At 42.2% G+C, this 44,049-nt stretch carries 39 protein-coding genes, 1 tRNA gene and 2 pseudogenes; 25 read left to right on the top strand and 17 right to left on the bottom strand.

Annotated features, from left to right (window positions below; genetic code table 11):
* Window positions 1-15 precede the first annotated feature (15 nt).
* Entirely contained in the window at window positions 16-648 is a 633-nt protein-coding gene (locus tag HWQ23_RS11875) for a TetR/AcrR family transcriptional regulator (protein WP_292828190.1), read from the bottom strand.
* 292 nt (window positions 649-940) lie between these two features.
* On the opposite strand from HWQ23_RS11875, the gene HWQ23_RS11870 reads away from it, so the two are divergent.
* The 7 genes from HWQ23_RS11870 (at window position 941) to trxA (ending at window position 9,624) form a co-directional block, all read left to right on the top strand.
* Window positions 941-2,530 (top strand): DHA2 family efflux MFS transporter permease subunit, encoded by a 1,590-nt coding sequence (locus tag HWQ23_RS11870; RefSeq protein ID WP_292828187.1) that lies wholly within the window; start codon window positions 941-943, stop codon window positions 2,528-2,530.
* Window positions 2,531-3,275: 745 nt separating this feature from the next.
* A complete protein-coding gene (cysH, locus tag HWQ23_RS11865; protein WP_292828183.1) occupies window positions 3,276-4,001 on the top strand; it encodes a phosphoadenosine phosphosulfate reductase in 726 nt (241 codons plus the stop codon).
* Window positions 4,002-4,062: 61 nt separating this feature from the next.
* Complete coding sequence (locus HWQ23_RS11860) at window positions 4,063-5,316, top strand: exonuclease subunit SbcD (RefSeq protein ID WP_292828199.1); 1,254 nt, start codon at window positions 4,063-4,065, stop codon at window positions 5,314-5,316.
* A 198-nt stretch (window positions 5,317-5,514) separates the two neighbouring features.
* On the top strand, window positions 5,515-6,144 hold the full coding sequence (locus HWQ23_RS11855; RefSeq protein WP_292828180.1) for a restriction endonuclease subunit R: 630 nt from the start codon (window positions 5,515-5,517) through the stop codon (window positions 6,142-6,144).
* A 651-nt stretch (window positions 6,145-6,795) separates the two neighbouring features.
* Entirely contained in the window at window positions 6,796-7,326 is a 531-nt protein-coding gene (locus tag HWQ23_RS11850) for a YdcF family protein (RefSeq protein ID WP_292828196.1), read from the top strand.
* Window positions 7,327-7,760: 434 nt separating this feature from the next.
* Window positions 7,761-8,924, top strand: a complete 1,164-nt coding sequence (locus HWQ23_RS11845) for a GuaB3 family IMP dehydrogenase-related protein (RefSeq protein ID WP_292828177.1) — start codon at window positions 7,761-7,763, stop codon at window positions 8,922-8,924.
* A gap of 376 nt (window positions 8,925-9,300) precedes the next feature.
* On the top strand, window positions 9,301-9,624 hold the full coding sequence (gene trxA / locus HWQ23_RS11840; protein ID WP_292828174.1) for a thioredoxin: 324 nt from the start codon (window positions 9,301-9,303) through the stop codon (window positions 9,622-9,624).
* 148 nt (window positions 9,625-9,772) lie between these two features.
* Here trxA and HWQ23_RS11835 read toward each other — a convergent pair whose 3' ends face one another.
* Complete coding sequence (locus tag HWQ23_RS11835) at window positions 9,773-10,366, bottom strand: MarC family protein (RefSeq protein WP_292828171.1); 594 nt, start codon at window positions 10,364-10,366, stop codon at window positions 9,773-9,775.
* Window positions 10,367-10,576: 210 nt separating this feature from the next.
* Here HWQ23_RS11835 and HWQ23_RS11830 point away from each other — a divergent pair, with 210 nt between their 5' ends.
* Window positions 10,577-11,389 (top strand): carbon-nitrogen hydrolase family protein, encoded by an 813-nt coding sequence (locus tag HWQ23_RS11830; protein ID WP_292828168.1) that lies wholly within the window; start codon window positions 10,577-10,579, stop codon window positions 11,387-11,389.
* Between the two features lie 161 nt (window positions 11,390-11,550).
* On the opposite strand, the gene fba is transcribed toward HWQ23_RS11830, so the two are convergent.
* Window positions 11,551-12,630 (bottom strand): class II fructose-bisphosphate aldolase, encoded by a 1,080-nt coding sequence (gene fba, locus HWQ23_RS11825; RefSeq protein ID WP_292828165.1) that lies wholly within the window; start codon window positions 12,628-12,630, stop codon window positions 11,551-11,553.
* Window positions 12,631-12,811: 181 nt separating this feature from the next.
* Here fba and HWQ23_RS11820 point away from each other — a divergent pair, with 181 nt between their 5' ends.
* Both HWQ23_RS11820 and HWQ23_RS11815 read left to right on the top strand, forming a co-directional pair.
* Window positions 12,812-12,946 (top strand): hypothetical protein, encoded by a 135-nt coding sequence (locus tag HWQ23_RS11820; RefSeq protein WP_292828162.1) that lies wholly within the window; start codon window positions 12,812-12,814, stop codon window positions 12,944-12,946.
* A 34-nt stretch (window positions 12,947-12,980) separates the two neighbouring features.
* A complete protein-coding gene (locus HWQ23_RS11815) occupies window positions 12,981-13,205 on the top strand; it encodes a hypothetical protein (protein WP_292828159.1) in 225 nt (74 codons plus the stop codon).
* Between the two features lie 222 nt (window positions 13,206-13,427).
* On the opposite strand, the gene HWQ23_RS11810 is transcribed toward HWQ23_RS11815, so the two are convergent.
* The 3 genes from HWQ23_RS11810 to pdhA form a co-directional block, all read right to left on the bottom strand.
* Window positions 13,428-13,499: transfer RNA gene (locus HWQ23_RS11810), tRNA-Lys, on the bottom strand.
* A gap of 61 nt (window positions 13,500-13,560) precedes the next feature.
* Window positions 13,561-14,430 carry an aldose epimerase family protein gene (locus tag HWQ23_RS11805; RefSeq protein ID WP_292828156.1) on the bottom strand — a complete coding sequence of 290 codons (870 nt, stop codon included), beginning with the start codon at window positions 14,428-14,430 and terminating at the stop codon, window positions 13,561-13,563.
* Between the two features lie 122 nt (window positions 14,431-14,552).
* The gene (gene pdhA / locus HWQ23_RS11800) at window positions 14,553-15,587 is read right to left on the bottom strand and encodes a pyruvate dehydrogenase (acetyl-transferring) E1 component subunit alpha (RefSeq protein WP_292828153.1); all 1,035 of its coding nucleotides are present in this window, start codon (window positions 15,585-15,587) and stop codon (window positions 14,553-14,555) included.
* A 1,067-nt stretch (window positions 15,588-16,654) separates the two neighbouring features.
* Between pdhA and HWQ23_RS11795 the strand changes: the two genes are divergently transcribed.
* The gene (locus HWQ23_RS11795) at window positions 16,655-18,949 is read left to right on the top strand and encodes an IMS domain-containing protein (protein WP_292828150.1); all 2,295 of its coding nucleotides are present in this window, start codon (window positions 16,655-16,657) and stop codon (window positions 18,947-18,949) included.
* A gap of 444 nt (window positions 18,950-19,393) precedes the next feature.
* A complete protein-coding gene (locus HWQ23_RS11790; protein ID WP_292828147.1) occupies window positions 19,394-19,999 on the top strand; it encodes a hypothetical protein in 606 nt (201 codons plus the stop codon).
* Window positions 20,000-20,196: 197 nt separating this feature from the next.
* On the opposite strand, the gene HWQ23_RS11785 is transcribed toward HWQ23_RS11790, so the two are convergent.
* Window positions 20,197-21,072, bottom strand: coding sequence for an MBL fold metallo-hydrolase (locus HWQ23_RS11785; RefSeq protein WP_292828144.1), 876 nt, complete (start codon window positions 21,070-21,072; stop codon window positions 20,197-20,199).
* A gap of 184 nt (window positions 21,073-21,256) precedes the next feature.
* Here HWQ23_RS11785 and HWQ23_RS11780 point away from each other — a divergent pair, with 184 nt between their 5' ends.
* Window positions 21,257-22,960, top strand: a complete 1,704-nt coding sequence (locus tag HWQ23_RS11780) for a serine/threonine-protein kinase (RefSeq protein ID WP_292828141.1) — start codon at window positions 21,257-21,259, stop codon at window positions 22,958-22,960.
* A 27-nt stretch (window positions 22,961-22,987) separates the two neighbouring features.
* A complete protein-coding gene (locus HWQ23_RS11775; RefSeq protein WP_292828138.1) occupies window positions 22,988-23,173 on the top strand; it encodes a type II toxin-antitoxin system HicB family antitoxin in 186 nt (61 codons plus the stop codon).
* Window positions 23,174-23,193: 20 nt separating this feature from the next.
* Here the strand turns inward: HWQ23_RS11775 and HWQ23_RS11770 are convergent, their stop codons facing one another.
* The 3 genes from HWQ23_RS11770 to HWQ23_RS11760 form a co-directional block, all read right to left on the bottom strand.
* Window positions 23,194-23,457 carry a type II toxin-antitoxin system HicB family antitoxin gene (locus HWQ23_RS11770; protein ID WP_292828135.1) on the bottom strand — a complete coding sequence of 88 codons (264 nt, stop codon included), beginning with the start codon at window positions 23,455-23,457 and terminating at the stop codon, window positions 23,194-23,196.
* 186 nt (window positions 23,458-23,643) lie between these two features.
* Window positions 23,644-24,597, bottom strand: a complete 954-nt coding sequence (locus HWQ23_RS11765; RefSeq protein ID WP_292828132.1) for a heme o synthase — start codon at window positions 24,595-24,597, stop codon at window positions 23,644-23,646.
* Window positions 24,598-24,875: 278 nt separating this feature from the next.
* On the bottom strand, window positions 24,876-25,796 hold the full coding sequence (locus HWQ23_RS11760; protein WP_292828129.1) for a COX15/CtaA family protein: 921 nt from the start codon (window positions 25,794-25,796) through the stop codon (window positions 24,876-24,878).
* A gap of 524 nt (window positions 25,797-26,320) precedes the next feature.
* Here HWQ23_RS11760 and HWQ23_RS11755 point away from each other — a divergent pair.
* From HWQ23_RS11755 to HWQ23_RS11730, 6 genes are all read left to right on the top strand, one after another.
* The gene (locus tag HWQ23_RS11755; protein WP_292828126.1) at window positions 26,321-27,403 is read left to right on the top strand and encodes a cytochrome c oxidase subunit II; all 1,083 of its coding nucleotides are present in this window, start codon (window positions 26,321-26,323) and stop codon (window positions 27,401-27,403) included.
* 67 nt (window positions 27,404-27,470) lie between these two features.
* Window positions 27,471-29,207 (top strand): cytochrome c oxidase subunit I, encoded by a 1,737-nt coding sequence (ctaD, locus tag HWQ23_RS11750; protein WP_292828123.1) that lies wholly within the window; start codon window positions 27,471-27,473, stop codon window positions 29,205-29,207.
* Window positions 29,208-29,338: 131 nt separating this feature from the next.
* Window positions 29,339-29,965, top strand: a complete 627-nt coding sequence (locus HWQ23_RS11745; protein WP_292828120.1) for a cytochrome c oxidase subunit 3 — start codon at window positions 29,339-29,341, stop codon at window positions 29,963-29,965.
* 539 nt (window positions 29,966-30,504) lie between these two features.
* Window positions 30,505-31,773 (top strand): serine/threonine-protein kinase, encoded by a 1,269-nt coding sequence (locus HWQ23_RS11740; protein WP_292828116.1) that lies wholly within the window; start codon window positions 30,505-30,507, stop codon window positions 31,771-31,773.
* Window positions 31,774-31,874: 101 nt separating this feature from the next.
* Window positions 31,875-32,948: a PstS family phosphate ABC transporter substrate-binding protein gene (locus tag HWQ23_RS11735; protein ID WP_292828113.1), complete on the top strand. Its 1,074-nt coding sequence runs from the start codon at window positions 31,875-31,877 to the stop codon at window positions 32,946-32,948.
* A gap of 398 nt (window positions 32,949-33,346) precedes the next feature.
* Window positions 33,347-33,679 carry a hypothetical protein gene (locus tag HWQ23_RS11730; protein ID WP_292828110.1) on the top strand — a complete coding sequence of 111 codons (333 nt, stop codon included), beginning with the start codon at window positions 33,347-33,349 and terminating at the stop codon, window positions 33,677-33,679.
* A 264-nt stretch (window positions 33,680-33,943) separates the two neighbouring features.
* On the opposite strand, the gene HWQ23_RS11725 is transcribed toward HWQ23_RS11730, so the two are convergent.
* The 3 genes from HWQ23_RS11725 to HWQ23_RS11715 form a co-directional block, all read right to left on the bottom strand.
* Window positions 33,944-35,728, bottom strand: coding sequence for a tetratricopeptide repeat protein (locus HWQ23_RS11725; RefSeq protein WP_292828107.1), 1,785 nt, complete (start codon window positions 35,726-35,728; stop codon window positions 33,944-33,946).
* A complete protein-coding gene (locus HWQ23_RS11720) occupies window positions 35,718-37,010 on the bottom strand; it encodes an AAA family ATPase (protein ID WP_292828104.1) in 1,293 nt (430 codons plus the stop codon). The genes HWQ23_RS11725 and HWQ23_RS11720 overlap by 11 nt, the downstream gene beginning before the upstream one ends.
* A gap of 648 nt (window positions 37,011-37,658) precedes the next feature.
* Window positions 37,659-37,880 carry a hypothetical protein gene (locus tag HWQ23_RS11715; protein WP_292828101.1) on the bottom strand — a complete coding sequence of 74 codons (222 nt, stop codon included), beginning with the start codon at window positions 37,878-37,880 and terminating at the stop codon, window positions 37,659-37,661.
* Window positions 37,881-38,057: 177 nt separating this feature from the next.
* On the opposite strand from HWQ23_RS11715, the gene HWQ23_RS11710 reads away from it, so the two are divergent.
* From HWQ23_RS11710 to HWQ23_RS11700, 3 genes are all read left to right on the top strand, one after another.
* Complete coding sequence (locus tag HWQ23_RS11710) at window positions 38,058-38,426, top strand: hypothetical protein (protein ID WP_292828098.1); 369 nt, start codon at window positions 38,058-38,060, stop codon at window positions 38,424-38,426.
* A gap of 161 nt (window positions 38,427-38,587) precedes the next feature.
* Window positions 38,588-38,761, top strand: coding sequence for a DUF6888 family protein (locus HWQ23_RS11705; protein WP_334886220.1), 174 nt, complete (start codon window positions 38,588-38,590; stop codon window positions 38,759-38,761).
* Entirely contained in the window at window positions 38,758-38,970 is a 213-nt protein-coding gene (locus tag HWQ23_RS11700) for a DUF6887 family protein (protein ID WP_292828095.1), read from the top strand. Before HWQ23_RS11705 ends, HWQ23_RS11700 begins: the two co-directional genes overlap by 4 nt.
* Here the strand turns inward: HWQ23_RS11700 and HWQ23_RS11695 are convergent.
* Entirely contained in the window at window positions 38,936-39,109 is a 174-nt protein-coding gene (locus HWQ23_RS11695) for a hypothetical protein (RefSeq protein WP_292828092.1), read from the bottom strand. The two genes, HWQ23_RS11700 and HWQ23_RS11695, sit on opposite strands and share 35 nt — an antisense overlap.
* Before the next feature lie 46 nt (window positions 39,110-39,155).
* On the bottom strand, window positions 39,156-39,395 hold the full coding sequence (locus HWQ23_RS11690) for a hypothetical protein (RefSeq protein WP_292828089.1): 240 nt from the start codon (window positions 39,393-39,395) through the stop codon (window positions 39,156-39,158).
* 174 nt (window positions 39,396-39,569) lie between these two features.
* On the opposite strand from HWQ23_RS11690, the gene HWQ23_RS11685 reads away from it, so the two are divergent.
* Window positions 39,570-42,365 carry a HEAT repeat domain-containing protein gene (locus HWQ23_RS11685; RefSeq protein WP_292828086.1) on the top strand — a complete coding sequence of 932 codons (2,796 nt, stop codon included), beginning with the start codon at window positions 39,570-39,572 and terminating at the stop codon, window positions 42,363-42,365.
* A gap of 176 nt (window positions 42,366-42,541) precedes the next feature.
* Here HWQ23_RS11685 and ndhJ (HWQ23_RS11680) read toward each other — a convergent pair.
* Window positions 42,542-42,772, bottom strand: a pseudogene (ndhJ, locus tag HWQ23_RS11680) (photosynthetic/respiratory NAD(P)H-quinone oxidoreductase subunit J); the annotation flags it as partial.
* An 86-nt stretch (window positions 42,773-42,858) separates the two neighbouring features.
* Between ndhJ (HWQ23_RS11680) and HWQ23_RS11675 the strand changes: the two are divergent.
* Window positions 42,859-43,767 (top strand): RpnC/YadD family protein, encoded by a 909-nt coding sequence (locus HWQ23_RS11675; RefSeq protein ID WP_292828083.1) that lies wholly within the window; start codon window positions 42,859-42,861, stop codon window positions 43,765-43,767.
* A 108-nt stretch (window positions 43,768-43,875) separates the two neighbouring features.
* On the opposite strand, the pseudogene ndhJ (HWQ23_RS11670) reads toward HWQ23_RS11675, so the two are convergent.
* Window positions 43,876-44,049 (bottom strand): annotated as a pseudogene (ndhJ, locus tag HWQ23_RS11670) (photosynthetic/respiratory NAD(P)H-quinone oxidoreductase subunit J); the annotation flags it as partial.

The raw sequence follows: 44,049 nt of genomic DNA, 5'->3' as shown, positions 1-44,049 counted from the left end.
CCTAACTCCTAACTCCTAACTCCCCACTCCCCACTCCCCACTCCCCACTCCCCACTCCCCACTCCCAATACCTTTGAGAAGCAGATTCATAGTGCGGCGCATGTATGCTTCTACTGGCTCGGTTGTGGGTTTGAATATCAGTGCATAATATAGTGACCCACTCACAAGGTCGATAATTAGGTCTACGTCTGCATCCTTGTGAATTTCCCCTCTAAACTTGGCACGCTCAAGTACTTTAGAAAATGCTTCACGTCGGAGTTTGGTATATTTTGTCCAATAAACCTCTGCAAACTGAGGATTGCTAGACGCTGTACTAATGATCAAGGCGAGCGTCTGACGACCAAGGGGACTATCTATTTTTGTGGCGGCATTATTAATCAGGATATCCATGTCTCCCCAAAATCTGCCAGTATCGGGGATCAGTAAATCATCTCTGAGACTTTCTATCGCGTCTGCAACTAGTTCTTCTTTGGAAGTGTAACGCCGATAGATGGTCGTTTTTCCAACTCCAGCACGGGAAGCGATCGCTTCTATACTCATGCTTTCATATCCTACCTCTGCAAGCAGATCCAAAGTCGCTTGCAGAATAGCCTGATCGGCGTGGATGCTGCGTGGGCGTCCAGAGGGGCTGTTGATTTGCTTACTCATAAAAATATCATCCCCAAGCAATATCTTTTTGACAATTTGCTTCTACCTTTGGGCATAGAACATAACCTATGGGGAATAAATAAGCCCTATAACCCAGTTCTCATGCACGAAAACAGCAGCAGTGACCATCCATCTTTAGCATAGGTATTTCTGTCACTTTTGATTGGAGTCTCTCTTGACCGTTTTTATATGATACGCTACCGTAGCGTATATATACAACACTTAACTTTAGCTTTGGACTAGCCCAAGCCAGATACCGCTTTGACATCCTCCAAATATTATTTGTGTAATAATGGCTACCAACATTAAAGGTTCGACTTTTGACCAATTTGGTTATGTGCAGGGGCCATTGAAGTGGGCGATCGCTTTCACGGCTTCCCTTGGTGCAATATTAGAAGTAATTGATACCAGTATTGTTAACGTTGCCCTGACTGATATCCAAGCCAGCCTGGGTGCAACTGTCAGTGAAGTAGGTTGGGTAGTGACTGGATATGCGATCGCCAATGTCGTCTTAATTCCCTTATCTGCATGGCTGGGAGATTACTTTGGGCGCAAAACCTACTTCATCTTCTCGTTGATTGGCTTTACCCTTGCCTCGGTTTTATGCGGGTTGGCATTTAATCTACCGATGCTAGTTATTTCTCGAATTATTCAAGGTTTATGTGGTGGCGGGTTGCTAGCTAAAGGACAAGCGATTTTGTTCGAGACTTTTCCACCTGCGGAACAAGGATTCGCCCAGGCAGTTTTTGGGGTAGGTGTAATTTCTGGCCCAGCAATTGGCCCAACATTAGGGGGATTCTTGGTAGATGGTTTAGGCTGGCGGTGGATTTTCTTTGTTAATATTCCCTTCGGGATCATTGCAGTGGCGATGTCCTTGGCATTTTTGCCCAAAGATAAAGATAAGAGCCAAACACAAAGCCAAGCTGTCGATTGGTTCGGGATTGGGTTTTTGGTGATTGCTATTGGCTGTATGCAAACTTTGTTAGAGGAAGGAGAGACAGACGACTGGTTTTCCTCCAGTTTCATTACCACGTTGGCGATCGCTAGTATTATCGGCTTGGGGTTGTTTATTTGGCGAGAACTGAAAACAGATCACCCTGCTGTGGATTTGAGAGTTTTACGTCACCGTTCTTTAGCTGCGGGAAGCGTTCTCTCAGCAGTAGTGGGTATGGGGCTTTATGGCACACTCTTTGCTGTGCCGATATTTGCTCAGAGTGTGCTGCACTTTACGGCAACGCAGACAGGACTATTATTAGCACCTGGGGCTTTAGCGTCTGCGATCGTTATGGTTTTATTAGGCAAACTGTCTAGTAAAATTGATGCCCGATTTTTAATTGCAATGGGCGCTGTCGGATCATCTGGAGTCATGTTTCAACTAGCAGCAATTACCCCACAAACCGGCACAGATGATTTATTCTGGCCATTGGTGTGGCGTGGGGGTTTTACTGTGTTGATGTTTCTCCCTTTGAGTTTGGCAGTTTTAGGCCCCCTACCCAAACAAGATGTTTCTGCTGGTTCTGGTTTCTACAACCTCACCCGACAACTGGGTGGTAGCATCGGCATTGCCTTACTCACCACTCTGCTTGACCGACGACACGCTTTCCATCGGGACATTTTGTTAACAAAACTTAGTCCTTATGACCCAGAAACCAATCAGCGACTCGATGCGCTCAACGGGGCACTCCAAAGCCAAGGCATGGATGCGACAACAGCGCAACAACAAGCACTAGCTTTATTAAGTCAAATAGTAGATACCCAAGCTGCTGTTTTATCTTACGCAGATTGCTTTCGAGTCGTAGGCATAGGGTTCCTTTGCTCATTACCTTTGTTACTATTCCTGGGCAAAGGCGGTGCAGGAGTGAAAGCGCCAGTCGGTCACTAGCGGATAGCTAGGGTTTAGCTCGTGCTGGGTGCTGATTAAAAAGTAAAATTAATTGCACTCAGCATCAAATAGCGATCGCATCCCAATTTCTCATTTAAATTTTCTGATTGCAAAACTACGTAAAAACACGGCTTTCAAATTATTCTCTACTGGAAGTCACACAAGAGGCTTAACATACACGCTTAGATGTCGATCAGAAAAACAAAAGCCCCGCTCAGTTTTGAGCCGGACTATGTGAAGTTTTATTGCTAAAATTAGAAATCTTTATCTTAGAAAAAGTTCATTATTGTAATTATGCTAACGCTGGTCAACATCATTAAAGCGCCCATAATTATAGATTCGCCTAATGGATTGGAGAATTTTGAATCCTTCATCTAAGTAAAATCCTTTTTATTAATTGTTTCTTAACCATATCAAAATCAGTATAAATATCTATAAAAGCATTGTAAAACTTAAATGACTGTAAAGTTTCTTAGTAAATACTCTAATCTATACTTATGTATTGGTTTTGACTGAATCTTCAAAATAGGACAACGCCCAATACTTCTCTACCTTCGGCTGCGCCCTAAGCGTAGCTATGCCGCAGGCTTTACGGCAACGCTCAGTACAAATGCCCTGTTTGGGCAATGCCCATAATGTAGTAATTCCCGAACAGAATAATTACCTTATCTCCGAGCGGAATACGAGTCTTTATGGGTTAAAATAAATCTTAATCAAGGTAAAATTATTTGAACAGAGAATTATCATGACAGTTTCCACGGCATCTAGAAACAAAACGATCGCTTTTGACTTAGAAAAATTAAATCAGCAATTTGAAACTGCCACTCCCAAAGAAATACTGGCATGGTCTATAGAGAATATCCCAACGGGACTGGTGCAAACAAGCGCCTTTAACGTGGATGACATGATAATTACCCATATTCTTTACAGTGAACTGAAGCATCCCGTTCCTGTGATCTTTCTCGACACCTTGCACCACTTCCCTGAAAGCCTAGAATTAGTAACCAAAGCCATAAAAATCTACAACCTGGATTTGCAAACTTTCAAAACTCCAGACGTAGAAACCCGCGAAGCCTTTGAAGCCAAATATGGGGACAAACTCTGGGACAAAGATATTGCCCAATTCCACCACATTACAAAAATTGAACCACTGTTACGGGGTCTAGACGAACTCAACAGTATCGCTTGGATAACCGGACGCCGCCGTGACCAAGCAGTAACCCGTGCGAATATGCCCATATTTGAATTAGATGGTAAAGGTCGGCTGAAAGTAAATCCTATAGCTACCTGGACACGTAAAGACAGCTGGCTTTACGTGGCTGAACATGGAGTCATCTACAACCCTCTACACGACAAAGGTTATCCCAGCATAGGTGACCAACCCATCACCACCAAAGTCGGCGAAGGCGAAGACGAACGCGCCGGACGCTGGCGAGGAAGTGATAAAACAGAATGTGGAATTCATATTTAGTTATTAGTCTTGGTCATTTGTCATTAGTATTTAAACAAATGACTAAATACTAATGACACATATGATTAAGATCCTCCACCTCTCCGACATCCACATGGGAAGCGGCTTCTCCCACGGACGAATTAATCCCGCCACTGGATTAAATACACGGTTGGAGGATTTTGTCAATACCTTGTCTAAATGCATTGACCGAGCGCTGACAGATGTTGTAGATATGGTGATATTTGGTGGCGATGCTTTCCCGGATGCTACACCACCGCCCTATGTACAACAAGCTTTTGCCAGCCAGTTTCGCCGTCTCATGGATGCCAATATTCCAACAGTGCTGTTGGTGGGGAACCATGACCAACACTCCCAAGGACAGGGAGGAGCGAGTTTAAATATTTACCGCACTTTGGGAGTACCAGGATTTGTTGTCGGTGATACATTAACTACTCACTGCATCGAAACCCGCAATGGCAAAGTGCAAGTAATCACCCTCCCTTGGCTAACCCGTTCCACTCTGATGACTCGCCAAGAGACTGAAGGTTTGTCTTTGGCGGAAGTCAACCAACTGTTAACGGAACGCCTGCGAGTTGTTCTAGAAGGGGAAATTCGCCGTCTTGACCCCAATGTGCCAACTGTCCTTCTAGCTCACTTGATGTCTGACAATGCTACCTTGGGCGCAGAACGCTTTTTGGCGGTGGGTAAAGGGTTTACTCTGCCCTTATCTTTGCTGACGCGACCTTGTTTTGATTATGTAGCCTTGGGACACGTCCACCGCCACCAGAACCTGAATAAATCCAACAACCCGCCGGTGATTTATCCAGGAAGCATTGAGCGGGTAGATTTCAGTGAAGAAAAAGAAGACAAAGGTTATGTAATGCTGGAACTGGAGCGGGGGAGGGCTGAATGGGAATTTTGTCCCTTAACAGTTCGGACTTTCCGCACCCTTGAAGTGGATATCTCGAAAGCAGATGATCCGCAAGCGGTATTAATGAAAGCGATCGCCAAGTATGATATTGAAGATGCTGTAGTGCGGCTAATTTACAAACTCCGCTCCGAACAGATGGATTTAATTGACAGTTCCTCTCTACATACTGCTTTAAGTGCCGCTCATACCTACACCATTCAAGCAGAATTAATCAGTCAATTAGCTCGACCCCGCATTCCCGAATTGAGTGCAAGTAGCAGCATCGACCCAATGGAAGCCTTGAAAACTTACTTGAACAATCGTGAAGACCTCAAAGATATCGCAGCATCAATGCTGGATGCAGCACAGAAGTTGCTAGCAGATGATGTGCAAGTTTGGCTAGAACCAGCAATTAATGAATAGGATAAAATAATTCGTAATTCGTAATTAACAATTGTTATGGAATAACGTAGACACGTTCGCGTAGCGTCTGTCTGCGACACGCTGCGCGAACGTAGAGAAGTGGCTTGCCGCAGGCTACCGCAGAGGCACGGAGGGCGCGGAGAAATCAGAGTTTTAGAGGTATTTTGTGTAAGCCCTATTTTCCACTCACCAAAATCTATGACGCAAACAATCCAAGCAAAGGACACTGACTTACGGTACTTAATCGATAAGTTTGGTATTCAGTTAGTTTTGGATGACTCATTATTCCCCGAATGGCAAGAGAATTTACCAGGAATTAATGATTTAGACAAACAACTTTTAGACAAGGTAAAAACGGGTTATTTAAATCTCCTTAATTACCCACCTTTACTAAAAGATATAGTCAGAATGGCAGTTGTAGACCCATTACTTTTTATTGGGGATTTTTATCTAGCTCCCTTTTATGTAAAATCAGAAAAATCCATAGATATTGCTGTGCCAGATGAAGATGTCATTATCAAAGGGAGAATAGATACCTTAGTTTTGAAAGAGCAATTCTGGGTGATGATTATTGAGTCTAAAAGAGCTTCATTTTCAATTAAAGAAGGACTCGCACAAATTATTGCTTATATGTTAGGAAATCCTTATACCGATAAACCCAATTTTGGTATGATTGCCACGGGAAGCGAGTTTATTTTCGTCAAATTAGTGAAAGGAAATCCACCGCGTTATGCTTTATCAAAGGGTTTTTTGATGCGAAACCCTGGAAATGAATTGTACGAGGTGCTACGTATACTCAAGCATTTGACTCGGTTGGCGAGTGCTTAAATCTTATCGCCTGATTATAGCGGTTCTCAGTTGAGTCCAATACACACCTAAGAAGAACAGCCCCAACCCTTGTAGCGTTGTGGAGTAAGGCTGTACGAGTATTTATGCAAGTGAGCGATCGCCTAATTATATGTTTTTTCACAAGGGCGATCGCTCTTTCAATAATCAGATAATATAGCATTTTCCCCACTTGTATTCGGACTTAGACAAAAAACACCCCAAAAAAAGCCCCAAATTTATATATAGACGGACTTTGACATTGTTTTGCTTGCTCCGGTGATATATCTGGGTTTGAGATATTGTTAAGCATTTGGTGTATTTCCCTTACCCTGCATCGGTTTAAGGCTTGTTTATCCCTGAAAAATGTTTAAGTCCCGCTAAATCGGGTTCTCCGACAAGCTGCTAGAACCCTTTGATGGATTGTCCGATACAGGTTAGGATAATCCATCAATTAGAGGAAAAACTTCAAGCACGCTTAATCGCGCTGTAACATGAAAATCACCCAAATTTATATTTGGGCAGATATTCTAGGAGTTTGCTACTCTACTATCAATTGTTGTTTTTCTTCTAGCCAGAGGAAATTTTGGATTCAGTAAATTAAGTTATCGAGCCTTGAATAAGCCACTGTTTACAGGTAAATCTTTTCGTTTTATGGCTTTTGTTCTACCGCTAATCCTGTGGTGGGAATACAAAGAAGTACAAAACCAATTTGTACAGCCGCAAGCAGTTGTAGTGTTGGGTGGTTCAACGAGACATTTAGAGCGAGAGAAGTTTACAGCAAAATTCGTTCGTGAGCATCCAAATATACCAATTTGGATTAGCGGGGGTAGTCCACCTGGATTCACCCAACGAGTATTTACCAAGGCTGGAGTTGATCCCAAACGTTTACACTTGGACTATGAAGCAGTAGATACAGTTACTAATTTTACTACGTTGGTGGATGATTTGCAAGCTCGTGGCATCAAGAGCGTTTATTTGATTACTTCAGACTTCCATATGCGTCGGGCTCGTGTCATCGGCGAAATTATTTTGGGTAGTCGAGGTATTTATTTAAAACCAGTGCCAGTTCCTTCAGAAAAACCCCCTGAATCTATCGAAAAATCTATCCGCGATGGAGCTAGAGCGATACTTTGGTTAGCGACTGGTTTCACTGGTGTAGATGCAGCTAAAGATAAACAATAAATCAAACCAATTTTGGATTTTAGATTTTGGAATTGAAAATCTTCAGATTCAAAAGGTTTCTCGATTTGAAACAAGACAAACTATTCCAAGTTGGTATCATATCATTTATGGGAATTTGTCTGTATTGACCTAAGTCAATACAGACAAATTCAGAGAACTAATGCCAATAATATTCAGATTACTAAGTAATAACAAACACATCAAAGTACAATAGTCGAAAAACTAGGGCAACACTAACCTTTAAACAACACAATATATAAACCAATTAACAACTTTTTCTCATTTGGTTCCTTGGTGCGTGCTTTGCGTCCACCAAAATTTTGACTTGAGTTTGGACTACTCAGACTAGTCTGGTGTGATTCGGAAAAAAAACGTCCCAATTACCTCTACAATTTGATACCCTAGCTTAATAGAGATTTGAGAAAAATTAAAGCGTGGAAATTCAACTTGGGCGGGGAAAAACAGCTCGCAGAGCTTACGGAATAGATGAAATTGCTTTAGTCCCCGGTAACAGAACACTAGACCCCAGTTTGGCAGAGACTAAGTGGCGGATTGGCAATATTGAGCGAGAAATCCCGATAATTGCCAGTGCAATGGATGGCGTAGTAGATGTTCGCATGGCTGTACGTTTGTCACAGTTAGGAGCATTAGGTGTCCTCAATTTAGAGGGGATTCAAACTCGCTATGCTGATCCAGAGCCAATATTAGATCGGATTGCCTCTGTGGGGAAAGATGAATTTGTTGCCCTGATGCAAGAAGTCTATGCCGAACCAATAAAGCCAGAATTAATTGAACTACGTATTCAGGAAATTAAACAACAAGGTGGCATTGCGGCGGTGAGTACAACTCCAGCCGGTGCAAGTAAATATGGTGAGGCGGTGGCAAAAGCTGGGGCAGATTTATTTTTTGTGCAGGCTACGGTGGTTTCTACTGCACATCTGTCACCAGAGTCTTTAGTACCACTCGATTTAGCAGAATTTTGCCGTTCCATGCCCATCCCCGTGGTATTGGGAAATTGCGTGACTTACGAAGTCACTTTGAATTTGTTAAAAGCTGGGGCGGCTGGGGTACTTGTGGGAATTGGGCCTGGTGCGGCTTGTACGTCCCGTGGGGTGTTGGGTGTGGGTGTGCCACAGGCGACTGCGATCGCAGATTGTGCAGCAGCACGAGATGATTACTACAAGGAAACTGGCAACTATATTCCGATTATTGCTGATGGCGGTTTAATCACCGGTGGCGACATTTGTAAATGCATCGCCTGCGGTGCCGATGGTGTGATGATTGGCTCGCCCTTTGCTAGAGCCGCAGAAGCTCCAGGACGAGGTTATCATTGGGGTATGGCAACTCCCAGCCCAGTGTTGCCTCGTGGCACCCGGATTCGCGTCGCCACCACTGGTAGCCTAGAGCAAATACTCATTGGCCCAGCAGGACTAGATGATGGCACCCACAATCTTTTAGGGGCCTTAAAGACCAGCATGGGGACTTTAGGAGCCAAAAATATTAAAGAAATGCAACAAGTGGAAGTTGTGATTGCGCCTTCTTTATTAACCGAAGGTAAAGTTTACCAAAAAGCTCAACAATTAGGTATGGGCAAATAAAGGGAGTAGGGAGTAGGGAGTAGGGAATAGGGGGATGAGGAAGATGAGGAAGATGAGGAAGATAGGTAAGAAATAATTAATGCTCCACTCCCCACTCCCCACTCCCCACTCCCCACTCCTTCAATAATTTTTTCCAGCCCCCTAAACAATTGCTGGAAAAATCCGATATGTCGCCTACAATAGAGATAGCGGAGACGAATGTTTCCGTTCACTCCTCACACCACACTCCGCCCGGACTACTGTTCGGGCGGTTCCTTATGTTTGTAAATTAATTCTAGAGCTTCTTTGCAAATGTACATCCTCTACTCCTAAGCTGAGGTTTTTGCTATGGTAGAATTTTCACCAAGCTCAGATATTATTGGCGAAGGTTTTAGGCATGTCAACAGCCGCACAAGTTACCGATTCTAGTTTCAAGCAAGAAGTACTCGAATGCAATGTACCCGTTTTAGTTGACTTTTGGGCACCCTGGTGCGGACCATGCCGTATGGTAGCTCCTGTTGTCGATGAAATCTCCGAACAGTACAAGGATCAAATTAAGGTCGTCAAAGTCAACACGGATGAAAATCCTCAAGTTGCTAGTCAGTACGGCATCCGCAGCATTCCCACATTAATGATTTTTAAGGGTGGACTAAAAGTGGATATGGTGGTCGGCGCTGTGCCTAAAAGTACATTAGCTTCCACTCTCGAAAAGTATCTTTGAAACTCAATCGGCAATAAAGTCCTCTTGAGTTATCCATTTTGTTCTAACTTTAGGTTAATTTTTATAAACAAGTTTGAGAGACGAGAAATTCGCGCCTCTCAAACTTATTTACATTTGTATACAGTTTCAGAATATTTTCAGGAGTTTTCTAGCTCAAAAACAACTCTTTAATTCCCGTACTACCAATTTCCACCGCTAGCGCCGCCAACAGAAAGCCCAAAAGCTGAGTCACAATCACTCCACCTTCTGCACCAATCCACTGCTCAATCAGATTTGCTAAACGCAAAATCAACCAAGTGATAAACATCGCTGCTAAGATGCCCACCGCCACAGCAATATGCGGACTCTGTGATTTCGACATCAGCAACATCACTGTTGTCAAAGTCCCTGGCCCCGCTAGCAGTGGTAAAGCTAGTGGAGTAATTGCGACATCGCGTCCTTCCTCAATAATCGGCTGATCTAATTCTCCCCGCAGCATTTGCAAAGCAATTAACAGCAACAATAGTCCTCCTGCTACTCGTAAAGAGCCGATACTGATTTCCAAATAATTTAAAATTACTTGTCCTGAAAAGGCAAATAGCAAAAGAACTGCGATCGCAATGATAATTGCTTTATCTATAACTTTGTTTCTTTGGTCTGGCATCATGCCCTTAGTCAAAACTAAAACAATCGGTATATTGCCTACAGCATCCGCCAAGACAAACACAGCGATAAATGTTTGAATGAGAATAGGAATATCCACAGTAGACAGCTTTTATCAAGGTTTGATCACAACCTAATCCTTATCTAGCTCAGTTTGCTAGAACCCAGAGGAAGATTAAAATCAGTAATCAAACAAGTATGTTAAAGAAAAGCAACGCTGACGCATTTCTAATTAAGTTCCACAGATGTTGAAGTAACGATATATTTTGATAATCTATCTTCCATAAATCAACTATTCGTTGTTGAATCTATGAAGTCTTATTTAGCCGCCGCAATTCAATTGACCAGTGTGCCCGATCTACAGAAAAATTTGGCACAGGCAGAAGAATTAATCGAGCTTGCCGTGCGTCAAGGTGCTGAATTGGTAGGTTTGCCAGAAAACTTTTCCTATATGGGAGAAGAAAAAGACAAACTCGCCCAAGGCGATGCGATCGCTGTTGAAAGTGAAAAATTTCTTAAAAAAATGGCTCAACGCTTTCAAATTACCATTTTGGGCGGCAGCTTTCCACTTCCGGTAGACAATACAGGCAAAGTTTATAACACCACTCTACTCATCGACCCAAACGGTGAAGAACTTGCCCGCTACTACAAAGTACACCTATTTGATGTTGATGTCCCCGACGGCAATACTTATCGGGAATCCAGCACTGTGGTTGCTGGTACACAATTACCGCCCGTGTATTCCTCAGAAAAACTTGGTAATTTAGGACTATCTATTTGTTATGATGTCCGGTTCCCTGAACTGTACCGTCATCTGGCAGATAAGGGAGCTGATGTTATGTTTATTCCCGCCGCCTTTACCGCCTTTACTGGCAAAGACCACTGGCAAGTACTACTACAAGCCAGAGCCATCGAAAATACCGCCTACGTCATTGCTCCTGCCCAAACAGGCAATAACTACGCCCGCCGTCTAACCCACGGCCACGCCGTTATTATCGACCCTTGGGGCGTAATTTTAGCCGATGCTGGAGAAAAACCCGGAATTGCGATCGCAGAAATCAAGCCTACTCGACTCGAACAAGTCCGCCGTCAAATGCCTTCTTTACAACATCGGGTATTCTAGGCGCTAGAAACAAAGCAAAGAAGGGCAGAGGAGAATAAGTTAATGCCCATTATCTGCCAATAAAACAAAAAACCGGGTAACCACCCGGTTTATGCCAATATGAGAATCCTCAGTCTTTTAGGAGCATAGCAGTAGTGTGCCCCTATTTATTTGTGTAAAAATTAAACTTTAGCAGCTGCCTTGGTAACAACGCTGAGTTCACCTTTAGCATACTTAGCAGCAAAATCTTCCAAAGAAACTTGCTTAATCTTGCTTGCATTGCCAGCCGTGCCAAATTGCTGATAGCGTTCAGCACAAACCTTCTGCATATATGTAATCGAAGGCTTGAGGAAGTGACGGGGGTCAAACTCCTCTGGTTTTTTAGCCAAAGCTTCACGTACAGCAGCCGTAATAGCCAAACGGTTATCGGTGTCAATATTTACCTTACGTACACCGCTCTTGATGCCTTTTTGAATTTCTTCTACAGGTACGCCGTAGGTTTCAGGAATTGCACCACCATACTGGTTAATCAGTGCAAGCAAATCTTCAGGTACAGAAGAAGAACCGTGCATTACCAAGTGGGTGTTAGGCAGACGGCGGTGAATTTCTTCAATGCGGCTGATGGCCAAAATTTCCCCAGTCGGCTTGCGGGTAAACTTGTAAGCACCGTGGCTTGTGCCAATGGCAACAGCCAAAGCATCTACTTGGGTTGCTTCTACAAAGTCAACAGCTTCATCGGGGTCAGTTAGCAGTTGAGAGTGGTCGAGTGTGCCCTCAAACCCGTGACCATCTTCAGCTTCGCCAGCACCAGTTTCTAGAGAACCCAAACAACCGAGTTCACCTTCAACGCTGACACCCAAAGCATGAGCTACGTTTACAACTTCGCGGGTAACATTGACGTTGTACTCGAAGCTAGCGGGGGTCTTAGCATCAGCTTCTAAAGAACCATCCATCATCACGCTCGTGAAGTTGTTCTTCATTGCTGAGTAGCAAGTAGAAGGAGCATTACCATGATCTTGATGCATGACAATGGGAATCTGAGGATAGGTTTCTACGGCTGCCAAAATCAGGTGGCGGAGAAAGTTTTCTCCTGCATAATTACGAGCGCCGCGTGAAGCTTGCAAAATTACGGGGCTATCTGTCTCGACAGCAGCCTTCATGATCGCCTGAATCTGCTCCAAATTATTAACGTTGAAAGCTGGGATGCCGTAACCGTTTTCAGCTGCGTGATCCAACAGCAGCCGCAGTGGTACAAGCGCCATAGATAGTCCTCCTAATGTGGTTGTCAGCTAGTCGGTGTCAGAGAAGCGTAATTATTACGCTAAATCTTAAGAGTTTTTTCAACTTATAGGAAATTATAACTAGTGTCGTGTGTCTATGTTGAAAAAGTTTACGCCATAGTTACTATAAATAATATGTCCTATACTTCATCTATTCTACTGTATGGTAACCTACCCTAGGTTTAAAGGCTTTGGTAGCTCTGTATCCCAGATGGCTAATTTAGAGCGATCGCCTACGATAGGGGGTTACGCCACCGCACTTTCTGCAAAAAAAAGTCAAGTAGTGGATAAAATTTAGTTGAGGTATTTGCTTAAGTGCGTTGGCTCAATTAATGGCTAAGATAGCGATTCCTACAGAACGCTTTTCTGCCAGACGCGATCGCGATCGCACTCAAACCATCTGCAAAATTTTAATTCTAATAAAAAGCTCCGGCGTAGCCCGTCGTAGACATCGCACTGACTTCAATCAAAAAGAGCGGGTCGGGGAGAACATCAAATATTCAAAGCTGTCTCAATTCAAATGCTCAACAAAGACGCTCCGGCGTAGCCCGTCGTAGGCATCGCACAGACACTTAAGAAGGTACGTTAGCTTTCATTATTCGTAACGCACCCTATCAGATCAAGCAATTATACTGATATTAATCAGTCCTCTAGGAACGGATAAGACGATAGCGAAGTGTGTATTCCTAGTTAGCATAACCTAGAAAGCTCCCCCTACGATGGGATGTTTTTTTAGCTGGAAGTCCTTAAAGACTAAGCAATCATGTTTTCCTTCAATATGGGTCGCCCGGGATTCGAACCCGGAACTAATCGGTTAAAAGCCGAGTACTCTACCGTTGAGTTAGCGACCCTTTCTTTGCATTTCGCAACTTTGCCATCATAGCATAGACATCTGTAGATTTGTAAAGGGCTTTAGAAAAAATCTGCCGTTAACCGCACAGATGCCGTGTAGCTGCTTCCTGGTTCTAACACAGTTAGATGTTCACCAGTGTTCAAGGAATTGCGGGCAGCGCTCCACGGTTCTAGACAGTAGAAATCTTTGCCTTTGAGCGTCCAAAACACTAAAATCGGATATTTATTCCCATAATCGAGAGTCAGTTTTAACTTGCGGCTGTTATCTGTCACAGAGGCGGATTGACTGGTTAGCTGCTTAAAGGCAACGTCAATTTCGTCGCGGTTAAAGTCAAAATTACCATCAAAGGGGTGAATTTCCTTGGTTATTTGATCTTGATACTGTTGGGAAGGAATTTCAAACTTTAGCCCAGTTTTATCATCCGTCAGAAAATAAGGATGGAAACCCGTAGAAAAGGGCAGTGATGTGGATGAAAGATTTTTATACTGCTGGCGAATTTCTAAAATATTACCTTGCAGTTCGTAAGTGAACAGCACTTGAAAGTCAAAAGGATAAACAGCCCGTGTTTGCTCGTTGCTGTTGAGGACGAGGGTGAGGCTAGCTTTATCTTCAGTTACTTGGTCAGTTACTTCCCACGGTAAATCACGCGCAAAACCGTGTTGTTTGAGAGTATACTGCTGTCCATTATGAGTATAAGTATTATCCGGTATATTGCCGCAGATGGGAAATAAAATAGGATTCCCACCTCTGACGCTCAAATCAGGATTAGCAAAGCGCTCAGTGTCCAAATAGAAAATTTCTTTCCCCTGTATACGCCAGCGAGTGATGATACCACCACGTTCTGGGACAACTTCCAGTTGAGAACCAACGGTTTCATCTGAAAGGATGTAGGTTTTGTATTGTTGCTGTTGAACTGCAATAGTAAACACAAGTTTAGTCCTAATTGGGCATTGGGCAAACAGGGCATGGGCCAAACAGGGCATTGGGCACTTGGGCATATTCTAAATCGCCACTCCCTATTCCCTACTCCCCATTCCCCGTTCCCCAAAATTTATTCGTCTTCTGCAAACACAAAACGATATAACTCGCTGGGGTCTGGTTCTGGGCTGCTTTCGGCGAACTGAACGGCCTCGTCGATTACATCCTGAATTTTACGATCAATTGCTTTGATTTCTCCCTCATCCGCCAGGTTTTGCTCTAGCAAATAAGCTGCCAACTTCTTAATTGGGTCACGGGCGAACCAAAATTCTTTCTCCGCTTTGCTTCGCATTTCATCAGGGTCTGCCAAGGAGTGACCCCGGAAGCGGTAGGTAAGCGCCTCAATTAATGTTGGGCCTTCACCTGCACGGGCACGGGCTACAGCTTCTTGGGCTACGGCTCGGACTGCTAGTACATCCATACCATCTACTTCCACGCCCACCATGTTAAATACACTGGCTTTTTTATAAATCTCTGGCTGGGAAGTGGCTCGTTCGTGAGACATCCCAATGGCCCACTTATTATTTTCGACTACAAACAGAATTGGTAGTTTCCATAGGGCTGCCATATTTAGTGTCTCGAAAAACTGACCGTTATTAGCTGCACCGTCGCCAAAAAAGCAAGCTGTCACTTGGTCAGCATTTTGATCTCCCAGCACTTCGCGGCGGTATTTGCTTTGAAAAGCCGCTCCAGCTGCTACAGGAATTCCCTCAGCCACAAAAGCGTAGCCACCCAGCAAGCGATGTTCGGCAGAAAACATATGCATGGAACCACCGCGCCCTTTGCTGCAACCTGTGGCTTTGCCAAATAATTCTGCCATTACCTCTTTTGCTGGTACTCCCGCACTCAGAGCATGAACGTGGTCGCGGTAGGTACTACAAACGAAATCTTCACCCGGTCGCATTGACTGCACAACACCACTGCAAACGGCTTCTTGACCGTTGTACAAATGGACAAAACCAAACATTTTGCCCCTGTAGTACATTTCAGCGCATTTGTCTTCAAACAAGCGCCCTAATACCATGTCCTCATACAACCGTAACCCTTCTTCCTTAGTAATATGCGTAGTAGCAGGATTAAATGTGGGTAAAGTACGCTCTTGAACCATTATTTTTGAGTATTCCTGTTGTATAACTTAAAGTTACGCTTGTGAAGTAGCTACACTATATACGAAGTATTAGTGTAGGCTTCTGTTTCAGAGACGCTACGCGTAGCTTGCTTCTCCGTAGAAGTACGCCTCTCATTCGCCGTTGCTTTGCCCTTGTGTATTCATTGCTGAATACCCGGAACCAAATCAGGTCTGAGTTTTAAAGAGCGTTTCTGGCCTTGCGACCTTTATTCTGCTCAAGGAAGAACCCGCGCAGCCACCCACCTTTTGTAGGCAGTTTAATTTTCTTGGTACAACACCGCTTGGGTTTATTGCTTTTGTCTACCAGCGATCGCGTGTTCCTTAAATAAGTTGGTCTGATAATAACTCAGCTTTTAACAGGCTAGCGTTTGTAAGACTCAACAATCAAACTTTATTTATGCACCAAAAAAGGGTCTTAGGGTATAGCTGAATTTTTAATTTTTGATTTTTAACTTTTCAGCCCATGCCCCGTGAGGATTTGACTCTAACGGCATTTGCCGTTTTGAGTTTTTATCTCTCACTATTCCCCTTCATAGACTAGCAATCAACATAGACTGCTTTCTGCATATCCATTAACAATTTAAGAAAAGGATGCAAAAGTATCTATACCCAAATAAGTAATTGTAATTAAAGGTTAATTATGATATGATCTTTTTCTCCTGTTATCAGAGTCAACCCCCAATAGTGGTATTTTAGTGACCGCCGACTGGGAAAGTGCGGAAAAAATCAATCATCAATAAATTCTTGTAACCACAAAATATTATGATGCCGTTACTAAAAGCGGTAGTTGTGGTTTGTGGTATCGAAGGCTGATAATAGTCGTGTTAAACAAAAATACTAAGAATTAAGACAAAAAATTGAGGCTTTCTAGGCGAAAGCAAAAAATTAGTACTAGAATGTGACTCAAAATTTCGGGAAGGTACAAAACAAGTTGTTGCAATATACACTTGTAGAGTAAATTCTACACGGCATTATTATGGCACGGTTTTACAGGACTGGAAAGCTCTAGGTGAATTATGTTGATCACGGTGCAGGGGAAGTAGGCTGTGCGAATTCCGCTAGATTACTACCGAATTTTAGGACTACCGTTAGCGGCAAGTGATGAACAATTGCGGCAGGCATATAGCGATCGCATTGTACAATTGCCACGACGTGAGTATTCTCAGGCTGCAATTTCTTCTCGTAAACAACTCATAGAAGAAGCTTACGTGGTTTTATCAGATCCAAAACAACGCAGTACCTACGATCACCTTTATCTTGCCCACGCCTATGACCCTGATAACCTTGCTGCTACCCCAGTAGCACTGGAAAATCGCACAGAAAGCACCAAAAGGGGTAGTGATACCCAGAGTCTGGGCATCGAAATTACCCAAGACGAATTAGTTGGCGCTTTGTTAATTTTGCAAGAGTTGGGGGAATACGAACTTGTACTGAAACTAGGTCGTCCGTACCTGGTAAATAAAAATGGTGCTAAAAGTACAAGAAAAGGCAATAATTTAGCAGGCGAAGAAATACACGAAAGTGCTGAACATCCAGATATTGTTCTCACTGTTGCCCTTGCTTGTCTAGAATTAGGTCGCGAACAGTGGCAGCAAGGTCACTATGAAAATGCCGCCATATCCCTAGAAACTGGTCAAGAACTGCTAGCACGCGAAGGATTGTTCTCCGGTGTACAGGCAGAAATTCAGGCGGATCTTTACAAATTACGACCATATCGAATTTTGGAGTTGCTGGCACTACCTCAAGAAAAGACTGCCGAACGACGCCAAGGCTTGGAATTATTGCAAAACCTCTTAGAAGATCGTGGTGGCATTGATGGCACGAGCAATGATGACTCTGGTTTAAATATAGATGACTTTCTGCGATTTATCCAGCAGTTACGCAACCACTTAACAGTCGCAGAGCAGCACAAGTTATTTGAAGCTCAAAGCAAACGTCCTTCTGCTGTTGCCACTTATTTAGCTGTTTATGCCTTGATAGCACGGGGATTTGCTCAACGGCAACCTGCTTTAATTCGTCAAGCAAGGCAAATGCTCATGCGTCTGGGCAAGCGCCAAGATGTACATTTAGAACAGTCGTTATGTGCATTACTCTTGGGACAAACCCAAGAAGCAACTCGTGTTTTAGAACTTAGTCAGGAGTACGAAGCTTTAGCTTTTATTCGGGAAAAATCTCAAGACTCTCCAGATTTGTTACCAGGGCTGTGTCTATATGCAGAACAGTGGTTGCAACACGAAGTATTTCCACATTTTCGGGATTTAGCAAACCAGCAAGCTTCCCTAAAAGATTACTTTGCTAACCAACAGGTGCAAGCTTATTTAGAAGCACTGCCAACGGATGCAGAAGCAACTAATGAATGGGCTGTAATGAACCCCCAGTATTTTCCCCAGCCCCAGACAAATAATCCCCCTTTCCCCAACAATTCAACTAGGACTTCAAGGCAATTTAATCACAGCAGAACACCTGACCTAGATTTGCCAGAAACACCAACAAAAGAAACACCCGAATATTCAAACTTCTCACCACTGAAATGGAATTCATCTGAGAGTGGAAAATCAGAGGTTCCTACTGCCGAACGGATGAGTAGAGGCACTAATCAGCATTGGAACGGTTCAGGTAAGACTACTGCACCCGGTCATAACCAAAAGCGTAGGCAAAGAAAACCTAGTCCATCTGCTAGCCGAGAGCGTGTACCAAATAATCGTCCTCATCCTCGTCGTCCCCGGCGGCGGCGAACCTTTGCTAACAGCATAGAAGGGAAAACACGGGTGGTATGGAGAGTGTTTATTTCTTTGGTGAGTATATTAGTTTTCTGGGTGTTAGCCACAACAACTTTTGGATGGTTAAAAAATCTATTTTTTCCTACACCATCTTTGCGCGGTTCACAGTTGTCTGTACAGATAAATCAACCACCAATATCTATTCCTGATCCAAAGAATAAACTACAATCACTAGAAGCGCCTTTAACAGATGCAACGGCAGAAGAAGTTATTCGGACTTGGCTATCTATCAAAGCTGAAGCTTTAGGGCCCAATCATGAGATTAATAATTTAGAGCAGATTTTAACTGGTTCAGCTTTGTCTCAATCGCGGCAGACTGCTGAAGTGTATAAGTCAGAAAACCGCTACTATAAGTACCGCCATAGCCTGAAGGTGGAATCTGTAGAGAAAATTGATTTATTTGCAGATCGTGCCGCAGTGGAAGCTACGGTTAAGGAAGCGACGCAGTTATATGAAAATGGTCAGTTTGAAAACTCTTCTGAGGAGAATTTGCGAGTTCGGTATGATTTGATTCGACAACGAGGTAAATGGCGTATTCAGAGTATATCTGTTGTTAATTAGATAAGTTTGAATTTTTAGGCGATGTCTAGGACTTACCGCCGCGCTGAACCGTTCCCTTGGAAGGCTTTAACAATTCAGTAGACATAGGAGTGAAAAAGAATGTAGAGACGTAGCAGTGCTACGTCTCTACAAGGGTTATGGGTAACGCATATTTAATTTCTGGAGATGTCTAGTAATTTGACAAGTCAACAATAGACTTCTTGCATAAATCAAAAAAAGAACCCCACCCCGCCTTTGACTTACGTCAAATTCTCCCCTCCCCGCCTGCGGGGAGGGGCTGGGGTTGGGGTGTTAGGGACTTTTGCAAGAGGTCTAATATAACAAGACAAATTTGTATAGGTTTGGAAAGCCTACTTCAAAAAACCGTCGTCCGAACATGATGATTCCAGTGAATTATACGGGAATACTTATAAATGGAAACCTAAATATTTCTCGCAGAGCATTATGTTTGGAAAAATTACAGCAACCTTTCAGAAGTCTAGAGAATTTCTAATAAGAAGTCTAGAAGAATACATTATGTTTAGCTCAGGCGCTAAACAGTTGACTTTGACAAGAAAAATGGTTTTACTTCTCTGTCAACAAGCCGAATCTAGAGTTGAGCAATTAAAAAGCTTAGAACCACACTCTGAGGAGGGGCTTATTGCGACAATAGAGTACAAGAAAATTCAAGTTCAATTACATTTTACTCCTGAGAAAATAACTCTTCATAAAGATTGCCTTGAAGGGGAACTTCGCTTATTGAAACCCCCTCAATTTGAGACTGAATCGATAGTTTATCGTTACCTCATTGCAGGTTGGGCAACATTTTTGGGAGGTAAACTTCCCAATGGAGCTTTACCAAAAGAGGTTAAAATTGAAAATAATAAGGTTTACTACACTCTTCCTGGAAATCAATTGCAGCTTTTAGATGATCTTTTCTCTAGTCTTGAAAATGGTTCTGCTTTGATTACTAACCTTAAACAAGGAAATTTAACTATTGAAACTTCAGTAGCTTTGAATTGGAATAATTTCAAGCTTCAAAATCTGCTTCAACTTCTGAATCTCAAATAGGCTTACTATTTCTTCAACTTGAAAATAACGGGATGTGCAAAGACAGTTTCGGAAGTGGAGAAGCGTCTAGTACAAGACCTAGAGACTGTTTTCAAACTGGAAGATCCCCCCTAACCCCCCTTAAAAAGGGGGGAAAAGAAACTCTAAAAGTCCCTCAATTTATCGGGGGTTGGGGGGATTTTCAAAGACTAAGGTTGTCAATCCAAAGATTCCATGAACTCAATACACTTGTGCATCTGCTGACGCATGGTTTCCCTATCAGCATGAAACCTTCGCCCATGACCTGGTAGCACCCACTCAAAAGAGTAATTAGCCAAGTTACGCATTGATTTAGTCTGTTCTGACCAAGAATACCAGCAGACACCGTGGAATGCAGTCAGTTGGTGCAAGCTTTCTGACCAAGCGAGATGATCGCCAGTGAACAGAAACTTATTTTTATAAAGTAGAACAGTTTGTCCTTTGGTGTGACCGGGAACTGGGATAATTAATAAATCTGGAGTCAAGGTAAATGGTTCAGAACCAGTTAGCTGTATTTCCACATTGCGAGTATCCGCAGTAATATCATCAGTATGGAGGATGCGATCGCACTGAAAATGGTCGGCAAACTTTTGATGATCTGCCACATCATCCTTATGAGTTAGGTACATATAACGAATTGGCCCCAGTTCTTCTAAACGCTTGACTAAAGGCGGCGTAAACCGGGGAGAATCCACCAAAATGTTACCTTCTGGATGTTGAATTAAATAGCTAGCAGCACCGTAAGATTTTTCAGAATGATAGCCGCAATGGTAAACATTTTCCGCTACTAATATTGGAAACTGTTGTTGAGCAACTTTGATATCTTTTGGTTTCTCAACTGTGCCAATAGAACTAGTAGGACAAGCTAAAAGTGCTTCAAGCGCTGCTAATCTTTCCGCTTCATTCGTTGGTTGATGATAAACAGCCGATTGGTCATCAACATCATAAAATACTTCAGGAGCCATCCAGCGACAGGTATCACAATCAATACAGGTAGTATCTACATAAAAATCGCCGTTGACATTTTGGGGACGACGCTGATTTAAATGAGCCATATTAATCCTTTTGCTTCCAGCCGCATACTGGGGAGCGATAAACCTTATATCACTACGCTAGCAAAAGTAACTTGAGACTGTAGCCGCCACTAGAAGTAATTTGCTCAAAAATATCAAGACTCGTGAAACACAGTAAGCAGAAATTGGGAAAACTGAACATAGACACCTCTGCTTATTCCCAAATATGCTTTACTGTTCTAATTCCAGTTGTTCAAATCCCTTTAACCCTGATGACAATAAGTTTTGCATTAAGTGTGGACAAACACTCACACCATTATTCAGAAACCGTTTTCGGGTAATACGACTTTTGGGTGAGGGTGGATTTAGCAGAACTTATGAAGCTAGGGATGTAGATAGGATAGACGAAGCTTGCGTAATTAAGCAATTTGTCCCTCAATTTGAAGGAACGGCTGCACTTGAAAAAGCTACAGAGTTATTTAAGCAAGAAGCGAAGCGTCTGTATGACTTAGGAGAACACCCGCAAATTCCCAGCCTGATTGCTTATTTTGAACAGGATAAGCGGCTTTATTTGGTACAAGAGTTGATTCAGGGGCAGAATTTATTACAAGAATTGCAGCAGCAGGGAGCTTTTAGCGAAGAAAAGATAAAACAGCTTTTAACTGATTTATTGCCTATCCTGAAGTTTATCCATGAACGCGGTGTAATTCACCGAGATATCAAGCCAGAAAATATCATGCGCCGTTTGGATGGCAAGTTAATATTAATTGATTTTGGTGTTTCTAAACAAATTACAAAAACTTTTGTAGGTGTTGGCACAACAGTAGGAACGCCTGGATATACACCTCTAGAGCAAATGCGTGGTCAAGTTTTCCCTGCAAGTGACCTTTATAGTTTGGGTGTAACTTGTATTCGGCTATTAACGCAATGTTTACCAAAGGCAGATGGTTCTGATGAACTTTATGATGCACTCAAGGGTTGCTGGATATGGAGAAAATACTTACCACAAGGTATAAGTATCACTCCTGACTTGGGGAAAGTTTTAGATAAGTTAATTCAGGATTATGTTAAAGACCGCTATCAATCTGTCAATGACGTATTTACAGATTATTGCAATGAATCGCAACTTATATCATCTCTAGAACTAGAAACTTCGTCTCTTTCAATGATTGGTACTTGGTGCGGTAAGTCTAAAACTAGAACACATATATTTATTACTCTCTGTATCACTAGCAAAAATGGTAACTCATTTGATGGAAATTTGAATGTTAGAGATGTAAATGTGGGCTGGACTTATCGCATTAAAATCAATGGAGAAATTGATTCTAAAACGAGTGAGGTAATCATTCAAGAAAATGAAGTTTATTCAGAGCATTTCTTGTGGAAATGGCAAAAGGGATTAAGTAAGGGAAAAATTTCCCCCAATGGTAACGCAATTTTTGGCAAACGAAGTACTTCAGTACAGTACGATAATTTTTACCTCATACGAATAGATTGCACACAAATGTTAATTACTTTGTTGGAAGCAGGTAAGTGGAAAGATGCTGATCGAGTAACTGGCACACTGATATTGGAAATCTCTTGTCGAGAAAAAGATGGCTGGCTTGACTCAGAAAGTATTAACAGATTTCCCTGCCAAGATATCAGGAAAATTAATGAAATTTGGCTAAAGTATAGCAAGGGGCGTTTTGGCTTTACTGTTCAAAGAAAAATTTGGTTAATATTAGACCGTGATTGGATTAAAGTAGGCGATCGTTTAGGTTGGCGTGTCAATAATAACTGGAAAGAATATTCTGAACTTACTTTTAGCATTCATGCACCAGAAGGAGCATTTCCTACTTTTTGGGGTGGAGAGGGAAGAAAGTTAATATTTGGTTATTCGGGCGCTTGGGAGGATTTTTTCTCTCTTATTAGGGCTTGTAAATTGTAAAATTTAGTAGTTAAGGAAAAATTGGCTATGACTGAAATTGTATTTATCGTTGAAGATGATCCAGATGGTGGTTATACAGCAGTAGCTCTAACTGAGTCAATTTTTACTCAGGCTGACGATATAGAAACACTACGCGAAATGATCCGTGATGCGGTTCACTGCCATTTTCCTAATGAACAACGCTGTTCCAAAATAATCTGGATACTGCTTTAAAACTCTGCGTCCCTTTGCGCTCAACTTTGCGTTCCTTTGCGTTTTACTCCTCTTCCCAATATATAGACAACCTCGCCATCAAGTATAGGTAGAGTATGACCCAAACGCAATCCTAAAATAATCCATCCTTCAAGAGCATCTTGCAAATCCTCCCGGCAAGCGTCTAGTGTTGCAGCGTTTGCCCACACTCCTTGACATTCTGGAATTTCGCCATAGAAAGTTCTATCCTCAAGCAACTCGTAGGTTGCTTTGTGCATTGCTGTACGAATGTAATTTGTCAACATTTAGATTTTTTACAAGGTCATTCAGCTTTTTAATTAATTTGGTTATGAGTGAAATTGTACTTGCGTAGGCGTAGCCCATCCTAGACATCGCAAATCCGCCAAACTCTAATTATTATGTATATTTTTTAACTTCCAAAAATGCGATCGCGCCCCTTTACCAAACGCGATCGCTAAATTTTCCATCCCCTAACCAATAAAATGCAGATGATTAATCACCGCACTAATTAAATTATGGGTAACGGGAAGACTATCAACTACCATCCCCAGACACAACAGCATCATGTAGGAGATGGAAAAGAGAAACAACTCTTTAGCTACAGCGCGATCCTCTGGATTTTGCAACAAACGCCAAGATTTCTGGATAAATAATCCTCCCAGAATTACAGCGATCGCAGCATAAAGAATTCCACTTGCACCCAAGGGATAAACCAATAACACGGTTGCAACTACGGTAAGCAGCGTATAGTACCAAATCTGCTTCACTGTTGCCGTATCACCTTCAATCACAGGTAGCATTGGTATCCCTACCTTTGCGTAATCATCCCGAATCATCAGAGCTAAAGCCCAGAAATGGGGTGGTGTCCACAAAAAGACGATGGCAAAAATTAACCATGCTGACCAGCTTAATGTGCCTGTGACAGCAGCCCAACCCACTAAAGCCGGAATTGCCCCAGCAGCCCCACCAATGACGATATTCTGGGTGCTGTGGCGTTTTAGCCAGTGAGTGTAGACCAAAATATAAAAGACGATGCCAGAGAAGGCTAATAAAGCAGCTAACAGGTTGGCAAATACTGCTAGGAGTGTAAAAGAAATTGTTGCCAGTGCGATCGCAAAAATTAGAGCATCGCGCGGCTGCACCTTACCGGAAGGTATCGGACGATGGCGCGTCCGTTCCATGTCATAATCAATATCCCGGTCATAGACACAGTTAATCGTCTGGGCGCTTGCAGCCGCCAAGGTGCCACCAGTGAGAGTTACTAGCAACAGCAATGGGTCTACTTCTCCCTTCGCAGCAATCCACATACTCCCAGCCGTGGTAATCAAAAGCAACGGAATAATCCGAGGCTTCGTTAGCTGGTAGTAACTTTGAATTACCTGTAAAAATGTTTGGTGGTGGCGAGAGACATTAGTCTCAATCATTTTGGCTCTGCTTCCTTATTTTTCAACAACTTATATGCAGCCCCCGCTCAAGGTGGCTCTTTCAGGCAAACGAAAACACAGATTTTCTGCACCTGCGTGGGTCGCAATACTCGCCGTTGCGCCTTTTATCAGTGCTGTTAGCGGATAGCTAGGGTTTAGCTCGTGCTGAGTTAGAAATTAGGAGTTAGGAATTCTTCCCCTGTGCCTGCTTCCTGATCTCCCTCATTTCCCCCATTCCCTACTCAGCACTCAGCACGGGCTAAACGCCCCGAAGAAAGCTAACGTGACTGAGCACTAACTGAGTCACGCAGTGCAAGAACTGTGAAAGCCACCAAAGTACCCAACAAAGTAGCTCCTATAGCTTGGTGAGAGACGGTGAGAGGCTCGACTTGGAGATGTAATTTGAAAGTGGCGAATCCCAACAAGATTTGTAAGCTCAACAACCCACCAGCGATATTTGCCAGTCGCCGCAAAGCTGGATGTAGTGCTGGTGTCCGCCAACACATAAATACCATTGCCAAGGTTGCTATTGTTGGCGGCACTAAACCAGCAATATGACTGTACATCACAGTACAAAGTTGAGAACCGCCGAGGCATTGGTGTAGCGCCCAGCGAGAGCCTACCAAAGCACCTAGCAGACTTTGCAGGTAAACCAGAACAGCAGCAGTTAAACCTACCCAAGCTAACTTACCAACGGTTCCAGTCCCCTGATAGGGTGTGAGCGCCGTGCCAATAATCAGGAGGGTGCTAAAAAATAACAGCGCCGTTCCTAAATGGGCGGTAACGATATCAAACCGCAACAGTTCGGTGACGCTCAGTCCCCCCAAGATGCCTTGGAAGACAATTAAAAACAGGGCGAATGTCGATGCCCAAGGCAGCCAAGAGGGTAAGAAACGACGATGCCACCAGGACAAACCGAAGAGTGCGATCGCGCTTAAACCAATTAAAGCTGCATCCAATCTGTGAAACCACTCCAGGAACACCTGGAGATTCATTTGCTTGGCTGGCACCAGTTCGCCATAGCACAAAGGCCAGTCTGGGCAAGCAAGTCCAGCATTCATCACGCGGGTGGCGCTGCCTATTGCCATCAAAATTAAGGTGGCTATGCATATTTTCCACACCAAGCGACGAATCATTTCCTTGGGCTTTTGCTGCTGAAGCGCCGCTTCATTTTGTTGTTGTAGGACAAATTCGCTCATCAACGATACCTTCTGCCCGCTCTTGGTGGATCTTTTAAAATTTTCAATTTTCTTTTAGCGTCCCATCTCCACCCTAGCGTATAGGCTAGCGGTTTATAGATTAGCACTCACTTATACTTTGAATCACTCCAGCAATGTTTTGCCTGAAGCTTTAGGTATTTTTCAAGATGTAAGAAATTAATTAATGACAATTAATTTAAGCATTCTAAATTTTTCCTTAAATTTCTCCCCTGATTTGTATCTATTTTTGGCAGCATATGATATCAGAAGGCAGGAGCAGGAGGAAAGAATTATGAATGAAAACTTTAATTTTGGGTATAAAAGCCAGTGCTTCAATCCTATGCTTTGAAATCTGGGTTACTCCTGCCTCCTGGCTCTTGATACTCACCTTTTACTCAAAGTTAGTAAAATAGTCAAAAAAATTAATAAAAATTTCAGGCCATTGGACTCTATGCCTTCCAGCCTAGACTACCTTAGTAAGTGAGCAGCTTTAAGATAACGTAGTAAATTCAATTAAGTAAGCCGTGAAGATTCCAAGTTCAATCTGGACATTACTCATTGGCATCGTGCTAACGCTAGTCAGCTTTTGGTACGGTCAAAATCACGGTCTGTTGCCGTCAGCAGCAACGGATGAAGCCGTATTAGTGGATGGTCTATTCAACGCGATGATGATCATTTCTACAGGTATATTCCTGCTAGTTGAAGGTATTTTAATTTACTCTGCATTTAAATACCGTCGGCGTGCAGGTGACAATGAAGACGGCCCACCAGTTGAGGGCAATGTACCTCTAGAAATTCTCTGGACGGCGATCCCAGCAATTATCGTTATCGGTATTTCTGTTTACAGTTTTGATGTCTACAACGAAATCGGTGGCTTTGATCCCCATGCTATCCATCAAGCGCCGATGAATCAGGAGTCAATGGCAATGCCTGGAAGCGCACTCGCCGCAACTTTAAGCGATACTCCTCCTAGCACCGAACCCAACCTCAATCAAGAAAAATCTGATCAGGCAATGCAAGACCCAGCTACCGCAGAAGTTCGCAATGCTGATCAAATTCCCCAACTGCGGAATGCTCCAGGTGTAGGTATTGTTGCTCCGACAATTGGGGGAACTCCTGATAAAGCAGGTAAACCAGCAGGATTGCGGATCAACGTCACTGGTCTACAATATGCCTGGATTTTCACCTATCCTGAAACTGGTATAACTACAGGTGAAATGCACGTCCCCATCGGGCGTGAAGTAGAAATCAATATGACAGCCAACGATGTCATCCACGCCTTCTGGGTGCCAGAGTTCCGCCTGAAACAAGATGCGATCCCCGGTAGGCAAAGCGAGATTCGCTTCACCCCCAAAAAAGCAGGAGATTATGTCCTGATCTGTGCTGAACTTTGTGGCCCCTACCACGGTGCAATGAGAGCACCAGTAGTCATTGAGCCACAAGAAGCCTTTGATAAATGGGTGCAAGAGCAGCTAGTTGCCAGCAAAGAAACGCTAAATCAAGCCGTTGCTGTTAACCCTGCGAATCTATCCCCAAATGAATTTCTCGCTCCTTATACCAAGGACATGGGAATTAAGCCAGAAATCCTCCATCAAGTTCACCATTAGTCAATATGTTATTTAGTCAAAATCCAATGACTAACGACTAATGACTAATGACTAATGACTAACGACTATGACACAAGCTCAGTTGCAAGAAACTGCCAATATCCCTGCCCTTAGTGAGGAACCAGGGGTCAGAAAATGGCAAGACTTCTTTGGCTTTCAAACCGACCATAAGGTGATTGGGATTCAATACCTAGTCACTTCGTTTATTTTCTACTGCATTGGCGGTGTAATGGCTGACTTGGTTCGCACAGAACTGCGAACTCCAGAGGTAGATTTTGTTACCCCAGAAGTCTACAACAGTCTTTTTACGCTGCACGCCACGATCATGATTTTCTTGTGGATTGTGCCAACTGGGGCAGGGTTTGCTAACTATCTAATTCCCCTGATGATTGGGGCAAAAGATATGGCATTTCCTCGGCTGAATGCTGTTGCCTTTTGGATGATCCCCCCTGCGGGTATATTGCTGATCGCCAGTTTAGCGGTAGGTGATGCACCGGATGCAGGTTGGACTTCCTACCCTCCCCTGAGTTTGGTAACAGGGCAAGTGGGGCAAGGCATTTGGATTATGAGTGTCTTGCTACTCGGTACATCATCTATTTTGGGGGCGATAAATTTCCTGGTAACATTGATCAAGATGCGTATCCCCAGCATGGACATCCACAAAATGCCCTTGTTCTGCTGGGCAATGTTCGCCACTTCGGCGCTAGTTTTGGTATCAACCCCAGTCCTCGCAGCAGGTCTGATTCTGCTGGCTTTTGACTTAATTGCCGGGACAACATTTTTTAACCCAACTGGCGGTGGCGACCCAGTAGTATACCAGCACATGTTCTGGTTTTACTCCCATCCGGCGGTTTACATCATGATTTTGCCCTTCTTTGGCGCAATTTCAGAAATTATCCCGGTGCATTCCCGCAAGCCGGTTTTTGGCTATAAAGCGATCGCTTATTCCTCTCTTGCCATCAGCTTTTTGGGGCTAATCGTTTGGGCGCACCACATGTTTACCAGTGGTATCCCCGGTTGGTTGCGAATGTTCTTCATGATCACCACCATGATCATTGCCGTACCCACGGGAATTAAAATATTTAGTTGGTTAGCCACCATGTGGGGTGGAAAAATCCAGCTTAACAGCGCCATGCTGTTCGCCATCGGCTTTGTTGGCACCTTTGTAATCGGCGGTATCAGTGGCGTGATGTTGGCAGCAGTGCCTTTTGATATTCACGTCCACGACACCTATTTTGTGGTGGCTCACTTGCACTACGTCCTATTTGGCGGTAGTGTACTGGGGATTTTTGCAGGCATTTACCATTGGTTCCCGAAAATGACGGGACGGATGCTGAACGAATTTTGGGGTAAGGTTCACTTTGCCTTGACCATTGTGGGTTTAAACATGACCTTCTTACCCATGCACAAACTGGGTTTAATGGGCATGAATCGTCGTATTGCCCAATATGACCCCAAATTCACAACATTGAACGAAATTTGCACGTATGGTTCTTATATACTCGCAATTTCGACATTCCCCTTCATCATCAATGCCATTTGGAGTTGGTTATACGGCGAGAAAGCTGGTAATAATCCTTGGAGAGCATTGACCTTAGAGTGGATGACGACCTCACCACCTGCGATCGAGAATTTTGATCAAACTCCAGTACTGGCTACGGGCCCCTACGACTACGGTTTGGAAAGGGCTAAAGAAGGTGTACCTTTGTATGATCCCAATCCAGTCTTATCTGGTGGGCCAAACTCAGTATTAAGAGCAGAACCCGACCCAGCCGTTGCTGCCAATCCTGAAGACCGCAAATAGAGTTATGAGTGAAGAGTTATGAGTTATGAATGGTTATGACTTGAATAAAGTTATTAGTTCAAAATTTCTAACTCCTAACTCCTAACTCCTAACTCCTAACTCCTAACTTCCCCTCTAGGCATTAAAAATTCATGCAAAGTCAAACTATTGACCCAGCTAAAACCGAACTAAATCATCACCACGCGGCGGAAGCGTCCGTCGGTCATCACGAAGAACATCCAGACCATCGTCTGTTTGGGCTAGTTGTCTTCCTGATTGCTGAAGGGATGATTTTTATGGGGTTGTTCGGAGCCTACTTGGCTTTCCGTGCTACCTTACCTGCATGGCCACCAGCAGGTACACCAGAGTTAGAACTATTGTTACCCGGAGTCAACACCATCAATCTAATTTCTAGTAGTTTTGTCATGCACAATGCCGACACTGCTATCAAAAAGAACGATGCGCGGGGTGCGCGAATCTGGTTAGCAATTACTGCTGCAATGGGTGCTATTTTCTTGGTGGGTCAAGTATATGAATATACCCATTTAGAATTTGGTTTAACTACCAATTTATTTGCTAGTGCATTTTACGTTTTGACTGGTTTCCACGGATTGCACGTTACCATTGGCGTTTTAGCAATTGTTGCCGTGTTGTGGCGATCGCGCGTTCCTGGTCACTACAGTAACGAAAAGCACTTTGGCATTGAAGCCGCCGAAATATACTGGCACTTTGTTGACGTGATTTGGATTATTTTGTTCGGATTACTGTATCTACTGTGAGTATTAATTATTAGTTGTTCACTCCACGCGAACAACTTAATAAGCCCCCTAATGAAATGGGGGCTTTTTTAATTAAAAAAATGCTGCGGTTGCAGCGAACGCTACCCTGGTGTCAGATTATTTCATCTATCGGCTAGCAGCAAAACCTAAATTAACCTGAGTTCGACAGCTTATATGCTGTCCACCTAATTAGCTGAATCAAAAGACCTCTAATGATTCCTGACTCCTGAATTCTGTTTCGATAAATAAACTTCTTGACTTTTGAATGTTGCCCTCTGCCCGCAGTTATAAATACTCTAGACTAGTGTTAAATCTACTTAAGTGATAAAATTATTTTACCTATCCCAGAAATAAATTTTATATTAAGATACTTATAAAGGTATTAAATGAACCAATCAAGCGGCTAACCAGAAAACTGCTCCAAAGCATAGGTCGCCTGATAAGCTGACTGCCTCAAATACCAACAAATCTAGCGGCAGGTATTCATAACCTCACCCAAGCTGTGAATGGTCAGCAAATTAATAAGTAGTATACGCCACATGAGCCAAAACCCTCTAGTCAGAAAAACACTCCGAAGTCGCTTTGAGACTGTCAAACTGCTGGAAAGCGGGGGATCTGCGAATACTTACTTGTTAGCAGGTGCTATAGGTAAGAGAAATCAATCCTCTGTCACCAGAAAAACACTTCGGAATCGCTTTGAGATTGTCAAACACTTAGGAAGTGGAGGATCTGGTGATACCTACTTAGCCGTAGACCTAGATTTACCAGGACAACCCCATTGTGTCGTTAAACATTTCCATCCAAAAGATTCCAATCCTGCGGTTGTAGCGATCGCTAAAAGGCTATTTGATCGGGAAGCGGAAGTTTTATACCAGCTAGGCAACGACCACGATCAAATTCCTAGACTGTTTGCCCATTTTGATGAAGAAGGGGATTTCTATTTAGTCCAGGAATTTATTGACGGTCATGCCTTGACTCAAGAAATTGTACCAGGTCAGCGTCTTAGCGAGAATGCAGTCTTAAATTTATTAAAAGAGATCCTGGAAGTACTAGCCTTCGTGCATCAACATAATATTATTCACCGGGATATTAAGCCCCAAAATTTAATGCGGCGGCACTCCGATAACAAGATTGCGCTAATTGACTTTGGGAGTATTAAGAAAATTAGTGCTTTGGGAGGAGGCTTAACAATTGCTGTTGGAACTCCTGGCTACATGCCAACCGAACAGGCTAAGGGAAAGCCACAACTTTGCAGCGATATTTATGCAGTAGGTATGATTGGCATTCAAGCTTTGACAGGTTTAATGCCAGAGCAACTACAAGAAGATCCCAGTACTGGAGAAGTTATCTGGCGCGATAAAGCAGAGGTAAGTGACGCTCTTGCAAATGTTTTAAATAAAATGGTTTGCGATCGCTATAACCAGCGTTATCAGTCTGCCACAGAAGCTTTGCAAGCGCTTAATTGTGATCTAGTGTTGTCACAGTCCTCAGAATCTCCTGGCATAAAGCAAAACACTGATCATAGCTATTTGCTAAGTTATAGAAACTTTCTTTTGCTGCTGGGAATAGGGTTTGGTGCTATGACTAGTTTGATAGTAATAGTTTTAATCTATACATTTATTAGTACAGGTACATCGCCTCCAAACCAACCGACTCAATTAAATTTTATAGAAAAATTGCTTGAGCCACAGTCTAGTAATCTTAATCTGAATAGGCTAGCAGCTAACATAGGAGTCTATAAAAGCAATTCCACGATTGCAAAGATTACCAAAGAGCAAATTAAATCTCATTACATTAAAAAGAATTAATCATCTAGCAACAATTATATAACTGGCTTATTTCAGATTTGCTTTCAACCTAAATATTTATAGATTCCTCTAGGATAAATTAATAAACAACATTTAAAGATATGGACAATACAAATCAAAAAAAAGCCTTAATTAACAGTGAAATCGCCCTCTTTCTTAGAGGTTTGATTATTGGTAAAGTGCTGACACTTATAGTTATTGGTGGATTGCTTTGGTGGTTACTGAAGCCAAATTTATTGTCCCGTAGCAGCGTTAACTCTTCTAATCAAAGTCTCAACACCGGCTCTAGTAGTGGATCAACTTTTCAGACAGTTGCTGATGTCCCCACGGCTTCATTTAACTACGGAGGGAGTACAGCTTGGGCATCTATTCGGCAATTGGTAGATTCTCAGATCCAGAGCGATCGCCCGGAATTACAATTACGTTACCTAGACCCTCTTAATGGTAGCCCTGGTTCTAGCTCAGGCATTCGGATGTTGCTTGATGGACAACTGGACTTTGCTCAGTCCTCCCGTCCCCTTACAGATGAAGAACAAGCGATCGCAAAAGAGCGAGGCTTCACCCTTGAGCAACGTCAGGTGGGTATGGATGGAATAGCAGTGGTAGTCAACCCATCACTTAATGTGCCTGGTTTAACTGTTGACCAATTGCAGCAGATTTATTTGGGGAAAATTACTAACTGGAATCAAGTAGGTGGGCCAAACCTAGCCATCACACCTTTATCTCAACCGCCAAAGGACGCAGATACAGTAATATTTCCTAGCAACAGCGACTTGAAAGAGCAAGCACTTAGCTCTAATGTGCAATATGTCTATTCTACTACAGACGCAGTGCGCCAACTCAGCAAAACCCCTGGTGGTGTCTATTACGCTTCTGCCCGTTCAGTAGTACCTCAATGTAGTGTGAAGGCTTTGCCATTGGGGCGCACTTCTGGTCAGCTAATTCCCCCCTATAGCGAACCGATGGTGTCGCCTGAGGAATGTCCACGTCAGCGCAACCAGCTAAATACTCAGGCGATCAAAAATGGCAGCTATCCGATTATTGCTAACTTGTTTGTGATTATTAAGCAGAATAAAGGTCGCGAACAGCGGATTGGCGATGCATATACCAAACTTTTATTAACTGATCAGGGGCAAAGGGCAATTGAGCAAGCTGGTTTCGTTGGGGTTCGTTAGTACAGCGATCGCGTAAATCCAGCTACCATCTCAATTAACCAGACTTGCGTCATTCAGATCCCCGACTTCTTTAAGAAGTCGGGGATCTTTAGTTAGGCACACTTTCGATTACAGATCATTCAAATAGCTACTTCCTCTGATTCTTCGATTTCGGAAATACCTAGTACCACAAGGCGGAATTCAAAATTATTGCATTCAAAATTCAAACAGGTATACAGTGTAAGCATTTCATAAATTTGAAATGGGTAATTTATTTATGCCGTGTTGTATTAGTAGGGTTACAGGTGAACGGTTGGGAAATTCAACAATCTTGATATCCACTCAAATATATATATTTTTTCAAAAGTATATAGCACTCCTAAATCATTTGTGAAAATTTCTGTTGATTCTTGATCTCTGTGTTGCGCCAGTTGCTTCTCCCTACAGCCCTTCTCAAGACAGGAGACGCTGTTGCGCGTTCGGGCATCCTACGGCAGGCGCTAGCCACGCGCGTGAGGAATTGGGATAAAGTTAGTGCCGACGAAGCATCAAAAGCAGCCAGTCAAGGTATTCCTGCTTTAGTCTGCTGGAAAAATGTTACAGGAATTGGAGATATAGCCGTAGTCCGTCCTGAAAAAGGTGAGCCAAACAAGCCACGAATTGCTCAAGCAGGTAGTAAAAATTTCAAGAATGGTTTAGTAACTGATGGATTTGGCGATCGCCCTGTTAGTTATTTCATCTACAAAGGATAGACAAAAATTATCGTGGAGTTTTTTGATGACACGCCGCTAATCGCAAAGACGCGATAAATCGCCGTCTTTACAATAATCAGTCCTTTGTAGAGACGGCGATTTATCGCGTCTCTTGCCTTAACCGAGCATCATTCACATGTATTAATCATCAAGTTGAAAATATTTACATTCACTCAACAGCATAAGAGGTAAATTGGCGTTTAAAAGGAGAATGAAATTTATTGTATTTTAGCGTTTAGCTTAACCCAAAATGATATTTTTGCTCTATGTAATGTGATCGCACTCTCCATTATTCTGCATTGCTGCGGCGAGTTTTTCTAGATTTTGACGAACAGTGACACTACGAAGATGATCTACACCCCAGACTCGTTCACAAATATCTAAAGCTTGCAAATAAAGCGGTTCTGCTTCACCATAACGTCCAGTTTCACGATAAATTTCTGCCAGATTATTGAGACTTTCGGCAACATGGGGATGATTTTCTCCCAATAGGTGCTTATCAAGTTCTAAGGCTTTTATACATAAGGGTTCCGCTTCATTGTAACGCCTCTGTTCCCTGTACATATAACCAAGAGCATAGATAGTATCTGCTAAAAGCGGATGCGCCTTTTGCAATAGATGTTGCTTGAGTTCCAATGATTCCAAAAACAAAGATTCAGCTTGATCGTAGCGTCCTTGAGCGCGGTATATCAATCCCAAATTGTGCAAATCTGTTGCAACATCAGGATTCTCTTCTCCCAAAAATCGCTTATCTAGTTCTATTGCTTGTTGCGACAACGGTTCAGCTTCAGTGTAACGTCCTTGATGATAATAAAGTAGCGCTAAATTATTCAGTATAAGAGCCAAAGAAAGATCATTTTCGCCAACCAAACGTTTTTCGAGTTCTAATGATTGCAGATACAGAGGTTCGGCTTCTTCATAACGTCCTTGTTCATCATATAGTAATGCCAAATTGTTGAGACTGGCGGCGACATCGGCATGGTTTTCTCCCCACAGGCGTTTCCTCAGTTCCAAAGCTTGTTGATATAAGAGTTCCGCTTTACTATATTGTCCAGTAGATTTGTAGAGTCCTGCCAAATTATTCACGCTAGTAGCAAAAGAAGGATGGTTCTCTCCTAGCAGACGTTTCCTAAATTCTAAAGCTTGTTGATATAATGGTTCGGCTTCGCTGTAGTGTCCTGTTGCACGATATATTCCTGCTAAATTGTCCAGGCTAGTAGCTAAATCTATCTGCGAACCTGATTCATTTTGTAGCTCAATCGCCTGACGCAAATACTTAATTGCTAGTTCTTGTTCTTCTTGATAATTCTGAGATTCACCCCGATCTAATCTGCTGCGGTAAATATTACCTAAGCTTGAATATAAGGTAGCCAAGGTAGGATCTTTAGTTCCCCTTTCCTGTTCTACTTTCTCGATTAGCCTTTGTAAATCTTGGATGGGCAAGAAAAAGGGGTTATTTTCATTAGTATCTGTGCTAGCTAATTCTGTATCTCTAAAAACAAAGCGTATATGTTCTAATTCTTTACCAGGAATAGTATTCGTCTTTTTAGATTCAAACCGAAATACACCATTACGCCAACTCCAAAAATCAGGAGCTTTTTTAATCAAGTTGACTAAAATTTGGTTAGTTACCCACAGCACGATCGCAAACGGAAACTCGCGTAATCCTTCCCTTGTCCACTGTAAGTAACCAAAAAATTTCTCCTGTTCCGATTGCTCATTTCCCAATCTGAGAAAATAAAGTTGTTCAGCACCCATGACGGTAATTACCGCCGGGTTCTGCTGACGAAGATATTCTTCTTGTTGTACCAGTTGGTTAAGAGCAGCTTTAAGACTCGGTTCCTGACGTGCTAAAGTCACTCGATATGGACGAAACTTAGGTTGTAGTTCGGCTTCATATTGGGCAATAATTTCATCACGAAAGCTAGCATCATCGCAAACCGCAATTAGTAAATTTAATCCCCGCTTTGGAGCTTCAATAGAAACAATTAAATCATCATACGCATCTTGGTTTTCTGCCTGATCATCCAAGAATTCTTCATTTAACATTAATAGCTCCCTTTATTCTCAAGGTTTCTATAATAATTGGATGAACATCGTACCAAGTTTCATCAGTGCGATATTCTAGAACATACAGCCCATGTAGCAAATCCAAAAACTCTGCTTGTTTGGGGTCATTGGGCATAAACTGTTGATAAACACTCTCCAAAATATCTATATCAACCTTTCCTAAACGTATAGAAAAATCATTGCGGATTTTATTGATTGCTTCCAGGAGAATTTTATCATCAATAATAACTTCTGCTGAGGGATTTCGCCGGATAGTCCGCAAACAAATGCGGCAACATTCCTTAGCAATCCGAATTAACTCTCGCAATACGCCACCACTGTAAATCACCATTTTTTCAGCAGTTTCTGCCGCAATTAATTCACTGGATATCCGCTTTTGTAAAACTTCACCGAGAATCTTTGTTGCTTCCGCGCGAGGTTGGGCGTTAGGAAAGCGATTTTTACCTTTCTCAAAAATTTTTAATACAGGCATTGCCACAACCTGGTCGTTGGTTTCAGTGGCAATTATTGTGCTGATAAATGTTTCCCGAAGAACTGCGATCGGGATAGTGTAGATAATTTGAAAGTTAGGTTGACAAAGAGCTTTAATATTATCTCTATAAATTTCGTTAACTCTTCCTAAGTCAAGTTTATCTAAATCATCAATAATTACTAAAACATTTTGTTTCGTTGCAACTTGAATTAAAGCAGCGATTTCATTAATTCTGGCAACTAAATCTGATAACTTGCGTTCAAATTCTTGTTTAATTTCATCCCGAACGCTCGCATCAACTTTTAATTTAGAGCTAATCAATTTTAAGAGGTCAAAACCTATGCTAGCTTCTGCTTGCAAAGTTGATTCTTCAGTGCGAGTGCGGGTAGCAAACCACTTATAAAGAGCTTCTTTAGTAGATTGAGGAATATCAACTCGGCGTGCTTCTGCCTCTGTCATTAAATTAACTGCGATCGCAAACAGTATATTAATATGATTAACAGCCGACATTTCAATTTTTTCAGCAATAGAAAAGAGAACTACAAAATATTTATTTTGAATTTGTCTGCTAAATTCAGCTAACAAAGTAGACTTACCACATCCCCGATGTCCTGTAAAGACAATTTTGCCATCTCGATTGGGACTGTCTTCGACTAATTGGTTAAGCTCTGCAATCAAATCATCACCATATTCGACTCTAAATTTTTCCATTTCGTTCCGTTCCATCAACGGAAACAGTTCGAGATTGCTGTATGCTTCTTGAAAGGAGTTTAATAATTCTTCAGACATTGGATAGTGCCGTAAACGTGCTAACTATTCATATAATGGCTCATGATTTTTGAAGCACAAGTTTAGGTAATGTCTAGGATAGAGTTTGCCTACATAACTTCTCAAATTCTGTCAATAAATAACTACTAAGTGAGTGGTATGTTATGTCTTAAAAAGAGATGCTCTAATCTCCATATTTCAACCTATAAATAAGTAACAGAGGTCAATAATCAATAAGACTCAATGATAGATTATACATTCCATAATTTAGACTGAATGATAGATTATACAGATAACATCCTGAAAGCTACCTAACACATAAATAAAATAAAATTTTCATTTATAAAAATAAATTTTTAGTGTGTTTCATCTCATCCCCCTCTAACCGATGCGATGGTAGCTGTTGTTACTATTGGTTTACTAGATGGGTATCCAGGGCTATTTCATTCTCATCTAGCCCGCCTCAGAATAAATTCTGAGGCTAATAGCACTCATTCGTCTCAAGACGACTAGAAAGGCTTTTCTGACTTTTCACGTTATGTGGAAAAGCCACGAAGCATCTAACCCCCTTCCCGACGCTCTAAGGGGTAAAATTCAAAGTCTCTCTCCTTTTAGGAGAGAGATTTAGAGAGAGGTTTTCCAGATACCGTGAAAAGTCAGGATTTAACCCTAGTTAACCACTGGTAAACCAGCTTTTGCGTCATCAAAACCAGCTTTTGCGACTTCAAAACTAGCTTTTGTGACATCAAAACCAGCTTTTGCGACATCAAAACCTGCTTTTGCGACTTCAAAACCTGCTTTTGCAACTTCTAAACCAGCTTTTGCGACATCAAAACCTGCTTTTGCGACTTCAAAACCTGCTTTTGCGACTTCAAAACCTGCTTTTCTCAACAAATTTCAGCAAATATACCCGCATCTATCTAGTTGGCTAATGCCATCCAATGCTCTTAAAATTCTGTAACTTCACTGTGGCTGATGCATCTGCTTATTGCGTAATTTGATGATATATAAATAACTCCGTGTATAACATCAGGGTTATTTATAAATTAATCCAAACAGGAAAACTATATGACGCAACGGAAACGAAACTCCATGTCACTGACCAAAGCTGAACGACGGATTGAAGGAATGCAGACAATTAACCCTGAGTTAGACTTTAGTAATGGGTTTTCAATTACTACTTACAACACAAAAGTAATTGAGTTACGAGAAAAGCTAGGCGCTTATAATCAAGCACAAACAATAGTAGATAAGACACACAATGCATTAATAGAAGCAGAACGAGAGTTGAATACTTATTCTGAGCAAATGCTGTTAAATGTTGCATCTCGCTATGGCAAAAGTAGTGATGAGTATGAGATGGCTGGTGGAACGCGCAGGTCAGACCGTAAAAAAGCACGTCCAGTAGTAAACCAAACAGTGATATCTGTGAAGTGATTGTTTGGACTCGCCGCTTTTTTGGATAAGGGTGCGTTGACCTTTGTGACAACGCACCATTAAAATTAATATAAAGCTAATCAAACTTTTGAGATGGTTTGATATTTTCCCCTTACCTGCTATTCTGATTCCAAGCTATGCGGTTATGAGGTATACAAATCTTGCCAACTGCTGAACAAGGCATCAGGTGTGTCATACTATGTCAATCTTTGACCAATACATTCACTCCTATTTACATTGTCCGCCTCGATGAACAAACAGGTAATGTATTTATTTTGGCAGGAGATAATATAGAGGTAGAAATCTATCGCAATGGTCTTTGGAGGTTCTTGTGATTGAGCCAGAATTTAGCAGCATGAGCAAAACCGAGTTAAGAGCCTTCGTCATTGCTCACCCCAATAATAAAGCAGCGTTTCGTGCTTTTGTTGACCGCTTTACATCTGAAGCGTCTCCAGAGACTTTTGACATCCCAAAATCGAATGCTGAGATTGAAGAAGTTGAAATTTTGATTAAACAAAAATTAGAACAATTAAAAATGAGCTAGATTTTAGGGTTTTAATCAGTCCAGCGATGTCTACGACTGGCGTAGCTGCGGCACCAACGACGATGGAGATGCTGAGTGCGATCGCACTTTGCGGATGAATCCGTGTAACTCTATCCTGGTAAGCATTTATAATTTGCATATCGGTCTATTAGCCCAGAAGCTAACTTCCGGGCGGAATGCTAGGACTAGCCAGATTTTAGGGTTTTAATTAGTGCAGCGATCGCACCAATGACGATAGAGATGCTGAGTGCGATCGCAAATGGGCTAGAAGGTTGTTGCAGCAATACAGGTGTAACATCAACTTGGTATGGTGCATAACCAGCATCAACCACTGGGATAGCTTTTTGCGGCTTCACATCAAGTCCTTCTGCTCCCTTTTTCACTTGCAGGGTGGGGTTCTCTAAGTTTTTATTAACCTTTGTCATCGTCATAACTCCGTTTCAAGTGGTTATGAGACAAAGTTACGTTGAGTGACAAGTGCTACGCTGGACATTTAGGGACCAGACAGGGACAGTGATTAATTGACTCTTTCTGACCCTCATAAAATCAACCAATCTCCTTAAACTATAAATATCCTCATTAGCAAAAATACATTAATTATGGGGGAAACACGAAACCGCAATAGTGTTCGAGTCAATGAAGAAGGAAAAGAAAAACTTTTAAATGCAAAAGCTGCGAAACGTAATTATGATGACAGGTTTTTGACCCATTTGGATATTGCAACAAATGCCGGAGTGAGTGAGAAGACGGTTAAACGCTTTTTTAGCGGTAAAGAAGATATTGATTGGGAATATGCCAGTGCGATCGCCAAAGCCTTAGATTTAGAACTAACAGACTTAATTGATGCAAAAGCGACGACTCCGCCACCTGAAATTTTAGCTACTCTTATTAACTGGCGCGAAGTGTGTAGCACGATGCTGGAACCCCATCGGCGGATAAGCAGCAATTTCCTAATGCAGGATGAATGTGCCAGAAAAGACAAAGAACAAATTTATGTTCCTTTAGCGCTGGTGCAACGGACAAAAACAGATAAACGCGACAAGGGGAACTTTTCCCCAGATGCGGGAACACGTCTTTATGAACCGCAGTATGAAAGGCAGCAGCGATTTGAGCATAAAGCTTTCTTGAGTCAAATTTTAGAAGGCGGCGAAGGTAAAACCAAAGGCCAGCAAATAGCTGTGATTGGAGAACCGGGTGCAGGAAAAACAACACTCCTGCAAACTATAGCTTTTTGGGTATTAGAGAAAAACTTAGGTTTACCAGTCTGGATTTCTCTGGCAGACTTAGGGCGAAATGGTACTTTAACAGATATTCAAACATATATATGTAATAGTTGGCTTGAGCAAGCAATTCCTGCAACACAATTAATTCAGGAAGTGCGGGAAGACTTTACAAACCAAATTCAGCAGAGACGAGTCTGGCTACTATTAGATGGCGTAGATGAAATGTCTGAAGCGTCTCACCAGCCATTAGAGGAAATTTCCCGTCAGTTGAATGGATGGCTACGTTTATCACGAGTAGTGTTAACTTGTCGGCTGAATGTTTGGCAAGCGGATGTCAACGCCCTAGAAACCTTTGAAACCTATCGTCTACTGGACTTTGACTATCCCCAACAGGTGCATCAGTTTATTGATAACTGGTTTGGAAACCTAAGTGAAAAAGGAGAACGGTTAAAGACAGAATTAGACTCAGCCGAACGGGTACGCCTGCAAGACTTGGTGCAAACTCCCCTGCGGTTGGCGTTGTTGTGTGGTATTTGGCAGACTGAGGAGGGGAATTTACCAGAGACAAAAGCGGGATTGTATGATCAATGTGTGCAGCAGTTCTACAGATGGAAACAAAACCGTTTCCGCACCAGTAAAAAAGAACAACATGACTTAAACCAGGCTTTGGGACGTTTAGCCTTGCGGGATATCAACGAAGGTAGTTCACGATTTCGCTTACTGGAAAGTTTTATCAGTGAGGAACTGGGAGATGTAGATGATGAGACTTCACTGTTTTACAAAGCTTGGCAACTGGGCTGGCTAAATCATGTAGGGATTGCGGCTGAATCTTCTAGCAAAGAAAAGGTTTATGCCTTCTACCATGCCACCTTTGAAGAATATTTCGCCGCCTTAGCTGTTGACGATTGGCACTATTTTCTAAAGCACGTTCCTGAAAACCCAGAACAAGGAATATATCGCATATTTGAACCGCAGTGGAAAGAGGTAATTTTGTTGTGGTTTGGGCGAGAAGATGTAAAAGAGCAACAAAAGAAAGATTTTATCAAAGCGTTAGTAGAATTTGAGGATGGCTGCAACAGTCAGAGTCAAATTCCTGACTGGAAAGGATTTTATGAATATCGAGCCTATTTTATCGCGGCAGCCGGTATCGCCGAGTTTAAAGATTGTGATTTAGCAGATGCGATCGTGAAGCAAATCGTCAGATGGGGCTTTGGTTATTTAAATATAGAAAAACAGAAGTGGCAGAGATTTAACCAACGAATAGCAGAAAAGGCTAAGGCTGTACTGATAGAGACGGATCGCAAAAAAGCCATTAATGCATTAGAGGAGTTAATCCATACTTCTCAAAATGAACAAACCTGTATGCTAGCGGCAAGAAGCTTAGGTAAAATTAACAAAGAGAATCCTACAGCCATCACTATACTAGTGGACTTCATGGATACTTTTATATTGAAAAGTATCCAAATGCCAGCGTCTGAAAACTTAGAAAAAATAGCCAAATATCATCCTACAGCTATTACTGCATTAGAAGAGTTAATTGGTACTTCTCAAGATGAATATAGCTGTATGCAAATTTCAGAAAGTTTAAAAAAAATAGTCAAATACAATGCTATAGATATCATAAAACTAGTGGATTTAATTGACGACTTGCGTAATGAATTTAAGCGTTGGATAGTGGCAAGAAGCTTAGGTAAAATAGATAAAGATAATCCTACAGCTATTACCGCTTTAGCGGATTTAATTCATGATTTAAATGATAAATATACCCATAGGCAAGCGGCAGAAAGCTTAGAGGAAATAGTCAAAGATCATCCTACATTTATCACTGAGTTAGTAGAGTTAATCCGTACTTCTGAAGATGAATATACCCGTAGGCTAGCAGTAGAAAGGTTAGGAAAAATAGCCAAAGATCATCCCTTAGCTATCACTGCATTAGTGGAGTTAATCGGTACTTCTAAAGATGAATATACTCGTAGACTAGCAGCATATAGCTTGAGTAAAGTTTTAACAGAATCTGAGAATATGAAGGCAGTTGTCACCGCTTTCAAAAATTATTTATTAGATGAAAATTATGAAAATGATTTCGAGCAATTCAAAGATTGCTATCAAGTAATCTGGCAATGTGCCCAAACTATGACTTATCCAGCCTTTTATAAAGCTTGGCATTGTTAAGCAATTAAAGATTAAAAATTATGGAATAATCTACAGCAGGTTTCATTTATTTAGACCATACTCTTACATTATTCTTTGCGCCTTTACATGAAACACTAAAAACATAACCCCTCTCCGCTACTGGAAAGGGGTTAATCACTACTGAAACTCAGCAATCTCTAATAAGCGTCTTGCAACTAGTAGAAATCAGGCGAGATATAATCCTTCCGCAAAGGCCAACCTACCCAATCTTCCGGCATCAAAAGCCGCTTGAGATTTGGGTGTCCTTCGTAGACAATGCCGAACATATCGTAAGACTCGCGCTCTTGCCAATCTGCCGTCTTCCAAATCCATTACATAGAAGGCACTACAGGATTTTCCCGTGGTAAAAACACCTTTAAGCGTACTTCTTCAGGGCGATCGCTTTCTATAAGTAGTCCAATCAAAAATCTGAATATCTGTAATCCAGTCTTAAGTATAATTATTTTATAACTTTCAGTGCGTTTACAACCCCATGATCAAACCCGCCGATGTCAGCACCAAACGCTTAATTAGCCTTGCACCTGATAACTGGGTAAAATGGGTAACACAAATTCCTGATATTGTTGCTGGCGAAATTCTCAACTCAGAATTTCAGTGGATAAGTCGAGAAAGTGATGTTTTAATCCGTGTCGAAAGTCCGCAGTATGGAAAATTTCTCGTTCTTAACGAATTACAACTCCGCTATAAACCAGAAATGCCGCGCAGGATGCGTGCCTATACAGCACTTGCAGAAGAAAAATATAATTTGCCAACGTATCCAGTACTAATTAATATCCTCAAGGCAAGTGACGCTGAAATACCAACAAGTTATGAATTAAATATTGCTGGTTTACGTGCTATTCAAGATTACCGTGTCATTAACCTGTGGGAAGTTGATGTAAATATTGCCTTTGCACAACCATTACCCTCACTACTTCCATTTGTACCCATCCTCAAAGGAGGTGATAACGAGTCTACGATTCGGGACGCATTGCGAATATTACGTGCAGATGAACAATTGAATCAACTAGAAACAGTATTAGGATTTTTTGCTACCTTTGTATTAGATAGTGCAATAGTTCAACAAATTCTGAGGTGGGATATGGCACTTTTAGAGCAGTCGCCTTGGTATCAAGAAATTTTTAGCAAAGGAGAAGCACGCGGAGAAGCACGCGGAGAAGCACGCGGAGAAGCACGCGGAGAACTGCGAGGAAGAAAGGAGGAGTTATATTCAGGGATTGAATTGGCATTAGAAATTAAGTTTGGCAATCAAGGTTTAGAATTGATGCCGATAATCTCTCAAATTACAGATTTGCAGAAATTAAAAGCAATTCAACAGGCAATTAAAACTGTAAATACAGTCAATGAATTGCAGCAAGTTTTGTCAACCAACTTGACATGAAACACCAAAAACATAACCCCTCTCCGCCACCGGAAAGGGGTTAATCACTGCCGAAACTCAGCACTAAATTGTACAGACGCGATGAATCGCGTCTCTATTCAGCAATCTCTAATAAGCGTCTTGCAACTCGTAGAAATCAGGCGAGATATAATCCTTCCGCAAAGGCCAACCTACCCAATCTTCCGGCATCAAAAGCCGCTTGAGATTTGGGTGTCCTTCGTAGACAATGCCGAACATATCGTAAGACTCGCGCTCTTGCCAATCTGCCGTCTTCCAAATCCA

It is taken from the genome of Nostoc sp. JL33 (assembly GCF_017114985.1).
Classification (GTDB): domain Bacteria; phylum Cyanobacteriota; class Cyanobacteriia; order Cyanobacteriales; family Nostocaceae; genus Nostoc.
Note: the sequence above shows the minus strand (reverse complement) of the source record. Positions and strands in the feature narration are given on the sequence as shown.

Excerpts from the sequence above, each read along its gene's own strand:
- HWQ23_RS11760 (WP_292828129.1), bottom strand. The coding sequence starts at position 25,796 with ATGAGCGAATTTGTCCTACAACAACAAAATGAAGCGGCGCTTCAGCAG.
- HWQ23_RS11735 (WP_292828113.1), top strand. The coding sequence starts at position 31,875 with ATGGACAATACAAATCAAAAAAAAGCCTTAATTAACAGTGAAATCGCC.
- HWQ23_RS11875 (WP_292828190.1), bottom strand. The coding sequence starts at position 648 with ATGAGTAAGCAAATCAACAGCCCCTCTGGACGCCCACGCAGCATCCAC.
- HWQ23_RS11740 (WP_292828116.1), top strand. The coding sequence starts at position 30,505 with ATGAGCCAAAACCCTCTAGTCAGAAAAACACTCCGAAGTCGCTTTGAG.
- HWQ23_RS11695 (WP_292828092.1), bottom strand. The coding sequence starts at position 39,109 with ATGCAAATTATAAATGCTTACCAGGATAGAGTTACACGGATTCATCCG.
- HWQ23_RS11685 (WP_292828086.1), top strand. The coding sequence starts at position 39,570 with ATGGGGGAAACACGAAACCGCAATAGTGTTCGAGTCAATGAAGAAGGA.
- cysH (WP_292828183.1), top strand. The coding sequence starts at position 3,276 with ATGACAGTTTCCACGGCATCTAGAAACAAAACGATCGCTTTTGACTTA.
- HWQ23_RS11775 (WP_292828138.1), top strand. The coding sequence starts at position 22,988 with ATGACTGAAATTGTATTTATCGTTGAAGATGATCCAGATGGTGGTTAT.
- HWQ23_RS11830 (WP_292828168.1), top strand. The coding sequence starts at position 10,577 with ATGAAGTCTTATTTAGCCGCCGCAATTCAATTGACCAGTGTGCCCGAT.
- HWQ23_RS11690 (WP_292828089.1), bottom strand. The coding sequence starts at position 39,395 with ATGACAAAGGTTAATAAAAACTTAGAGAACCCCACCCTGCAAGTGAAA.
- HWQ23_RS11675 (WP_292828083.1), top strand. The coding sequence starts at position 42,859 with ATGATCAAACCCGCCGATGTCAGCACCAAACGCTTAATTAGCCTTGCA.
- HWQ23_RS11745 (WP_292828120.1), top strand. The coding sequence starts at position 29,339 with ATGCAAAGTCAAACTATTGACCCAGCTAAAACCGAACTAAATCATCAC.
- HWQ23_RS11815 (WP_292828159.1), top strand. The coding sequence starts at position 12,981 with ATGGCTAAGATAGCGATTCCTACAGAACGCTTTTCTGCCAGACGCGAT.
- HWQ23_RS11765 (WP_292828132.1), bottom strand. The coding sequence starts at position 24,597 with ATGATTGAGACTAATGTCTCTCGCCACCACCAAACATTTTTACAGGTA.
- trxA (WP_292828174.1), top strand. The coding sequence starts at position 9,301 with ATGTCAACAGCCGCACAAGTTACCGATTCTAGTTTCAAGCAAGAAGTA.
- HWQ23_RS11860 (WP_292828199.1), top strand. The coding sequence starts at position 4,063 with ATGATTAAGATCCTCCACCTCTCCGACATCCACATGGGAAGCGGCTTC.
- HWQ23_RS11850 (WP_292828196.1), top strand. The coding sequence starts at position 6,796 with ATGGCTTTTGTTCTACCGCTAATCCTGTGGTGGGAATACAAAGAAGTA.
- HWQ23_RS11785 (WP_292828144.1), bottom strand. The coding sequence starts at position 21,072 with ATGGCTCATTTAAATCAGCGTCGTCCCCAAAATGTCAACGGCGATTTT.
- HWQ23_RS11790 (WP_292828147.1), top strand. The coding sequence starts at position 19,394 with ATGTTTGGAAAAATTACAGCAACCTTTCAGAAGTCTAGAGAATTTCTA.
- HWQ23_RS11855 (WP_292828180.1), top strand. The coding sequence starts at position 5,515 with ATGACGCAAACAATCCAAGCAAAGGACACTGACTTACGGTACTTAATC.
- HWQ23_RS11710 (WP_292828098.1), top strand. The coding sequence starts at position 38,058 with ATGACGCAACGGAAACGAAACTCCATGTCACTGACCAAAGCTGAACGA.
- HWQ23_RS11770 (WP_292828135.1), bottom strand. The coding sequence starts at position 23,457 with ATGTTGACAAATTACATTCGTACAGCAATGCACAAAGCAACCTACGAG.
- HWQ23_RS11870 (WP_292828187.1), top strand. The coding sequence starts at position 941 with ATGGCTACCAACATTAAAGGTTCGACTTTTGACCAATTTGGTTATGTG.
- fba (WP_292828165.1), bottom strand. The coding sequence starts at position 12,630 with ATGGCGCTTGTACCACTGCGGCTGCTGTTGGATCACGCAGCTGAAAAC.
- HWQ23_RS11820 (WP_292828162.1), top strand. The coding sequence starts at position 12,812 with ATGGTAACCTACCCTAGGTTTAAAGGCTTTGGTAGCTCTGTATCCCAG.
- ctaD (WP_292828123.1), top strand. The coding sequence starts at position 27,471 with ATGACACAAGCTCAGTTGCAAGAAACTGCCAATATCCCTGCCCTTAGT.
- HWQ23_RS11725 (WP_292828107.1), bottom strand. The coding sequence starts at position 35,728 with ATGTTAAATGAAGAATTCTTGGATGATCAGGCAGAAAACCAAGATGCG.
- HWQ23_RS11720 (WP_292828104.1), bottom strand. The coding sequence starts at position 37,010 with ATGTCTGAAGAATTATTAAACTCCTTTCAAGAAGCATACAGCAATCTC.
- HWQ23_RS11780 (WP_292828141.1), top strand. The coding sequence starts at position 21,257 with ATGCTTTACTGTTCTAATTCCAGTTGTTCAAATCCCTTTAACCCTGAT.
- pdhA (WP_292828153.1), bottom strand. The coding sequence starts at position 15,587 with ATGGTTCAAGAGCGTACTTTACCCACATTTAATCCTGCTACTACGCAT.